General features: G+C 65.0%; 59 protein-coding genes and 2 tRNA genes (1 of these 61 only partly in view). 26 read left to right on the top strand and 35 right to left on the bottom strand.

All coding sequences use genetic code 11. The features are described from left to right. Together EJ072_RS14700 and EJ072_RS14695 are read left to right on the top strand one after the other, a co-directional pair. Positions 1-761 carry the 3' portion of a D-amino acid dehydrogenase gene (locus EJ072_RS14700; RefSeq protein WP_126080323.1) on the top strand. It extends 481 nt beyond the left edge of the window, so only the last 761 of its 1242 coding nucleotides appear in the window; its start codon lies off the left edge, out of view; the stop codon is at positions 759-761. A gap of 41 nt (positions 762-802) precedes the next feature. After that, positions 803-1609, top strand: coding sequence for an aspartate/glutamate racemase family protein (locus EJ072_RS14695; protein ID WP_126080322.1), 807 nt, complete (start codon positions 803-805; stop codon positions 1607-1609). A 220-nt stretch (positions 1610-1829) separates the two neighbouring features. Here EJ072_RS14695 and EJ072_RS14690 read toward each other — a convergent pair whose 3' ends face one another. Beyond that, positions 1830-2018, bottom strand: a complete 189-nt coding sequence (locus EJ072_RS14690) for a DUF1778 domain-containing protein (protein ID WP_126080321.1) — start codon at positions 2016-2018, stop codon at positions 1830-1832. Between the two features lie 82 nt (positions 2019-2100). On the opposite strand from EJ072_RS14690, the gene EJ072_RS14685 reads away from it, so the two are divergent. After that, positions 2101-2283, top strand: coding sequence for a hypothetical protein (locus tag EJ072_RS14685; RefSeq protein WP_126080320.1), 183 nt, complete (start codon positions 2101-2103; stop codon positions 2281-2283). Positions 2284-2306: 23 nt separating this feature from the next. Here the strand turns inward: EJ072_RS14685 and EJ072_RS14680 are convergent, their stop codons facing one another. The 11 genes from EJ072_RS14680 to EJ072_RS14630 all read right to left on the bottom strand — a co-directional run bounded on the left by EJ072_RS14680 (position 2307) and on the right by EJ072_RS14630 (position 13761). Further along, the gene (locus EJ072_RS14680) at positions 2307-2612 is read right to left on the bottom strand and encodes a UBP-type zinc finger domain-containing protein (RefSeq protein WP_126080319.1); all 306 of its coding nucleotides are present in this window, start codon (positions 2610-2612) and stop codon (positions 2307-2309) included. Positions 2613-2638: 26 nt separating this feature from the next. After that, the gene (locus tag EJ072_RS14675) at positions 2639-4312 is read right to left on the bottom strand and encodes a cyclic nucleotide-binding domain-containing thioredoxin-disulfide reductase (RefSeq protein ID WP_126080318.1); all 1674 of its coding nucleotides are present in this window, start codon (positions 4310-4312) and stop codon (positions 2639-2641) included. Between the two features lie 322 nt (positions 4313-4634). Next, positions 4635-4719, bottom strand: a tRNA-Leu gene (locus EJ072_RS14670). A gap of 306 nt (positions 4720-5025) precedes the next feature. Further along, the gene (locus tag EJ072_RS14665; protein ID WP_126080317.1) at positions 5026-5646 is read right to left on the bottom strand and encodes a 2,3-bisphosphoglycerate-dependent phosphoglycerate mutase; all 621 of its coding nucleotides are present in this window, start codon (positions 5644-5646) and stop codon (positions 5026-5028) included. Between the two features lie 34 nt (positions 5647-5680). Beyond that, positions 5681-6502 (bottom strand): 4-hydroxy-tetrahydrodipicolinate reductase, encoded by an 822-nt coding sequence (gene dapB, locus EJ072_RS14660; protein ID WP_126080316.1) that lies wholly within the window; start codon positions 6500-6502, stop codon positions 5681-5683. Continuing rightward, complete coding sequence (locus EJ072_RS14655) at positions 6499-8358, bottom strand: ABC transporter ATP-binding protein (RefSeq protein ID WP_126080315.1); 1860 nt, start codon at positions 8356-8358, stop codon at positions 6499-6501. The genes dapB and EJ072_RS14655 overlap by 4 nt, the downstream gene beginning before the upstream one ends. 405 nt (positions 8359-8763) lie before the next feature. After that, complete coding sequence (locus EJ072_RS14650) at positions 8764-9783, bottom strand: glucokinase (RefSeq protein ID WP_126080314.1); 1020 nt, start codon at positions 9781-9783, stop codon at positions 8764-8766. Positions 9784-9872: 89 nt separating this feature from the next. Next, positions 9873-10955, bottom strand: a complete 1083-nt coding sequence (gene mepA / locus EJ072_RS14645; RefSeq protein WP_126080313.1) for a penicillin-insensitive murein endopeptidase — start codon at positions 10953-10955, stop codon at positions 9873-9875. Positions 10956-11037: 82 nt separating this feature from the next. After that, entirely contained in the window at positions 11038-11940 is a 903-nt protein-coding gene (locus EJ072_RS14640; RefSeq protein WP_126080312.1) for an SDR family oxidoreductase, read from the bottom strand. Next, a complete protein-coding gene (gene queG, locus EJ072_RS14635; RefSeq protein WP_126080311.1) occupies positions 11937-13088 on the bottom strand; it encodes a tRNA epoxyqueuosine(34) reductase QueG in 1152 nt (383 codons plus the stop codon). Before queG ends, EJ072_RS14640 begins: the two co-directional genes overlap by 4 nt. Then, on the bottom strand, positions 13069-13761 hold the full coding sequence (locus EJ072_RS14630) for a glutathione S-transferase family protein (RefSeq protein WP_042645260.1): 693 nt from the start codon (positions 13759-13761) through the stop codon (positions 13069-13071). The genes queG and EJ072_RS14630 overlap by 20 nt, the downstream gene beginning before the upstream one ends. A 160-nt stretch (positions 13762-13921) precedes the next feature. Here EJ072_RS14630 and EJ072_RS14625 point away from each other — a divergent pair, with 160 nt between their 5' ends. Then, positions 13922-14728, top strand: a complete 807-nt coding sequence (locus tag EJ072_RS14625) for an undecaprenyl-diphosphate phosphatase (protein ID WP_126080310.1) — start codon at positions 13922-13924, stop codon at positions 14726-14728. 214 nt (positions 14729-14942) lie between these two features. Here EJ072_RS14625 and EJ072_RS14620 read toward each other — a convergent pair whose 3' ends face one another. Then, positions 14943-15320: a YraN family protein gene (locus tag EJ072_RS14620; protein ID WP_126080309.1), complete on the bottom strand. Its 378-nt coding sequence runs from the start codon at positions 15318-15320 to the stop codon at positions 14943-14945. Positions 15321-15380: 60 nt separating this feature from the next. After that, entirely contained in the window at positions 15381-16271 is an 891-nt protein-coding gene (gene rsmI / locus EJ072_RS14615; protein WP_189343307.1) for a 16S rRNA (cytidine(1402)-2'-O)-methyltransferase, read from the bottom strand. A 160-nt stretch (positions 16272-16431) separates the two neighbouring features. Here rsmI and EJ072_RS14610 point away from each other — a divergent pair, with 160 nt between their 5' ends. Continuing rightward, positions 16432-16620: a hypothetical protein gene (locus EJ072_RS14610; RefSeq protein ID WP_126080307.1), complete on the top strand. Its 189-nt coding sequence runs from the start codon at positions 16432-16434 to the stop codon at positions 16618-16620. A gap of 223 nt (positions 16621-16843) precedes the next feature. Here the strand turns inward: EJ072_RS14610 and EJ072_RS14605 are convergent, their stop codons facing one another. The 5 genes from EJ072_RS14605 to rph form a co-directional block, all read right to left on the bottom strand. After that, entirely contained in the window at positions 16844-17164 is a 321-nt protein-coding gene (locus EJ072_RS14605) for a low molecular weight protein tyrosine phosphatase family protein (RefSeq protein ID WP_126080306.1), read from the bottom strand. Between the two features lie 5 nt (positions 17165-17169). Further along, positions 17170-18342: a radical SAM family heme chaperone HemW gene (gene hemW / locus EJ072_RS14600; RefSeq protein WP_189343306.1), complete on the bottom strand. Its 1173-nt coding sequence runs from the start codon at positions 18340-18342 to the stop codon at positions 17170-17172. Beyond that, entirely contained in the window at positions 18339-19016 is a 678-nt protein-coding gene (gene rdgB, locus EJ072_RS14595) for an RdgB/HAM1 family non-canonical purine NTP pyrophosphatase (RefSeq protein ID WP_126080305.1), read from the bottom strand. Before rdgB ends, hemW begins: the two co-directional genes overlap by 4 nt. After that, positions 19016-19426 carry a VOC family protein gene (locus tag EJ072_RS14590; RefSeq protein ID WP_126083636.1) on the bottom strand — a complete coding sequence of 137 codons (411 nt, stop codon included), beginning with the start codon at positions 19424-19426 and terminating at the stop codon, positions 19016-19018. The genes rdgB and EJ072_RS14590 overlap by 1 nt, the downstream gene beginning before the upstream one ends. Positions 19427-19609: 183 nt before the next feature. Continuing rightward, entirely contained in the window at positions 19610-20326 is a 717-nt protein-coding gene (rph, locus tag EJ072_RS14580) for a ribonuclease PH (RefSeq protein WP_027169620.1), read from the bottom strand. 146 nt (positions 20327-20472) lie between these two features. On the opposite strand from rph, the gene hrcA reads away from it, so the two are divergent. The 5 genes from hrcA to cysK all read left to right on the top strand — a co-directional run bounded on the left by hrcA (position 20473) and on the right by cysK (position 25488). Further along, on the top strand, positions 20473-21570 hold the full coding sequence (hrcA, locus tag EJ072_RS14575; protein WP_126080304.1) for a heat-inducible transcriptional repressor HrcA: 1098 nt from the start codon (positions 20473-20475) through the stop codon (positions 21568-21570). A gap of 198 nt (positions 21571-21768) precedes the next feature. Next, the gene (locus tag EJ072_RS14570) at positions 21769-21966 is read left to right on the top strand and encodes a hypothetical protein (RefSeq protein ID WP_126080303.1); all 198 of its coding nucleotides are present in this window, start codon (positions 21769-21771) and stop codon (positions 21964-21966) included. Positions 21967-22083: 117 nt separating this feature from the next. Beyond that, positions 22084-23433 (top strand): sorbosone dehydrogenase family protein, encoded by a 1350-nt coding sequence (locus EJ072_RS14565; protein ID WP_126080302.1) that lies wholly within the window; start codon positions 22084-22086, stop codon positions 23431-23433. A 266-nt stretch (positions 23434-23699) separates the two neighbouring features. Then, entirely contained in the window at positions 23700-24317 is a 618-nt protein-coding gene (locus tag EJ072_RS14560; RefSeq protein WP_126080301.1) for a LysE family translocator, read from the top strand. A gap of 190 nt (positions 24318-24507) precedes the next feature. Continuing rightward, on the top strand, positions 24508-25488 hold the full coding sequence (gene cysK, locus EJ072_RS14555) for a cysteine synthase A (protein WP_126080300.1): 981 nt from the start codon (positions 24508-24510) through the stop codon (positions 25486-25488). A 412-nt stretch (positions 25489-25900) separates the two neighbouring features. Here cysK and EJ072_RS14550 read toward each other — a convergent pair whose 3' ends face one another. Together EJ072_RS14550 and EJ072_RS14545 are read right to left on the bottom strand one after the other, a co-directional pair. Next, complete coding sequence (locus EJ072_RS14550; protein WP_126080299.1) at positions 25901-27148, bottom strand: RNA polymerase sigma factor; 1248 nt, start codon at positions 27146-27148, stop codon at positions 25901-25903. Between the two features lie 6 nt (positions 27149-27154). Continuing rightward, positions 27155-27526 carry a YciI family protein gene (locus tag EJ072_RS14545; protein ID WP_126080298.1) on the bottom strand — a complete coding sequence of 124 codons (372 nt, stop codon included), beginning with the start codon at positions 27524-27526 and terminating at the stop codon, positions 27155-27157. A gap of 311 nt (positions 27527-27837) precedes the next feature. On the opposite strand from EJ072_RS14545, the gene EJ072_RS14540 reads away from it, so the two are divergent. The 3 genes from EJ072_RS14540 to EJ072_RS14530 all read left to right on the top strand — a co-directional run bounded on the left by EJ072_RS14540 (position 27838) and on the right by EJ072_RS14530 (position 31500). After that, positions 27838-28797, top strand: a complete 960-nt coding sequence (locus EJ072_RS14540; protein ID WP_126080297.1) for a TAXI family TRAP transporter solute-binding subunit — start codon at positions 27838-27840, stop codon at positions 28795-28797. A gap of 232 nt (positions 28798-29029) precedes the next feature. After that, positions 29030-31126, top strand: a complete 2097-nt coding sequence (locus EJ072_RS14535) for a TRAP transporter permease (RefSeq protein ID WP_126080296.1) — start codon at positions 29030-29032, stop codon at positions 31124-31126. Continuing rightward, positions 31123-31500, top strand: coding sequence for a DUF1850 domain-containing protein (locus EJ072_RS14530; protein ID WP_126080295.1), 378 nt, complete (start codon positions 31123-31125; stop codon positions 31498-31500). The genes EJ072_RS14535 and EJ072_RS14530 overlap by 4 nt, the downstream gene beginning before the upstream one ends. 135 nt (positions 31501-31635) lie before the next feature. Here EJ072_RS14530 and EJ072_RS14525 read toward each other — a convergent pair whose 3' ends face one another. From EJ072_RS14525 to EJ072_RS14520, 3 genes are read right to left on the bottom strand one after another with little or no spacing between them, the layout of a single operon-like run. Further along, on the bottom strand, positions 31636-32082 hold the full coding sequence (locus EJ072_RS14525) for a thiol-disulfide oxidoreductase DCC family protein (RefSeq protein WP_126080294.1): 447 nt from the start codon (positions 32080-32082) through the stop codon (positions 31636-31638). A gap of 52 nt (positions 32083-32134) precedes the next feature. Then, complete coding sequence (locus tag EJ072_RS37295) at positions 32135-32260, bottom strand: hypothetical protein (RefSeq protein WP_281059906.1); 126 nt, start codon at positions 32258-32260, stop codon at positions 32135-32137. 2 nt (positions 32261-32262) lie between these two features. After that, on the bottom strand, positions 32263-32409 hold the full coding sequence (locus EJ072_RS14520) for a hypothetical protein (protein WP_126080293.1): 147 nt from the start codon (positions 32407-32409) through the stop codon (positions 32263-32265). 397 nt (positions 32410-32806) lie between these two features. Between EJ072_RS14520 and EJ072_RS14515 the strand changes: the two genes are divergently transcribed. The 3 genes from EJ072_RS14515 (at position 32807) to ligD (ending at position 36792) form a co-directional block, all read left to right on the top strand. Further along, the gene (locus EJ072_RS14515; protein WP_126080292.1) at positions 32807-33319 is read left to right on the top strand and encodes a ferritin-like domain-containing protein; all 513 of its coding nucleotides are present in this window, start codon (positions 32807-32809) and stop codon (positions 33317-33319) included. A gap of 107 nt (positions 33320-33426) precedes the next feature. Next, complete coding sequence (locus EJ072_RS14510) at positions 33427-34287, top strand: Ku protein (protein WP_126080291.1); 861 nt, start codon at positions 33427-33429, stop codon at positions 34285-34287. Positions 34288-34296: 9 nt separating this feature from the next. Beyond that, positions 34297-36792, top strand: coding sequence for a DNA ligase D (gene ligD / locus EJ072_RS14505; RefSeq protein ID WP_126080290.1), 2496 nt, complete (start codon positions 34297-34299; stop codon positions 36790-36792). A 322-nt stretch (positions 36793-37114) separates the two neighbouring features. Here the strand turns inward: ligD and EJ072_RS14495 are convergent, their stop codons facing one another. Continuing rightward, positions 37115-37789, bottom strand: coding sequence for a winged helix-turn-helix domain-containing protein (locus EJ072_RS14495; protein ID WP_126080289.1), 675 nt, complete (start codon positions 37787-37789; stop codon positions 37115-37117). A gap of 271 nt (positions 37790-38060) precedes the next feature. Between EJ072_RS14495 and EJ072_RS14490 the strand changes: the two genes are divergently transcribed. From EJ072_RS14490 to msrA, 5 genes are all read left to right on the top strand, one after another. Next, positions 38061-38429, top strand: coding sequence for an NIPSNAP family protein (locus EJ072_RS14490; protein WP_126080288.1), 369 nt, complete (start codon positions 38061-38063; stop codon positions 38427-38429). After that, positions 38426-38770, top strand: a complete 345-nt coding sequence (locus EJ072_RS14485) for an antibiotic biosynthesis monooxygenase (protein WP_126080287.1) — start codon at positions 38426-38428, stop codon at positions 38768-38770. Before EJ072_RS14490 ends, EJ072_RS14485 begins: the two co-directional genes overlap by 4 nt. 119 nt (positions 38771-38889) lie before the next feature. Next, a complete protein-coding gene (locus EJ072_RS14480) occupies positions 38890-39576 on the top strand; it encodes a DUF1223 domain-containing protein (RefSeq protein ID WP_126080286.1) in 687 nt (228 codons plus the stop codon). Positions 39577-39663: 87 nt separating this feature from the next. After that, positions 39664-39969 (top strand): hypothetical protein, encoded by a 306-nt coding sequence (locus EJ072_RS14475; RefSeq protein ID WP_126080285.1) that lies wholly within the window; start codon positions 39664-39666, stop codon positions 39967-39969. A 335-nt stretch (positions 39970-40304) separates the two neighbouring features. Continuing rightward, on the top strand, positions 40305-41042 hold the full coding sequence (gene msrA, locus EJ072_RS14470) for a peptide-methionine (S)-S-oxide reductase MsrA (RefSeq protein WP_126080284.1): 738 nt from the start codon (positions 40305-40307) through the stop codon (positions 41040-41042). A 582-nt stretch (positions 41043-41624) separates the two neighbouring features. Here the strand turns inward: msrA and EJ072_RS14465 are convergent. The 3 genes from EJ072_RS14465 to EJ072_RS14455 all read right to left on the bottom strand — a co-directional run bounded on the left by EJ072_RS14465 (position 41625) and on the right by EJ072_RS14455 (position 43046). Then, a complete protein-coding gene (locus EJ072_RS14465; protein WP_126080283.1) occupies positions 41625-41996 on the bottom strand; it encodes a hypothetical protein in 372 nt (123 codons plus the stop codon). Positions 41997-42200: 204 nt separating this feature from the next. Continuing rightward, positions 42201-42572 carry an endonuclease domain-containing protein gene (locus EJ072_RS14460; protein WP_126080282.1) on the bottom strand — a complete coding sequence of 124 codons (372 nt, stop codon included), beginning with the start codon at positions 42570-42572 and terminating at the stop codon, positions 42201-42203. A gap of 126 nt (positions 42573-42698) precedes the next feature. Beyond that, a complete protein-coding gene (locus EJ072_RS14455; protein ID WP_126080281.1) occupies positions 42699-43046 on the bottom strand; it encodes a hypothetical protein in 348 nt (115 codons plus the stop codon). 180 nt (positions 43047-43226) lie between these two features. Here EJ072_RS14455 and EJ072_RS14450 point away from each other — a divergent pair, with 180 nt between their 5' ends. Continuing rightward, positions 43227-44390 (top strand): IS4 family transposase, encoded by a 1164-nt coding sequence (locus EJ072_RS14450; RefSeq protein ID WP_126078352.1) that lies wholly within the window; start codon positions 43227-43229, stop codon positions 44388-44390. Positions 44391-44552: 162 nt separating this feature from the next. On the opposite strand, the gene EJ072_RS14445 is transcribed toward EJ072_RS14450, so the two are convergent. From EJ072_RS14445 to EJ072_RS14425, 5 genes are all read right to left on the bottom strand, one after another. Further along, the gene (locus tag EJ072_RS14445; RefSeq protein WP_126080280.1) at positions 44553-45062 is read right to left on the bottom strand and encodes a hypothetical protein; all 510 of its coding nucleotides are present in this window, start codon (positions 45060-45062) and stop codon (positions 44553-44555) included. 11 nt (positions 45063-45073) lie between these two features. Then, positions 45074-45586: a hypothetical protein gene (locus EJ072_RS35965; protein WP_189343305.1), complete on the bottom strand. Its 513-nt coding sequence runs from the start codon at positions 45584-45586 to the stop codon at positions 45074-45076. 250 nt (positions 45587-45836) lie between these two features. Further along, a complete protein-coding gene (locus tag EJ072_RS14435; RefSeq protein WP_126080279.1) occupies positions 45837-46307 on the bottom strand; it encodes a hypothetical protein in 471 nt (156 codons plus the stop codon). Between the two features lie 20 nt (positions 46308-46327). After that, positions 46328-46645 carry a hypothetical protein gene (locus tag EJ072_RS14430; protein ID WP_126080278.1) on the bottom strand — a complete coding sequence of 106 codons (318 nt, stop codon included), beginning with the start codon at positions 46643-46645 and terminating at the stop codon, positions 46328-46330. 78 nt (positions 46646-46723) lie between these two features. Continuing rightward, positions 46724-47251, bottom strand: coding sequence for a hypothetical protein (locus tag EJ072_RS14425; RefSeq protein ID WP_126080277.1), 528 nt, complete (start codon positions 47249-47251; stop codon positions 46724-46726). Positions 47252-47594: 343 nt separating this feature from the next. Here EJ072_RS14425 and EJ072_RS35730 point away from each other — a divergent pair. Next, a tRNA-OTHER gene (locus EJ072_RS35730) sits at positions 47595-47663 on the top strand. 350 nt (positions 47664-48013) lie between these two features. On the opposite strand, the gene lepA is transcribed toward EJ072_RS35730, so the two are convergent. Next, entirely contained in the window at positions 48014-49819 is a 1806-nt protein-coding gene (gene lepA / locus EJ072_RS14420; RefSeq protein ID WP_126080276.1) for a translation elongation factor 4, read from the bottom strand. 417 nt (positions 49820-50236) lie between these two features. On the opposite strand from lepA, the gene EJ072_RS14415 reads away from it, so the two are divergent. Continuing rightward, entirely contained in the window at positions 50237-51256 is a 1020-nt protein-coding gene (locus EJ072_RS14415) for a TadE/TadG family type IV pilus assembly protein (RefSeq protein WP_126083634.1), read from the top strand. A gap of 109 nt (positions 51257-51365) precedes the next feature. Here EJ072_RS14415 and mbfA read toward each other — a convergent pair whose 3' ends face one another. After that, positions 51366-52349, bottom strand: coding sequence for an iron exporter MbfA (gene mbfA, locus EJ072_RS14410; RefSeq protein ID WP_126063482.1), 984 nt, complete (start codon positions 52347-52349; stop codon positions 51366-51368). 181 nt (positions 52350-52530) lie between these two features. Between mbfA and EJ072_RS14405 the strand changes: the two genes are divergently transcribed. Both EJ072_RS14405 and EJ072_RS14400 read left to right on the top strand, forming a co-directional pair. Next, positions 52531-52854, top strand: a complete 324-nt coding sequence (locus EJ072_RS14405; RefSeq protein ID WP_126080275.1) for a hypothetical protein — start codon at positions 52531-52533, stop codon at positions 52852-52854. A gap of 432 nt (positions 52855-53286) precedes the next feature. Beyond that, positions 53287-54264 carry a threonine/serine dehydratase gene (locus tag EJ072_RS14400; protein ID WP_126080274.1) on the top strand — a complete coding sequence of 326 codons (978 nt, stop codon included), beginning with the start codon at positions 53287-53289 and terminating at the stop codon, positions 54262-54264. Positions 54265-54285 lie beyond the last annotated feature (21 nt).

Here is a 54285-nt window from a genome sequence, read left to right as displayed (position 1 = left end):
GCCAGCTGATCAAGGTGCTCGACCGCGACGCCATTGTCGCGCTCGATCCGTCGCTGGCCTCGGCCAGTGAAAAGATCGCCGGCGGCATCCATTGCCCGACCGACGAGACCGGCGACCCGGCGAAATTCACCCGCGCGCTCGCCGCCAAGGTGGTCGAGCGCGGCGGCGAGATTCGCACCGGCACCACCATCACCGGCATCGAGACGTCGGGCGACGGCGTCGCGCAGGTGATGACGGACAAGGGCGCGGTCAAGGGCGACGCCTATGTGTTGGCGCTCGGCTCCTACAGCCCGCTGATCGCCAGGACGATCGGGCTCAGCCTGCCGATCTATCCGGTCAAGGGCTATTCGCTGACCATCCCGATCGGCAACCGCCCGGCGCCGCCGACCATCGCCGCGATCGACGAGCACAATCTGGTCGCCGTCTCGCGCTTCGGCGACCGGCTGCGCGTCACCGCCACCGCCGAATTCGCCGGCTACGACACCAGCCACAAGCCGGCCGATTTCACCTTCATGAAGGGCGTGACCGAGGAGCTTTATCCGGAAGGCGCCGATTACGACCGCGCCGAGATGTGGGCGGGCCTCAGGCCGATGACGCCGAACAACCTGCCCGAATTCGGCCGGCGGCGCCTACGCAACCTCTACCTCAACACCGGGCACGGCCATATCGGCTGGACCATGTCGCACGGCTCGGCCCGCATCACCGCCGACCTGATCGCCGGCCGCAAGCCGGCCATTTCGATGGATGGACTTTTGAACTGAACGCATGATCCCCGACGGGATCCGCCAGGAAAGGGAATGCCATGTCTGTCAGCGCGGCCGCTACCCGCCCGCAATCTTCTGGACCGGTGGACCTTGGCGTCCTTCCATCCGAGATCGACGGCGGCCTCGCCTCGCGCGCGGCGATCGGCCTGGCGATCCTTGCCACCGATCAGACGCTGGAGCACGAGTTCCGCGCGCTGGTCCGGATTCCGGGCGTCGCCTTCTACGAGGCGCGCCTCTTCAACGACAACGACATCACGCCTGACACATTGCGCGCCATCGGCCCGCGCATCGCCCCCACCGTCGATCTCATCCTGCCCAGCATCCCGCTCGACGTCGTCGGCTTCGGCTGCACTTCGGCCACCATGACGCTTGGCGAGGAAGCCGTCTTCGCCGAAATCCGCAAGGCGCGGCCGGGCGTCGCCTGCACCACGCCGGTCACCGGCGCGCTGGCCGCCTTCAAGGCGCTGGGCGCGAAGGGCATCGGCCTGCTCACCCCTTACGCGCCCGAGATCAACCAGGGCCTTGTCCGCTATTTCACCGGTCGCGGCCTCGACATCGCGGCCGTCGCGACCTTCGACCGCCGAGACGACCGCGGGGCCGCCCGCATCGCGCTGGCTTCCATCGAGGCTGCCGCCGAACGCATGGCTGAAGTGCCCGGCGTCGATGCGATCTTCATCTCCTGCACCAGCCTGCGCGTCGCCGAGGCGGTCGCCGATCTGGAGCGGCGCATCGGCATTCCCGTCACCTCCTCCAACCACGCCATGGCCTGGCACTGCCTGCGCCTCGCCGGCATCGACGACGTGGTGCCGGCGGGTGGAAGGTTGTTCGCGCTGCCTGCACGCTGATCAGCGCGGCGAACTTTTCAGGCGATAGGAAAGCGCATCCGGCATCCAATCGCATAGGGCGCTCCCTCTCCGTCTCGGCTTCGCCGAGCCACCTCTCCCCGCCTCTGGCGGGGCGAGGAACCCAGGCTTGCGAAGGCCGTGGCTTTGGGGGATTGGCATTTCCTCGCCCCCACAAGGTGGGGGAGAGGTGGATCGGCGCGCAGCGCCGAGACGGAGAGGGTCACTTGCTCTCCCATGGCTGTGGGGCGTTCATGAGCCTGGATAGCTTCTCATTGGATTTGGCCGGCGCATCGAGAAGCGCCAGGAACTCCGCATAGACCTTCGGCGGAACCTTGATGCGGTTCTCGAGTGTCTCACCAAACGGAGGCGCGTCTGTGCGGTCGTTCTTCATGACTTCAACATAGCACATCGTCGCCCGTTAACGGAATCGGAAGGAGATGTTTAACGCTTCGTCTCTATGTCCCGCCCTGGGTGGCGCAGACAGAGCGAGCATGATGAACGACAGCCCCGAAAAGCGAAACGAATGGCGTGCCATCTTCTACGTGCAGGCCCGCATCGCCATCCTGTTTGTGCCGGTTGTGCTTAGCCTGCTGCTCATCGGCATTTTTGCCGGCAACGAGCGCAAATCCGTGCCCGACGCCATCGACCCGACTGTGACGGGCTCGGTGCGGTAAAGCGCGGCCCGGAACGGCTGGACTCAAACAAACTTCGGAATCGGCCCGTTCTGGGGCGTCGTATCGCCCTCGAGGTCGACGAAAACCTCGTCGACGAAGCACCAGGCCCAGCCTTCCGGCGGGTCGTAGCCCTCGATGATCGGATGCTGCGTGGCACGGAAATGTTTCGTCGCGTGGCGGTTGGGCGAGTCGTCGCAGCAGCCGACATGGCCGCAGGTCCGGCAGAGCCTGAGATGCACCCACCAGGAGCCGCTCTTCAGGCATTCCTCGCAACCCAGCGCGCTCGGCGTGACCTTTTTGATGTCCCTGGTATGCCTGCATTCGTCCATCGCGGGTTCCTCGCCGGTTCGCTGGTCTATTCGTTCACGGCGCCGCCGCCGTTCCGCGCCAGATAGGCATGCAAGGCCGCGACCACCTGCGCGCCTTCGCCGACGGCGGCTGCGACGCGCTTGGTCGAGCCGCAGCGCACGTCGCCAATGGCGAAGACGCCGCTGCGGCTGGTTTCCATCAGCCCGTGCCCTGGCGTCGTGTCCGGTCCGGTCCGCACGAAACCCTTGGCATCCAGCGCCACGTTGCAGTTGGCCAGCCAGTCGGTGTTAGGGTCGGCGCCGATGAACAGGAAGAGGTGGTGGATGGCGCGCTCCGTCTCCTCGCCGGTCACCCGGTTGCGCCAGCGCAGCCGCTCGAGATTACCCTCGGTGCCCTCAAGCGCCGTCACTTCGGTCTGCGTCAGCACCTCGATGTTGGGCTGCGCCTTGATGCGCTCGACCAGATAGCGCGACATGGTGGCGTCGAGGCTGTCGCGGCGCGCCAGGAGCGTCACCTTGCGCACCTGGCTCGCCAGATAGACCGCCGCCTGTCCGGCCGAATTGCCGGCGCCGACCAGCGCCACCTCCTGGCTCTGGCAAAGCCTGGCCTCGATCGGCGAGGCCCAGTAATGCACCGAGGTGCCCTCGAACTGCGCCAGGTTGGCGATGTCGAGGCGGCGGTAACGCGCGCCGCTGGCGATCACCACCGCGCGTGAGCGAACGCTCTCGCCATCGCCGATGGCAAGCCTGTAGCGGGCGCCGTCGCCGGCGTCGTCGAGCAGCTTCGCCTCGTCTGGGATCACCATCTCCACACCGAATTTCTGCGCCTGGTTGTAGGCGCGCGCCATCAGCGCCATGCCGGTGATGCCGGTCGGGAAGCCGAGATAGTTCTCGATTCGCGCCGAGGCGCCGGCCTGCCCGCCGAAAGCGCGGCAGTCGAGCACGATGGTCGACAGCCCTTCCGAGGCCGCATAGACCGCCGCCGCCAGCCCTGCCGGCCCGGCGCCGACGATCGCCACGTCATAGACCTTGTCGGCATCGATCGGCCGCAGCAGGCCGACGCAGCGGGCAAGCTCGTTCTCGCCCGGATTGTGCATCAGCTTGCCGTTCGGGCAGAGCACGATCGGCAGATGGTGCGGATCGACATGGAACCGCTCGATCAGCGTTTTCGCGCAAGGGTCGGTGTCGGAATCGAGCGCCCGGTGCGGCAACCCGCTGCGCCGCAGGAACCCTTGCAGCCGCAGCACGTCGCCATTGCCCGGTGGGCCGATGACGACGGGCCCGCTGGCGCCGCTTTCGAGCAGCCCGACTCGGCGCAGGATCAGCGCCCGCATGACGCGCTCGCCGAGATTGGCCTCCTGCACCATCAGGTCGCGCAGCCGCTGCGAGGGGATGACGATCGCCTCGACCGGCTCGACCGCCTCGGCATTGACCAGCGACGGCCGGTTCGACAGCTGCGCCAGCTCGCCGATGAAATTGCCCGCGCCATGGGTGACGATCGGTTCAGGCTGGCCGAGCCCGCCGGCCTGGGTGATGTCCACTTTTCCCGACAGGATGAGGATCACGCCTGGCGAAACCGTGCCGGCCGTCACGATATGCTCGCCGGCGGCATAGGCGCGCGCCTCGCCGAAGCGGCGCATGCGCTCGATATCCGCCTCCGAGAGGATCGGGAACATCTGGTCGCGGCGGGCGGCGATGGTCGGGCTGACGGAAGGGGCCATGGCGCGACCGTAGCGTCATGGCCGCCGGGTTTGAAGCGGTTTGTTCGAGGACTGGCCGGAAGGGGAGGTTGGGGCGGCACCCTATGCGTCGTCATCCTCGGGCTTGACCCGAGGATCCATGCCGTGACCTTTGTCGGAGAACGCAGCAGAGCAGAATTCTGGAGGGCCGCGCCTCGACGTCACGGCATGGATCGCAGGGTCTCCGCGACGGAGCTTCGCTCCTGCTCCGCCCTGGGATGACGAAGTTCCGAGGTCAAAGGCTAATCTTGAACGTCGTGATCGCTGGCGGATAAGGCCGATCCCGTTGGTAGTCGGGATGAGATGGTGCCCAGAAGAGGACTCGAACCTCCACTCCTTGCGGAACACGGACCTGAACCGTGCGCGTCTACCAATTCCGCCATCTGGGCTGGTGGGCGCTCATGTAAGCGGGCAAACGATATGTGTCAACGCGCTTTTTTCGTCGATGTCTGCGCCGCCCTCGTCACCCTTCCCGCAACGCTGGCGATTGGCGAAACCGGCGGCGGCGCTTCCCTCTCCCCGTCACTATACGGGGAGAGGATGCCGGCAGGCAGGTGAGGGGCGGCGCCGACGCTGGTCAGGTGGGGTTCCGGCTCTCGCTTCGAGCCCGGACGAGTAGTCGCCGAAGCCGGCGCTGCCCCTCATCCGCCCTTCGGGCACCTTCTCCCCGTGAACGGGGAGAAGGAAGCTGCTCCTCACCCCTCCAGCACTTCTTTCTTCGCCACGGTGGAATCGGCGTTGAGCTTGTAGATCACCGGCACGCCGGTGCCGAGCTCGAGCTTGACGATCTCTTCGCCGCTCTTGCCGTCCAGCGCCATGATCAGCGCGCGCAGCGAATTGCCGTGCGCGGCGACCAGCACCGTCTCGCCGCGCAGCACATGCGGCTGCACCTCGTGCAGGTAATAGGGCCACACGCGCGCGCCCGTGTCCTTCAGGCTTTCGCCGCCGGGCGGCGCGATGTCGTAGGAACGGCGCCAGATATGTACCTGCTCCTCCCCCCATTTCTTGCGCGCGTCGTCCTTGTTGAGGCCGGAGAGGTCGCCATAGTCGCGCTCGTTGAGCGCCTGGTCGCGGATCGTCTTGAGCTCGCTCTGGCCGACGACGTCGAGGATCAGCTGGCAGGTCTTCTGTGCCCGCTGCAGCGCCGAAGTGTAGGCGATGTCGAATTTCAGGCCGCGCGCCTTGAGCTTCTCGCCGGCGGCCAGCGCCTCGGCGGTGCCCTGCTCGGTCAGGCCGACATCACGCCAGCCGGTGAACAGGTTCTTCAGGTTCCATTCGCTCTGGCCGTGGCGCACGAGCACGAGAGTTCCCGACATGTTTGCTCCTTTGGAATTTTACGGAAGAGACGCCTCAGCTCAGGCCGAGCACGTCCCGCATGGAATAAAGTCCGGGCTTCTTGCCGCGGGCCCAGAGCGCCGCCTTGACCGCGCCGCGGGCGAAGATCGCCCGGTCCTCGGCATGGTGGGAGAGCGTGATGCGCTCGCCGGTGCCGGCAAGGATCACGCTGTGGTCGCCGACGACCGACCCGCCGCGCAGCGTGGCGAAGCCGATCGAGCCCGCCTTGCGCACGCCGGTATGGCCGTCGCGCACCCGCACGCTGTTGCGGGCAAGGTCGATGCCGCGCCCCTTGGCCGCCGCCTCGCCGAGCAGCAGCGCCGTGCCGGACGGCGCGTCGACCTTGTGGCGGTGGTGCATTTCCAGGATCTCGATGTCGAAATCCTCCGGGTCGAGCGCCTTCGCGGCCTGCTCGACCAGCACCGCCAGAAGGTTGACGCCAAGGCTCATATTGCCGGATTTGACGATCGTCGCGTGGCGCGCGGCGGCGGCGATCCTGGCATTGTCGTCGGCCGAGCAGCCGGTGGTGCCGATGACATGGACGATGCGCGCCTGCGCGGCATAGCCGGCGAATTCGACGCTCGCCGCCGGCGCCGTGAAATCGAGCACGCCGTCGGCCTTGGCGAAGGCCGGCAGCGGATCGTCGACGATCGGCACGTTGATGATGCCGATGCCGGCAAGCTCGCCGGCATCCTTGCCGAGATGGGGGGAGTCCGGCCGCTCGATCGCGGCGGCGACGCGCGCGCCGGGCATGGTGTGGATGGCGCGGATCAGCGTCTGACCCATGCGGCCGGCGGCGCCAACCACGACCAGGCCCATATCGCCGGCTTCGCTCATGCGCTTCTCCTGACGGTCTTCTTGGCGCGGCTGCGCGGTGCGGGAGTTTGAAGCGGCTTGGCGTCGTCGACAAGCCCCAGCCCCTTCTTGCCCTGGATGCGGTGGAAGCGGGCATAGATGCCATGCGGGTCGGCCATCAGCGTCGCATGCGTGCCTTCCTCGACCAGCCTGCCCTCTTCCAGCACGATGATATGGTCGGCATTGACCACCGTCGACAGCCGGTGCGCGATGACGATCGTCGTGCGGCCTTCCATGACATGGGTCAGCGCCTCCTGGACGCGCGCCTCGGCCTCGTTGTCGAGCGCCGAGGTCGCCTCGTCGAGCAGGAGGATCGGCGCTTGGCGCACGATGGCGCGCGCGATCGAGACGCGCTGGCGCTGGCCGCCGGAAAGCGTCGAGCCGCCTTCGCCGACCGGCGTGTCGTAGCCTTGCGGCTGCTGGCGGATGAACTCGTCGGCCGCCGCCAGTTTCGCCGCCTGCTCGATCTCGGCGTCGGTGGCCGACAGCCGGCCGAAGCGGATGTTGTCGCGGATCGTGCCCTCGAACAGATAAGGCGCCTGCGCCACATAGGCGATCGATTGGCGCAGCGAATGCTTGGTCACCTTGGCGATGTCCTGGCCATCGACCTCGATCGAGCCCTTGTCGACGTCGTAGAAACGCTGCAGCAGCGCCACCAGCGTCGACTTGCCGGCGCCCGAGGCGCCGACGATGGCCGTCACCTTGCCGGCCGCGGCGGTGAAGCTCAGGTCCCGCAGCACCGGCATGTCGGCGTTGTAGCCGAACGTCACATTGTTGAAGCGCACCTCGCCGGTGGTGACCTTCGCCTCGACCGCGTCGGGCGCGTCGCCCTGCTTCGGCTCGAGGTCGAGCAGCTCGTAGATCATGCGCGCATTGACCAGGGCGCGTTCCATGCCGACCTGCGTGCGCGCCAGGCGCCGCGCCGGGTCGTAGGCCAGGATCAGCGCGGTGATGAAGGAGAACACCGCGCCCGGCGGTTGCCCAAGCACCAGCGCCCGATAGCCGGAATAGGCAAGCACGGCGGTGACGGCGAGGCCGCCCAGGATTTCGGAAATCGGCGACAGCCGCTCCGCGACGCGGGCGATCTTGTTGTTACGCTGCTCGGCCGTGTCGGCCATGATGCCGATGCGGCGCGCCAGCTCGTCCTCCAGGGTGAAGGCCTTGACGATGGCGATACCTTGCGTCGCCTCCTGGACCGAGCCGTTCAGCCGCGAGTTGATCAGCACGGATTCGCGGTTGATCTTGCGCAGGCGGCGGGTGATGTAGACGACGGCCCAGATCAGCGGCGGCCCGATCAGCAGCGAGCTGAGCGACAGCACCGGATCCTGGTAGATCATCACGCCGACGAGGGCGACGAGCGAGACCGCGTCGCGGCTGATGGAGGTCAGCGTCAGCGACAGGAGATCGCGGATGCCGCCGACATTCTCGTTCACCTGAGCGGCCAGCCGTCCGGAACGGGTCTCGTTGAAGAAGTCGACGCCGAGCTTCATCAGATGGTCGAAGCTGCGCTTCTGGTAGCGGGCGACCAGATTGTTGCCGATTCTGGCCAGCGCCACCGCCTGGCCGTAGCCGGCGAAGCCGCGCAGCACGGAGGCGCCCATGAAACCGGCGCAGATCCAGACGATCATGTCGCTGCGCCGTTCGTAGAAGATCTGGTTGATCATCGGCGCCATGATCCACGCCGTGAAGGCGGTGGCGCCGGAAACAATCAGCAGGCAGGCGACGGCAACGACATAGGTCCAGCGATATTCCTTGCCGTTTTCGGCCAGGATGCGGCGCAGCACCGCGCTGACCTCGGTGGGCTGGACTTTCAGTTTGAGGGAAGTTTGAACGGTCAAATCAAGGGCGCTTCGTGGGTTTTCGTCGGGCAGGGCTGCCTCTCGGCACCCTCTTAGCGCCCCGGCTACGGCTTGCCTATGGCGAAACTTCGTCGCGGACCCGCTCACGGCGTGAGGTCCCGACCCAAGGCGCACAGGTTGGCGATCAGCTGAAACGCCCATGGCTTCGTCATCCACGGGCGGAGCAAGGAGCGAAGCGACGCGGCGTAGACCCGAGGATCCATTCCGTGACTTCGCAGCGCTGCAGCTGTGCAGAATTCTGCTCCGCTGCGTTCCACGGCTTAGGTCATGGCATGGATTCCAGGGTCTTCGCGACGGAGCTTCGCTCCTGCTTCGCCCTGGAATGACGAGGCTCGCCGACGTCGAGACCGCAGACATTGGCCCTGCCCGGTCGACTGCGTGGCTTCAGGCCCGCCAGTGCCGCCCCGCCGTGTTGACGCCGAACAGCGACGGCGTCCTGGCATAGGCGGCAAGCCCGAGCAGCGCCGCCAGCGGATGGGTGATGACATAGACCGGCATTTCGCGCATCAGCGCGCTGTGCGGCGCCTTGTCCTCGAAGGCGGCGCGGAAATTGCCTTCCTTCAGTGCCGGCACGATTTTTTGCGCGATGCCGCCGGTCAGGAACACACCGCCCCGGCCCATGAACACCAGCGCCAGGTCGCCGGCGGTGCGGCCGAGGCAGGTGACGAACAGCGCCAGCGCCTCCTCGGCGACCGGGTCGGATTTCGCAAGCGCCGCCGCGGTGATCTCGGCCGGCGTGGTGAAGGGCGCCTGCTTGGCATCGGCCTTGGCCACGGCGCGATAGACATTGACCAGCCCGCGCCCGCACAGGATCTGCTCGCCGGAGATGCGGCCTTCGAGATTGTCGATATGCGGGAACACCTGGAAGTCGCGCGGCGTGCGCGGGCCGATATCCATATGCCCGCCCTCGCCCGGCACCGGGATCCAGTGGTCGAGCGCATAGATCAGTCCGGCGACGCCAAGGCCGGTGCCGGGGCCGAGCACGACGCGGCTCGCATTGGGTTCCGGCGTGCCTCCGCCGATCTTTTCCATATGCTCCTCGCCGAGCGCCACGACCGCCAGCGCCTGCGCCTCGAAATCGTTGAGCACCACGACCTCGCTCAGGCCCAGATTGGCGATCATTTGCCGGGGCTTCACGACCCAGGGGCAGTTGGTGAGCGGAATCTCGTCGCCGTCGACCGGCCCGGCGATCGCCAGCACCGCCGAGTTCGGCTGGATGGACGAGCGGTCGAGCACCGCCGCCTGGATCGCGTCGTCGATGGTCTTGAAATTCGCCGTCTGGACGATCTGCGGCTCGGTCGCCTCGGAATTAGCGTCGAGCACGATCGAGAAGCGCGCATTGGTGCCGCCAATGTCGCCGATCAGGACCGGAAACCGCAGTCCCTTCTCGTCTTCGCCTGCCATGCTCGTGATCGTCCTCGTTGCGGCGCCACTGCGCCGTTTCAATCGATTGACTAGCGCATGACCCCGGAAAGGGGAAGCCCGCTTCGGCGTCAGTTCCCCGGTCTAGGCCTTGGCAGCGGAATGCCGATCTTGGGCGTCGGCGCGAAAGCGCTCGCCGCCGCCGGCATCGCGGCATTGCCGCTGGAGATCGTGTCCGCCGGCTCGGTCGGCTGCGGTTCCGCCACGGCGACCGCGGTGGCGCTGCCGCCCTGGTAGGTCACGGCCGCCAGCGACGGCGCATCCGTCGCGGCGAGCACCGCCTGGCACTCTTTCGGCAGATTGGCCATCGTCATCAGGTCGCGGGCCTTGGGCGCATCGGGGTTCTTGTTGGGCCGCCACGGCTCCTCGGTGAACCACCAGGCCAGCGGCTTGCCGCAGCCGTCGTCCGCGGGCGTCGCCTCCTGCCCCTTGCAACCGGGCGAGCCCGGCTGGCAGCCGATGCGCATGTGGAAGTGATAGTCGTGACCCCAGAACGGCCGGATCTTGCGCAGCCAGGAACGGTCGCCGGTGACGGTGTCGCAAAGCGCCTTCTTGATGCCGGGATTGACCAGGATGCGCTCGACTTCCGGATAGCTCGCTGCGCGCTTGAGCAGCCTTGTGTGCGCCGGCGTCCACAGCGCGTCCTTCACCAGATGCGTCTTCTCGTCGACCATCAGCGTGGCGCTCATCGATTCGCGCTGGGCGATGGTGAGCGGCCGCTTCGGCATCGGCGTCAGCCAGATGTCGGCGTCGAGCCCGATCTGGTGCGAAGCATGGCCGGTCATCATCGGTCCGCCGCGCGGCTGGGAGACGTCGCCGACCAGAAGCCCCGGCCAGCCATCGGCTACCGCGTCGCGCGACAGCTTTTCGATCAGCGCGATCATGGCCGGATGGCCCCAGCGCCGGTTGCGCGAGGGGCGCATCACTTCCCAGGTCGGACCTTCCATCGGCAGGGCGACGCCGCCGGCGAAGCAGCCCTTGGAGTAGAAACCGAAGGATTGCGCGGGCACCACCGCAGGCAGTTTCTTGGTGCCGAACAGGTCCTTGGCGCGCGGTTCGGCCGAAATCGCCGCCGCGACCAGCGCAGCCAAGGTCACCAGCGCCAGCGCGGCGGTCAGGAACGGCTTCCTGTCGGGCAGCGATCGCAAATTCATCAGGCCGGATCCCTCTCCAGTCAATCCGTTTGCGGCACGGTCAGGAACGAATCATACCACGCCGCGCGTCCCGCATCGATCTTCAGCGCCTCATCGGGCTGCGCGGCGCTCCGTCCCGCCAGTTGCCCTCGGCCCACATCCGCTCCAGCGCCACCCGGTAGTTCGGGAACCGGAAGCGATAGCCGGCCGCCTTGATCGCCTTGTTGGCGACCCGCTTGTTCTCGCCATAGAAAGAACGCGCCATGGGCGAAAGTTGGGCGGTCTCGAAGGGAATTTCCGGCGGCGGCTCGACGCCCATCAGCCCGGCGGCGTAGGCCACGACATCCTGCGGCGGCGCCGGCTCGTCGTCGGTGACATTGAAGGTGCCGCCGAGGTTGCCGCCGGCGAGGTGCCAGAGCGCGCCGGCAATGTCGTCGCAATGTATGCGGTTGAACACCTGCCCCGGCTTGACCAGCCGCCGCGCCGTGACCTCCTCGAGATTGGCCAGCGCGTTGCGGCCTGGCCCGTAGATTCCGGAAAGCCGCAGCACCACCACCGGCTTGCCGATCTCGCGGCCAAGCGCCAGCCACTCCTGTTCGGCCGCCACCCGCATCACCGAACGCTTCGACACCGGCCGGCAGTCGCTCGCCTCATCCACCCAGGCGCCGCCATGATCGCCATAGACGCCGACGGTCGACAAATAGCCGATCCACTCCAGCGTCGGCATCTTTCCCTTGAGCGCATCGCCGGCGGCGTTGAGCACCGGGTCGCCGGCTTCGTCGGGAGCGACGGAGACGATGAGATGCGTGGTTTTGGCGAGCGCATCGCCGAGCTCGGGCGACAGCGCGCCGTCGAATTGCAGCGGCTCGATGCCGGCCGATCGCAGCGCCTCGAACTTTTCCGGCGCCCGGGTCGTGCCGGAGATCGGCGCGTGCTGGGCGTTGGCCCGCGCGAAAGCCTTGCCGGAATAGCCGGCGCCAAAGATAAAGAAGCGTCTTTCGCTCATCGATGAACCTCTACGGATGCCAAGCCCGCCAGCCATTCTTCGCGAACCGCCGCATCGGTCTCGGTCCTCGAAGCCGTGGCGGCAAGCTCGCCAAATTCGCGGTCGGGGAGCAGTCGCGACAGGGCCCAGATTGCCGCACCCCGCACCAGCGGCGAGGCGTCGCCGAGCAGGCCACGCACAATGGGCGCCAGCAACGGGTCGCCCGAATTGCCGGCGGCGATCAGCACGTTGCGCACAAAACGGTCGCGGCCGATGCGCTTGATCGGTGAGCCAGTGAAGAAGGCGCGGAACGCCTCGTCATCGAGCGCGAGCAGGTCCGAGAGCTTCGGCTCGCGCAAATCCTCGCGTGCGGCAAGCTTCGCCTCCGAGGCCGCGCTGGCGAATTTGTTCCACGGGCAGGCGGCCAGGCAGTCGTCGCAGCCATAGATGCGGTTGCCGATCTTGTCGCGGAATTCGCGCGGGATCGGCCCCTTGTTCTCGATGGTCAGGTAGGAGATGCAGCGCCGCGCATCGAGTCGGTAGGGCGCGGGAAACGCATCGGTCGGGCAGGCGTCGAGGCAGGCGCGGCAGGAGCCGCAATGGTCGATCTCGGCCTCGTCGGGCTCAAGCTCGGCTGTGCTGAAGATCGTGCCGAGGAACAGCCACGAGCCATGCGCGCGGCTGACCAGGTTGGTGTGCTTGCCCTGCCAGCCGAGCCCTGCGGCTTCCGCCAGCGGCTTTTCCATCACCGGCGCCGTGTCGACGAACACCTTTACGTCGCCGCCCGCCTTGGCCACGATCTTGCCGGCGATCTCCTTCAGCCGGCCCTTCATCACGTCATGATAGTCGCGGTTTTGCGCATAGACCGAGATCGCGCCGCGGTCGGGTCTTGCGAGGATGTCACGTGGATCCTGGTCGGGGCCGTAATTCATCGCCAGCACGATGATCGAGCGCACGTCCGGCCACAGCGTCGAAGGTTCGGCGCGGCGTTGAAGCGTCTCGGCGATCCAGCCCATCGAGCCGTGGAAACCGTCGGCGACGAATTCGGCCAGGCGTGCGGGCGCCAGCGGGATCGCGTCCGGGCGGGTCACGGCGACCGCCTCGAAGCCGGCGCGGCGCGCCTCCGCGTCGATCAGCGCGCGCAAGGTTTCAGAAGTCGAGGTCCGCATAATGCGATACCGGCGACAGGCCGCGCACCCGGTCGGAGAGCAGCGGCCGGAAGGACGGCCGCGATTTCACCCGCGTGTACCATTCGCGCGCGGCGCTGTGTTCGCGCCAGTCGATCTCGCCGAGATAGTCGAGCACCGAAAGCGTCGCCGCCGCGGCGAGGTCGGCATAGGTCACCTTGTTGCCGGCCAGCCAATGGCGCGTGCCGGCCAGCCAATTGGTGTATTTCATGTGCTGGCGGATGTTGGCGCGCGCCGCCCGGATCGCCGCCGAATCGGGCGAGCCGCCGCCGGCGGTTTCCGGCATCACCGGCTTCAGCACGCGCTCGCGCACCAGGTGGCGGGTGACCTCGCTTTCGGCCTTCGCCAGATACCAGTCGGTCAGCCGGCGGATTTCGGCGCGCTGCATCGGATCCTCGGCGAACAGCCTTTTGTCGCGCTTCAAGACGCCGCGCGTCTCGTCGAGATATTCGGCGATCACCATGGCGCCGACGATCGGCACGTCGCCTTCGGCGAGCAGGATCGGCAGCGTGCCGGCCGGGTTCAGCGCCAGGAACTCCTTGCGCCGCGTCCACGGCTTTTCCTCGATCAGCGCCAGCTCCTCGCCATACTCGCCAAAGGCAAGGCGCACGAACCGGCAGGTGGCGAACATGGGATGGTGGAAAAGCGTCAGCATGGTTCCGCGATGATAGGGCGCACTGGCGAATCGATACCTGCACCGGTAAGTCTTGGCGGCCCGTCATGCGGCCGTCACGGTGTTGCGACCTATAGGGGGACTTCCGCGCCGTGACAAGCAAGCCGTTGTTCCCAGCTGTGCCCGAAATCCTGAGGTTGCCATGGAAAGCCAGACCATCGTCGAAGCGCTGCTGCTTGGGCTGCTGGAGGGCCTGACCGAGTTCATCCCGGTGTCCTCGACCGGCCACATCCTGCTTGCCGGCCATTTCCTCGGCTTCCACTCCACCGGCAAGGCCTTCGAGATCCTGATCCAGCTCGGCGCGATCCTGGCCATTTTGAGTGTCTATTTCGGCAAGCTCTGGCAGATGCTGATCAAGCTGCCCAGCGATCCGCAGACCAGGCATTTCGTCATCGGCATCCTGATCGCCTTCCTGCCGGCCGCGGTCATCGGCGCCGTAGGTCACGACTTCATCAAAAACTATCTGTTCGAATCGCCAAAACTGATCTGCAGCATGCTGATCATTGGCGGCGTGGTGCTGCTCGTCGTCGACCGCATCAACTTCAAGCCGGTGCATCACGACGTCGAGCGCTTCCCGTTGAGCGTCTATCTCAAGATCGGCCTGTTCCAGTGCCTGTCGCTGATCCCGGGCACCTCGCGTTCCGGCTCGACCATCGTCGGCGCGCTGCTGATGGGCGTCGACAAGCGCGCGGCGGCGGAATTCTCCTTCTTCCTCGCCATGCCTACCATGGTCGGCGCCTTCGCCTTCGACCTCTTCAAGAACCGCAACGTGCTGACTTCGGCCGACCTGCCGATCATTTCCGTCGGCTTCATCGCCGCCTTCGTCGCCGCGCTGATCGTCGTGCGCTTCCTGCTCGATTACGTCTCGAAGAACGGCTACGCGCTGTTCGGCTGGTGGCGGCTTGCGGTCGGGGTAGCGGGGCTGGCGGCGCTGATGGTTTGGGGGTGAGAACCCGCCCGCAGGATATGGCAACCACACACCGCGCTCCCCCTCACCCAGCCTCCGCTTCGCTCGGCTGACCTCTCCCCGAGGGGAGAGGAGACTGTCGGCGTCGGCGCCAACCTCTTCTCCCACCGGGGAGAAGGTGGCCGCGAAGCGGCCGGATGAGGGGGCCAGCGCTGCCATATGCGATTGTCTACCCATTATAGCGGGATAAGCCCGCTCAATTCCTCCCGTAAAACGCGTTCTCGACATGCACCGGCCAACGCCAGGGCAGCACGGCCACCATGTCGAAACGCATCGAAAGCCGCCCGTAATCCGGCTGCCGCGACAGCCACAAATCCGCGGCGCCCTCGATGCGGCGCTCCGATTCATGGCCGATCGCTTCCATCGCCTCGATCAGCGTGCGGCGCGCCTTGACCTCGACGAACAGCACGAGATCGCCGCGCCGGGCGATCAGGTCGATCTCGCCGAGCCTGGTGCGGTGGCGGCGGGCAAGGATGCGGTAGCCTTTCAGCATCAGCGCCAGCGCCGCCAGCCATTCGCCGCGATGACCGCGCCGATAGGCCTTGCGGCGATGGCCGACCGTGCGCTCAGCCACCGTCGGCTCCTTTTTGCTCGACCATGATCCTATCCAAAAACCGGCTTCCACTTTTTGGGATCATGGTCCGTCCTTGAGCTCCAAGAGCCGCCGGTAGAGCGCCTGTTTCTGGCCGCCGGTCATCTTCGCCGCTTCCGATGCCGCCTTCGAAGCCGGCATTTCGGCTGCGAGAGACAGAAGCAGCCGGTCGATGTCGGCCGGCTGCTCTTCCGCTGCTTCGGGCGGGCCGACGCAGACGACGATCTCGCCCTTCGGCGTGTCGGCGGCGGCATAGTGGCCGGCCAGCTCGGCCAGCGTGCCGGTGCGCATCTCCTCGAAAGCCTTGGTCAGCTCGCGCCCGATCGCGGCCTTCCGCGCGCCCCCCAGTGCCTCGACCATGGCGGCAAGCGTCTCGGCCAGCCGTCTGGGCGACTCGAAGAAAATCAGCGTTGCCGGCACCGCCTTGAACGTTTCCAGTTTGGCCAGCCGCTGCCCGGTCTTCACAGGCAGGAAGCCGGCGAACAGGAAGGCGTCGGAGGGCAGGCCGGAAGCTGTCAGTGCCGCAAGCGCTGCCGACGGTCCAGGAATCGGCACGACGCGGATGCCCTGCTCCAGCGCCTCGCCGACTAGCCGGTAACCGGGATCGGAAACCAAGGGCGTGCCGGCGTCGGAGATCAGCGCCACGCTCTGCCCGGCCGCCAGCGCCTCGATCAGCTTCGGCCCGGCCTCTTGCGCATTGTGCTCGTGATAGGCGGTGGTGCGGCGGCGGATGCCGTAGCGTTCGAGCAGCACACGCGAGACGCGCGTGTCCTCGCAGGCGACGATGTCGGCTGCGGCCAGCGTCTCCAGCGCGCGCAGCGTGATATCAGCCAGATTGCCGATCGGCGTCGCCACCAGATAGAGCGCCGGCGAGAGCGGCCGCGCCGCGATCTCGGTCTGTCCGATCAGGTAGCTGCTTCTGTCGCCGGTCACCGGTTGCCCCTCATAACAGGCCTTGTTTGGCATGGCTGGCGCCTCGTTGCAAAACGTGAGGTCGGGTTAAGGAAATCGCCATGCCTTTGCCACAGTGCGGAACGAAACCCACAGCGGCGAATTTAACCCCTGATTCCCCGGGAGGAGGCAGGACTGAACGATGCCCAATCGCTTCGACATCTTCATCAGCCGACTTGAAAGCAAGACCGCCCGCGAGGGCATCCCTTCACACCCCATCGCCGCACAGCCCGGCGTTCGCCGCGACAAGAGCGAGCAGAAGCAGGCCCGCCCCGATGATGCGCATGGCGAGAAGCACCGCGGCAAGCACCGCCAGAAGCACGACGCTTAAGCGCGTCCCCGACCTTCGCGAGTGGCGAAGACCGCTCTCGCTTCGTCATTCCAGGGCGGAGCAAGGAGCGAAGCGATGCGCGCAGACCCTGGAATCCATGCCGTTACATCGAAGTGCCACTAACGGTGCAGAATTCTGGACCGCAACACTCCTCGCATAGGTCACGGCATGGATTCTCGGGTCAAGCCCGAGAATGACGAACGCGCGGGGAGCGTCACAGCTCTCAGAGATAGCGCGGCACCCTCGCCTCCAGCAACCGCACAAGTTCCGGGTCCATGAACTCGTAGTCGTCCGGGATATCGAGGCAAATCACCCTGGCGCCGTTCAGGCTCGAGCGGAACTTCTTCTGCAGCTTGGCGCGATGCGCCTTCTCCATGACGAAGATGATGTCGGCCCACGCCACCAGCTCATGCGTCAGCGGATTGTCGGCATCATGGTTGGTGCCGGCCGATTCGACTTCGATGTCGCGGAGCCTGGAAAACACCTGCTCGGCCGTCGGGCTGCGCAGCCGGTTCTGGCTGCAGACGAAGAGAACGTTCTTCAAAGAGGTTACCTTGCCAAATCCGCCACCACCGCATCCAGCACGATCATCCCTGCCGTCGTGGCGCGGAGCCTTGCATTGCCGACCGGCGCCACCAGCCCCTCCTCCTGCAGCACCGAGAGCCGCGCGCTGGAAAGGCCGCGCCCCGAGAGCGCCTCGTAGCGCTGCAGGTCGATGCCTTCGGCGAGCCGCAAGCCCATCAGCAGGAACTCGTCGGCCTCTTCCGCGCGGGTCAGGATCTCGCCGCCGGTGACGCCGTGACCCTTGGCCTCGACCAGATTGACCCAGGTCTCCGGCATCCTTTCCGCTATAGTCACCGTGCGGCGGCCGTTCTCGACGAAGCGGCCATGCGCGCCCGGGCCGACGCCGACATATTCGCCATAGCGCCAATAGGTGAGGTTGTGCCGGCTTTCGGCGCCCGGCCGGGCGTGGTTGGAAATCTCATAGGCCGGCAGCCCATGCCCCGCCGTCACCTCCTGCGTCAGCGCGTAGAGGTCGGCGGCATGGTCGTTGTCAGGCAGCGTGAATTTCTTTGCCGCGTAGAGCGCGTGGAAGGGCGTGCCCTCCTCGATAGTCAGCTGGTAGAGCGACAGATGGTCGACTGCATAGCCGATCGCCTGCTCCAGCTCCGCGCCCCACGCCTCCGGCGCCTGGCCGGGCCGGGCATAGATCAGGTCGAAGGAGAGACGGGGAAATATGTCCCGCGCCAGCCCGATGGCGTGCAGTGCCTCCTCGACGTTGTGCAGCCGGCCGAGAAAGCGCAGGTCCTTGTCGTTCAGCGCCTGCACGCCGAGCGAGACGCGGTTGACGCCCGCGGCGCGATAGCCGCGAAAGCGCTCGGCCTCGACCGAGGACGGGTTGGCCTCCAGCGTCACCTCGATGCCGTCAGGCACCGTCCAGTTCTTCGCCACCGCCTCCAGCACCGCGCCCACCGTTTCCGGCTTCATCAGCGACGGCGTGCCGCCGCCGAGGAAGATGCTGGTCACCTCGCGCGGCCCGGCGCGGGCGCGCATGGTCGCAAGCTCCGTCTCGAAGGCGCGCGCAAAGCGCTCCTGGTCGACCGGCTGGTGGCGGACATGGCTGTTGAAGTCGCAGTAAGGGCACTTGGCCGCGCAGAATGGCCAGTGGATGTAGACGCCGAAGCCGGGGCTGCGGTCGAGCGGTATGGTCACTGCGCTCATGCGGGTCCTGATCGCGCCAGATCCAACCTGGCCAAATCCAGTCGCGCTTCGGCGAATTTCTGGAAGGCGCGGGCGCGGTGCGAAAGCGCCGTCGCCTGGCCGGGCTTCCAGCCATGCTTTTCTTCCGCGCTCATCTCGCCAAAAGTCTTGTCGAAACCGTTGGGCAGAAACACCGGATCGTAGCCGAAGCCGAGCGTGCCGCGCGGCGGCCATACCAGCGTGCCCTCGGCCTCGCCCCGGTAATATTCAGCCTCGCCGTCCGGCAAGGCGAGGCAGATGACGGCGACGAAGCGGCCGGTGCGCTGTGAGGGCTTGGTCGCGCCGGCCTCCTGCAGCGCGGTCTCCGTCTTCTGCATGGCCATGCCGAAATCGCGGGTGCCATCCGGCTTCTCGGCCCAGTTGGCGGTATAGACGCCCGGCGCGCCGTCGAGCGCGTCGACGCAAAGCCCGGAATCGTCCGACAGCGCGGGCAGGCCGGTCGCCTTGGCGGCGGCGAAGGCCTTGATATAGGCGTTCTCCTCGAAGGTCGTGCCGGTCTCGTCCGGCTCGGGCAGGCCGTATTCCTTGGCCGATTTCGCCTCGAAGCCGAACGGCGCCATCAGGTCGGCGAATTCGCGCAGCTTGCCGGCATTGTGGCTGGCGACGACGATCTTCCTTCCGTTCAAAGAATGCATCAGAAACTCCAGATCCTTGGCTCGGCGAACTCGATCGAATTGCCCGAAGGGTCGCGGATATAGATCGAGTGCCCGCCTTGCGGCCATTCGAAGTCGCTTTCGATGGCGATGTTGTTCGCGGCGAGATGCTTGCGCCATGCGGCGATTTCGTCGGCGGTAGCCGCAAAGCAGAGATGCCCCTCGCCGGCCGTGCCATGCGGCGGCACTTTCAGCCGGGCGTCAGGCGCCGGAGGGATTTTGGTCGCCTCGGCGTTGAAGAGAAGCAATACGCCGTCACCGCAACGGAAGAAGACATGGCGCCCCTCGACCTTGCCCAGTGGCTCGAGGCCGATGATGTCGCGGTAGAAGGTTTCGGCGGCAGCCAAATTGGTGACGTAGAGAGCTGATTCCAAAATTGCAGAGGGTATCACGAGGCCCCCCTCTCTGCCCTGCCGGGCATCTCCCCCTCAAGGGGGAGATTGGCAGCTTTGTCGTAGGCACCCATTCTGCAACGCCGGTGATTGGCGAAAGCCGCGGCGAAATCCAATCTCCCCCCTTGAGGGGGAGATGGCCGGCAGGCCAGAGAGGGGGGCCTAGGCTCGGCATTGGAAACCCTACGCCACCGCCATCTGCTGCAGGCTCACCAGCCGCGAAATGCCCTTCTTGGCCAGTCCCATCAGCGCCGCGAACTGCTCCTCGGAGAAAGGCTCGCCTTCGGCCGTGCCCTGGATCTCGACGATGCCGCCCTTGCCGGTCATGACGAAATTGGCGTCGGTGCCGGCTGAGGAATCCTCGAGATAATCGAGGTCGATGACCGGCTGGCCGTCATGGATGCCGCAGGAGATCGCCGCGACATGGTCCTTGAGCACCTTGGCGACGCTGACCATCTGGCGCGCTTCCATCCAGCGCAGGCAGTCGTAGAGCGCCACCCAGCCGCCGGTGATCGAGGCGGTGCGGGTGCCGCCATCGGCCTGGATCACGTCGCAGTCGACGGTGATCTGCTGTTCGCCCAGCGCCTGCAGGTCGACCACGGCGCGCAAGCTCCGGCCGATCAGCCGCTGGATCTCCAGCGTGCGGCCGCCCTGCTTGCCGGCGGAGGCCTCGCGCCGCATGCGCTCGCCGGTCGAGCGCGGCAGCATGCCGTATTCGGCCGTCACCCAGCCCTTGCCGGAATTGCGCATCCAGGCCGGCACCTTTTCCTCAAGGCTCGCGGTGCACAGGACATGCGTGTCGCCGAACTTCACCAAGCACGAGCCTTCGGCATGCTTGGACACGCCGCGCTCGAAGGAGATGGCGCGCATTTCGTCGGCTTGGCGTTTGGAGGGGCGCATCGAGGCTCTTTCTGTTTTTCCCGGATTCGTTGGCGGCTTGTAGACGCATGCAGTCTCTCGCGCAAAGGAAAAGGGGCGAGAGCCGGGGCGGGTTGCGCGGGCCGACCGGGAGTCTATATCTTTCCGGTAGGAGGTTTCTCGCCGGAATGAACAGACCAGTCGATCCGACGTCGCAGTCGCCCGGGCTTCAGTCGCCGGTACTTCAGTCACTCGACATGCGCTCGCGCGATATTTTCCGGCGGATTGTCGATTCCTATCTGCGCGACGGCGAGCCGGTCGGCTCGCGCAGCCTGTCGCGCATCCTGCCCTCCTCGCTGTCGCCGGCCACCATCCGCAACGTGATGAGCGACCTCGAGCATCTCGGCCTGATCTATGCGCCGCATGTTTCCGCCGGGCGGCTCCCGACCCAGACGGGCCTGCGCTTCTTTGTCGACGCCTTCATGGAGCTCGGCGACCTTTCAGACGACGAGCGCCGCATCATCGAGGCGCAGGTGCGCGCCTCGGGCTCCGGCGCAACGCTGGAGCATATGCTGACCGAGGCCAGCCAGATGCTGTCCGGCATGTCGCGCGGCGCCGGCCTCGTGCTCGCCTCCAAGAACGAGGTGGCGCTGAAGCACATCGAATTCATCCAGCTCGAGCCGACCAAGGCGCTGGCCGTGCTGGTGTCGCAGAACGGCGATGTCGAGAACCGCGTCGTCGACCTGCCCGTCGGCACCACCGTGTCGCAACTGCACGAGGCGTCCAATTTCCTCAACGCCCATATCCGGGGCCGCACGCTTGCCGAGGCGCGCGCCGAGATCGCCCGCATCAAGGATGAGACCAAATCCGCTCTCGACACGCTGTCGCAGGATCTTGTCGAGAAGGGGCTGGCGGTCTGGGCCGGCGCCGAAAGCGGCCTGCCGGCGCGTCTCATCGTGCGCGGCCGTGCCAACCTGCTGGAAAATGTCACCGCCCAGGCCGATCTCGAACTGCTGCGCCATCTGTTCGAGGATCTGGAGACGCAGGACGGGCTGCTGCAGCTGCTCGACCTAGCCGAGGAAGGGCCGGGCGTGCGCATCTTCATCGGCTCGGAGAACAAGCTGTTCTCGCTGTCCGGCTCGTCGCTGGTCGTCGCGCCCTATCGCGACAAGGACGCCCGCGTCATCGGCGCGCTTGGCGTCATCGGGCCGACGCGGCTGAATTACGCCCGCATCGTGCCGATGGTTGACTATACGGCACAACTGATTTCGCGCATGCTCCGCTAGGTTTATCGATATTCAGGTGAGGCCGGCCTGCGAATGACGGCTTCCTGCCCTTCCGGTGCTCACGTACTTTAAGTACGCTCCGCTCGGGTTCTCGGAAGCCACCTTGTCTGGCCGCTTCGCGCCCGTCTTCGACTCCGGCTCGGCCTGACCTGAATCTTGCCACACCTAGGGTCGCACCAGCTGCAGAGGGAGAAAAAAATGGCGTTGGAAGCTATCAAGGCCCAGATCGACCTCCTGCTTCAGGAAATGATCAACCAGCCCGAGGACGATCACGAGATCCAGGAGCAGCTGCGCGAGAAATTGCGGGAGCTCCGCGCCATGGGCCTGCCCTTGCCGGCCGATCTCGTCGAGCTGGAAAAGCGCCTCGACGACGACCTGGATGCCGAGGAGACCTAAGCTCCGGCGCTCCGTCAAATCCGCGTGCGCAAGCTTCTCTTTTCGGTCGTTTGCCCAATATGTCCTGCTCGGAGCGCCTGACCGAGCGAGGCGCATTGGCAGACGACGGAGAACAGCATGATACGGATCGCCGGCCTTGCGGGCACTGCCTTGATTCTCGCCACCGGTGCCTTTGCGCAGCAGGCCCCCTTGCTCAGCGGCGAAAAGGCCTTCGGCGACTGGAAAGCCGATCGTCCGGGCGTGCGCCGGCTGCTGAAGCCGCAGGATCAGCCGAAACCCAATGTGGCGGAGTCCGCCGCCAATGGCGGCGGCGTCACCGATCGCCCGGAGGACGCGAAGCCACAGCTTCCGCCGGGCTTTTCCATCGAGCTGGTCGCATCGGGTATCGACAGTCCACGCGTGGTCCGCGTGGCGCCGAACGGCGACCTCTTCGTCGCCGACAGCCGGGCAAACCAGGTCCGCGTCTATCGCCTGGCGCAAGGCAGCGCGAAGGTCGCCGAGACGTCGATCTTTGCCAAGCGCCTGACGCGACCCTACGGCATCGCCTTTTATCCGCCGGGCGACAAGCCGCAATGGGTCTATGTGGCCAACAGCAACAGCGTCGTGCGCTTCCCCTATCGCGACGGCGACCTTGAAGCGTCCGCCAAGCCGGAGACCATCGTCGCGAAAATCCCCGCCAGCCACCACTGGACGCGCGACATCGCCTTTTCGCCCGACGGCAAGACGCTCTATCTGTCGGTCGGCTCCGGCTCCAACATCGCCGAGGATATGGGGGCGAAGCCGAAGGGCGGTGTCGAGGCGTGGGCGAAATCGCAGCCGCTGGGCGAGGGCTGGGGCGCGGAACAGGGCCGTGCTGACGTGCTCGCCTTCGACCCCGACGGCAGCAACCGCAGGACCGTCGCCACCGGCCTGCGCAACTGCTCCGGCATGACCGTGCAGCCGGCGACCGGCGCGCTCTGGTGCGTCGTCAACGAACGTGACGAGCTTGGCGACAACACACCCTTCGAATACGCGACCGCGGTGAAGGACGGCGCGTTCTATGGCTGGCCCTGGTATTACATCGGCGACAACGAGGACCCGCGCCACAAGGGCGCGCGCCCAGACCTCGCTGGCAAGGTCACGCTGCCCGACGTGCTGATCCAGGCGCATTCGGCGCCGCTCAACATCGCCTTCTATAGTGGCGGCAACTTCCCGGCTGACGGTTTTCCTGCTGAATATAGGGGCGACGCCTTCGTCACCCTGCACGGCTCGTGGAACCGCAATGTTCGCACCGGCTACAAGGTGGTGCGGCTACGGTTCCAGGACGGCAAGCCGACCGGCGAATATGACGACTTCGCCACCGGCTTCGTCATATCCGACGACGCGGTCTGGGGCCGGCCGGTCGGCGTCGCTGTCGCCAAGGACGGCGCGCTGATCCTCACCGAGGACGGCAACGGTACGATCTGGCGTGTGACGTATGGCGGGTAAGCGGTGGTCGGGCGTTCGACCGTGCGTCGAGGGGCCCCCTCACCCGGATTGCCAACCGAATTGCGAAGGGCAATTCGGGGCAATCCGACCTCTCCGCAAGGGGAGAGGAGCAGGCGAGCGTCGGCGCCAACCTCTTCTCTCCTCGGGGAGAAGGTGGCCGCGAAGCGGCCGGATGAGGGGGCTGGCGCAAACGAATCTGCCCCATAGCGAATTCATTCCCGATCCGTTTCGTGCGACAAGTGCGTCCCTATCTCGGGACCGCAACCATGACACTCACCGGATTCCTCGCTTACAGCGCAGCCCTCGGCGTCGCCGCCGCCATTCCGGGCCCCGGCGTCACGGCGCTGGTCGCCCGCGCGCTCGGCTCCGGCTTCCGCTCCTCGCTTGCCATGTCGTTTGGCCTGCTGCTCGGCGACCTAACCTATCTCACCGCCGTCGTGCTTGGGCTGGCCTTCGTCGCCCAGACCTTCGGCATGGTCTTCCTCGCCATCAAATGGGCCGGCGTCGCCTATCTCGCCTTCCTCGCCTGGCGCTTCTGGACCAGCGGTATCACGCCCGAGACCGTCGAGGCGCGCAAGGCCCGGGGCGGGCTGCTGTCGAGCTTCATCGCCGGGCTGACGGTGACGCTCGGCAATCCGAAGACGATGATCTTCTATCTCGCCATCACGCCGACCATCGTCGACCTGAAGACGATCACGCTCGCCGACTACGCCATTTTGGCGATGCTCACCGTGGTCGTGCTGTTCGTGGTGCTGGTGCCTTATCTGGCGCTGGCCGCCAAGGCGCGCTGGTTCCTGAAATCGCCACGCGCGTTGAAGGTGCTCAACCGCACCGCCGCCGGCTTCATGATGGGCGCGGCGGCCGCCATCGCGGCCCGCCAGTAGGCTCCGATGTCAGCCGTTCCCGGATTTCAACCAAACCATTCCTGAAACCCGCTGCAGCGGAAAATGCATTTCCGCTGCGGCGCGCTTTTCAGCAACCGCCCCACTCGGATATTTTAGGTGGCCGGCCTATCTTGCGCGGCTGAAAGCCCTATTCTGTTTTGCCTATGCCATTGCCCTGGGAGCGAACCAAATGAACAAGCCCGTCACCTCCGCGCGCGTGCCCGGCCGCGGCCGCGTCTTCAATTCGATCACGGAGACGATTGGCGACACGCCGCTGGTCAGGCTGGACAAGTTCGCCAGGGAGAAGGGCATCGTCGCCAACCTGATGGCCAAGCTCGAATTCTTCAACCCCATCGCCTCCGTCAAGGACCGCATCGGCGTCGCCATGATCGAGGCGCTGGAGGAAGCCGGCAAGATTGCGCCCGGCAAGACCACGCTGATCGAGCCGACCTCCGGCAACACCGGCATCGCGCTCGCCTTCGCCGCCGCCGCCAAGGGCTACAAGCTGATCCTCACCATGCCGGAGACGATGTCGGTCGAGCGCCGCAAGATGCTGGCGCTGCTCGGCGCCGAGCTGGTGCTGACCGAAGGGCCGAAAGGCATGAAGGGCGCCATCGCCAAGGCCGACGAACTCGCCGCCACGCTGCCCAACGCCATCATCCCGCAGCAATTCGAGAACTCGGCCAATCCCGAGATCCACCGCCGCACCACGGCCGAGGAGATCTGGAACGACACCAATGGCGAGGTCGATATCTTCGTCGCCGGCATCGGCACCGGCGGCACCATCACGGGCGTCGGCCAGGTGCTGAAGAAGCGCAAGCCCTCGCTGCATATCGTGGCGGTCGAGCCGGAGGCCTCCCCGGTTCTGTCCGGCGGCCAGCCCGGCCCGCACAAGATCCAGGGCATCGGCGCGGGCTTCGCGCCGAAGATCCTCGACACGTCCGTCTATGACGAGATCGTCAGGGTGTCGAACGAGGATTCGGTCGCCAATGCCCGCCTGGTCGCGCGCCTTGAAGGCGTGCCGGTCGGCATCTCCTCGGGTGCCGCGCTCCAGGCGGCCATCGTCGTCGGCTCGCGGCCGGAGAACAAGGGCAAGAACCTCGTCGTCGTCATCCCCTCCTTCGCCGAGCGCTATCTGTCGACCATTCTGTTCGACGGGCTGGGGGCTTAGGGCGCCCTTCGTCATCAGCGGGCTTGACCGACCCGACGATTGTCTGTACGCGCGCCGGCAGCGGCGGCTTCGTCGTCGAGGCGGCGCTTGGCATGGCCGGCTCGGCAGACCGCATGCCTTGGAGATTGCCTGAAGCCTTCCAACTTCGTCAATCCACGGGCGGAGCAAGGAGCGAAGCGACGCGCGCAGACCCAAGGATCCATTCCGTGACTTCGACGCGCCGCAACGGTGCAGAATTCTGCTCCGCTGCATCCTACGATCGAGGTCACGGCATGGATCCCAGGGTCTCCGCGACGCCGCTTCGCGGCTGCTTCGCCCAGGGATGACGAAGTTGAGAGGCTTCCGCCAATCCCCAGCGTTTGCGCGATCCCCCGGAAAGGGTGATGACGCCTGCTCACCGATCAAACCGACATTAACCCCCCACAAGCTTCGCCTTCTCGCCTTGCAGGAAACGCCGCAGCGCCGGGTCGCGCTCGAGGCCGATCGCCTGGTCGTAGGCCTGCGCCGCCTGCTTCGTGTTGCCGAGCCTGGCCAAGAGCCCGGCGCGCGCGGCCCAATAGGGCTGGTAGTCCTGCAGCCGCTTGTCGTCGCCCAGCACATAGAGCGCCGCCAGCCCGGCTGTTGCACCCTCGGTTTCGGCGATGGCCACCGCACGGTTGATCGCCACCACCGGTGAGCCGGCGACGGAAAGCAGCGCGTCGTAAAGCTGGCGGATGGCCGCCCAGTCCGTGCCGCTGCCGCGCCGGCGCGCCGTGTGGGCGGACTGCACGGCGGCCTCGAGCTGGTAGCGGCCGATGAGGCCCCTTTGCGCGGCGCCCGCCAGCAAGGCCTCCGCCTCGTCGATCAGGCTGTCGTCCCAGAGCGCGATATCCTGTTCGGCCAAAGGCACGAAGTCTCCATCCGGGCCGCGCCGTGCCGAGCGGCGCGCCTCGGCGAACAGCATCAGCGCCAGCAGTCCCAGCGCCTCCGGCTCGTCCGGCATCAGCGAGGCGACCAGCCGTCCAAGCCAGATTCCTTCGCCGGCGAGGTTGCGCCGGCGGCTGTCGGTGCCGGTCGGATCCGACCAGCCTTCGGCGAAGGTGGCGTAGATCGCTTCCAGCACGGCGCCCAGCCGCTCGCCGAGCTCCGCCTTCTCCGGCACGCGAAAAGGAATCCCGGTCTCGCGGATGCGCGCCTTGGCCCGCACCAGCCGCTGCCCCATTGTCGCCGGCGAGACCAGGAAGGCAGAGGCGATCGTCGCGGCGTCGAAGCCGAGGATCGTCTGCAGGATCAGCGGCGCGCGCACGCTGGCTTCGATCGCCGGATGGGCGCAGGCGAACATCAGCCGCAACCGGTCGTCGGGCAGCTCCTCGCCGCTCATGCGCGCCTCCATCTCCTCGGCGATCAGCTGCAGATGATCGCGCGCCGCCTCGCCGGTCAGCCGCCGCCGCACGGCGTCGACATCGCGCCGGCGCGCCACCGCGAGCAGCCAGGCTTCCGGCTGCGCCGGCACGCCAGTCCTGGGCCAGCGCTCCAGCGCGGCCGCGAAGGCGTCGGCCAGCGCGTCCTCGGCGCCGGCGACGTCGCGCGTGCGCGCCGCCAGCCAGGCGACCAGCTTGCCGTAGCTGCTCCGGGCGGCCGCTTCCGCCGCCGCCCGCGCGATCTCCGAGCGATCATCCATCGCGGCTCACTCCGCGGCGGCGACGTACTCTGCCATTTCCCAGATCGGCCGCACCTCGACCGTGCCGGTGGCGGACGCGGGACAGCGCGCGCCCCATTCGATGGCCGTGTCGATGTCGGCCGCCTCGATCATGTAGAAGCCGGCCAATTGCTCCTTGGTGTCGGCATAGGGGCCGTCGAGCACATTGGTCTTGCCGCCGGTGAGCCGCACCGAGGTGGCCGCCTGGGTCGGGCGCAGCCGCTCGCCGGCGATATACGCCCCGGATTTCTTCAGCGCTTCGGTGTAGGCGCCATAGGCCGCGAGCACCTGGTGGGTCTGCTCCTTTGGAGCATTCGCCATCGCGGCTTCGTCATTGTAGATCAAAAGCATGTATCGCATGGTCTTCTCCCGTTTCTTGAAGGCCGCGTCGTTGCGTGCCGACCTATGTCGTGCGGCATCGACCGATTTCGACAGGCGCCGGAAAAATCTTTCGTCCCCAAAGCAGCCAAGCGCAAGTCGGCGCTTTTTCGCCGCCACTCAACCGTTCGTCCAGATCATGATCCCAAAAAGTGGCCCCGGTTTTTTTGGAAAGGATCATGGTCAAACAGAATGCGTTGAATTGCGGGTTGGCATTTGGCTCCTCCCGTCTAAACTCACGAGTCTCGCGCCGGGGAGGCGGCAGCGCGACTGTTTTCAGGAGAGGAAACCCTATGCTCGATTTCAGGACGAAATTTGTTGCCGCCGGCGCCTTGGCGCTGTCGCTCGGTCTCGGCGCCGTATCGGCCGGGGCGCAGGAGTTCATCAATGTGCTCACCGGCGGCACGTCGGGCGTCTATTATCCGCTCGGCGTCGCGCTGTCCGAAATCTACGGCAAGGGCATAGAGGGCTCACGCACGCAGGTTCAGGCGACCAAGGCTTCGGTCGAGAACCTGAACCTCCTGCAGCAGGGCAAGGGCGAGATCGCCTTCGCGCTCGGCGATTCCGTCAAGATGGCCGCCGAGGGCAACACCGAAGCCGGCTTCCCGGGCAAGCTCGACAAGTTGCGCGGCATTGCCGCGATCTATCCCAATTATATCCAGATCGTCGCCAGCCAGGACTCCGGCATCAAGACGCTCGCCGACCTCAAGGGCAAGAGCCTGTCGGTGGGCGCGCCCGCCTCCGGCACCGAGCTCAACGCGCGCGCCATCTTCGCCGCCGCCGGTCTCAAATACGAGGATCTCGGACGCGTCGAATATCTGCCTTTCGCCGAGTCCGTCGAGCTGATCAAGAACCGCCAGCTCGACGCCACCTTGCAGTCGGCCGGCCTCGGCGTCGCCTCCATCCGCGATCTCGCAACTTCCGTGCCGATCAACGTCGTCGCCGTGCCGGCCGAGGACGTCGCCAAGATCGGGGCGCCCTATCTTTCCGTGGTCATCCCGAAAGGCACCTATGAAGGCCAGGCGGAAGATGTCCCGACCGCCGCGGTGGGCAACTTCCTGATCACCCGCGCCGACGTCTCCGACGAGACCGCCTATCAGATGACCAAGCTCTTGTTCGAGCATCTCGACCAGCTCACCGCCGCTCATGCCGCCGCCAAGGCGATCGATCCGGCCAAGGCGCTGGACGGCATGCCCGTGGCGCTGCATCCCGGCGCTGAGCGCTACTACAAGGAAAAGGGCCTGCTGAAATAGGCCCTCACCATCGAGGAAGGGCTATCGCATAGCGCAGCGCCAGCCCCCTCATCCGGCCGCTTCGCGGCCACATTCTCCCCGGTGGGGAGAAGAGGTTGGCAGCGACGCCGACAATCTCCTCTCCCCTCGGGGAGAGGTCAGCCGAGCGAAGCGGAGGCTGGGCGAGGGGGAGCGCCATACGTGGTTTCCCTCCCCTCAACGGAGAACGGTATTGCCCGTCAGGAACCCGCCAATGACCGAGACCCCGACCGTTCTTTCCCCCGCCGCCGAAGAACAGGTCGAAGGGCTGCCGCCGGGCTTCGGCGACGGCCTCGCTGGCAAGGCCGCCTTTGCCATCGCCGTCGCCTTCTCCGTCTTCCAGATCTACATCGCCGCTTATGGCAGCCTGCCTAGCCAGGTGGTGCGGGCCATGCATGTCGGCTTCCTGCTGCTGCTCGGTTTCGGCCTGATCGCCAATTTGCGCGCCACCGGCCTGGCGGCGAAGGCGGCGTTCTGGACGCTCGGCGTGCTGGGCTTCGCAACCGGTCTTTACAACTGGGTCTTCTATGCCGACCTCATCCGCCGTTCCGGCTTCCTCACCACGCCGGACCTGGTCGTCGGCACGCTGCTGGTGGTGCTGGTCTTCGAGGCCGCGCGACGGCTGATGGGTCTGCCGCTGGCGGTGATCGCCTTCATCTTCCTCGCCTATTGCTTCGTCGGCAATCATTTGCCGCCGCCCTTCATCCATCGCGGCTATGATTTCGCGCAGCTGGTCGACACCTTCGCCTTCGGCACCGAGGGCATATACGGCACGCCGGTCTATGTCTCGGCCGCTTATATCTTCATCTTCGTCGTCTTTGCCGCCTTCCTCGAACGTGCAGGCATGATCGCGCTGTTCAACGATTTCGCGCTCGGCCTCGTCGGCTCATGGCGCGGCGGCCCGGCGCAGGTCTGCGTGCTCTCCTCCGCGCTGATGGGCACCATCTCCGGTTCGGGCGTCGCCAATGTCGTCGCCAGCGGCCAGTTCACCATTCCGCTGATGAAGCGCTTCGGTTTCCGCTCGGCCTTTGCCGGCGCGGTCGAGGCGACCTCCTCGATGGGAGGCCAGATCATGCCGCCGGTCATGGGGGCCGTCGCCTTCATCATGGCCGAGACGCTGAACATCCCTTATGCCGAGGTCGTCAAGGCGGCGATCATCCCGGCGCTGCTCTATTTCGGCGCCTGTTTCTGGCAGGTGCATCTGGAGGCCGGCAAGGCCGGGCTGCATGGCATGGCCAAGGCCGAGTTGCCCAATCCCTGGGAGGCGGTGCGAAAGCACTGGCCGCTCGTGCTGCCGCTCGCCGTGCTGGTCTATCTGCTCTTTGCCGGCTACACGCCGATCTTCGCCGGCACGATGGGCCTGGCGCTGACCATCGTGCTCATCCTCGGCACACCGCTGGCGGCACTGATCGGACCGCTCGCCTTCCGCGTCGTCTTCTGGCTGGCCCTCGGGCTTGCCGCCGCGTCCTTCATGCGCTTCGGTGTCAATGTGCTGAGCCTCGTCATCGCGGCGCTCGTCATTGCCTGCCTCGCCTTCAAGGGTGGGCGCGAGACGCTGCGCATCTGCGTCGATTCGCTTGCCGAAGGGGCCAAGAACGCGCTGCCCGTCGGTATCGCCTGCGCTATCGTCGGCATCGTCATCGGCACGCTGACGCTCACCGGCATCGCCTCCACCTTCATCGGCTGGATCATCTCCATAGGCGAGAACAATCTGTTCCTGTCGCTGGTGTTGACCATGCTCACCTGCCTGGTGCTCGGCATGGGCATTCCGACGATCCCCAACTACATCATCACCTCCTCGCTTGCCGGTCCGGCGCTGCTGTCGCTCGGCGTGCCGCTGGTGGTCAGCCACATGTTCGTCTTCTATTTCGGCATCATGGCGGACCTGACGCCGCCGGTGGCGCTCGCCGCCTTCGCCGCCGCGCCCATGGCCAAGGAAAGCGGGTTGAAGATCGGCATCCAGGCGACCAAGCTCGCCATTGCCGGCTTCGTCGTGCCGTTCATGGCCGTCTACACGCCGGCCCTCATGCTACAGGACGCCGGCCCGATCGCGACCTCGTTCGGCTATCCCGTCGAGGTCGCCTATATCGTCGCCAAGGCCTGCATGGGCATTGTGCTGTGGGGCGCCGCCGCCGTCGGCTTCCTCGCCCGGCGCATGGCCTTGTGGGAGCGTCTGGTCGCTTTCGCAGCCGGCCTGCTCCTGGTGGTCGCGTTGCCGCTCACCGATGAGACCGGCTGGGCGCTGGCCCTGGCGTGGATCGGCTGGCATTGCTGGCGCGCGCGCCGGCTGTCCACGGCCGGCGCCGCATGAGCCTATGCATCCTCGCCGCCGGCAAGACGGTGACGCTCGCCGCCGCCGCCTTCACCCTGTCCTGGACACATTCGGTGGAACGCACGCGCTGGCAGGAGGATTGGAAAGTGTCGCCCGCCGGGCTGCAGGTCGTCGAGGCGCGGGTGAAAGGCTCCGGCGCCGGCATGGAGCCGCCCGAGGGCTCGGTGCTGCGGGAAGGCTGGTGGGTCTATCAGCCGCGTCTCGGACCCCAGCCGCGTCTGGTGCTCGCGGCGTCGGGCGCCACCGGGGAAGGCTGGACGCTGTGCACGGTCATGGGTTGCCGAGAGCTGGGCGGGACGGCCGGCGAACCCACCGTGCTCGAACCGTGCGCCGGCTCGAGCCAGCCGCGATAGCGCACGATCAGCCCGGCCACCCCGCCGATCTTAAAGCATGTCTCCCGAAAGTGGGAACCGGTATCGGGATAAAGACATGCGTAAAATCAAAAAACCTAAAGCGCATGGAGCGAATCTGAAAGATCGCGACGCGCTTTAGCCGATCAACCGCTCCCGCAACTCGGCAGATGGTATCTCGCAGCTGTCCTTGCGGCCGAACAGCGCGTAGCGATTCCTGGCGACGCGGTCGTAGAGCCAGTCGCGCAACGGTCGCGGCAGGATGAGCAGCGTCTTGGCCGCGCGCCATGGCCAGCCGAGCGCGGCCATGACCGCGACGAAACTGTCGAGTTTGGTGAAGGGGGCGCCGTCGATGATGGCGAGGTTGCTGTCGTAATCGTCGGTCGGCAGGCCGTGCCGGTGAAACAGCGACTCGCCGAGCGGCGATTGCGCCGTGGCGAAGCGGAAGCGTTTTTCCCGGTCGAGTTTCAGGACGAGTTGGACGAAGCCCGAGCAGAACACACAGACGCCGTCAAAGACGATCAGCGGCTGCCGGGCGTCATAGGTTTGGCGCGGTAAGGTGGGACTTTTGGGCAGGTCGGTCATGGCGGCCCCGGCTGCTTAATGTCATTAGACATTAAGCCGGCCGGCGGCGGCGTCAAAGTCGCGGCGTTGTCGCACGCCAGTTGGCGGCGAGCACAAGGCGCTCGACGCGATAGGTGGTGGCGCGCTGGTCGGCGGCCGGCCGGCAGATGCGGCTGTGGTGGGCGCGTAGCCGGGTCATGATCAGTTCGCGCCGACGCCCAGCGAATTGCCGCGGCGCGCGCAGGCCGGCCCCGGGCCGCGCATGTAATAGCGCTCCGGCCGGTAGGTCGGCGCAACGAATTCGCGAATGGCGGCGGCGTAGCCTGTAATGTGGTTCCAGAAGTTCATTTTAACTGTCCCTGTCCCGCTTTCGGATGTCCCGTCCGAATTGTTCGAGAGCATAGCGTCGAGGCGTGAATAGTCGGTGAACGTGATGTTAATTTCTGGTCCGAAACTCGTTGCATCGTGGCCGGATTGCGGCTGATTCGCGGTGTTTCGGTGCCTTTCGTCGCCTTTCCGCGTCGTGTGACTTTTGCATCACATATGTTTCGTTCCGATGTCGCTTGGCCGCGCTTCCGTTTCACCTTCGTCCGACGGCAGGAAATTTCCTTTCGCGGGTCCGGGCGGACAGGAACCTGTCCCGGAAGACGACGTTGATCCGCAAGGGCCGGGATGAACCCGGCCATGTTGACGGCTGTCCGCCGCGCAACTTCCCGACAATGCGAAACATGGAAAGGCAACCGCCATGGGCTTCTTTTCGAAAGACATCAAGACGCTGGACGATCTCTTCATCCACACGCTGCGCGACATCTATTATGCCGAGAAGGAGATCGAAAAATCGCTGCCGAAGATGATCGACAAGGCGACCGATCCGCAATTGAAAGCCGGCTTTGAGAAGCATCTCACGCAGACCAAGGGTCACATCGAGCGGGTCGAGCAGGTGTTCGAGCTGCATGGCGTCAAGGCCAAGACCGTCAACTGCCCGGCCATCGACGGCATCCTCGCGGAGGCCGACGAGGTGAGCGGCGATGTCGACGACAAGGAGGTCCTCGATGCCGCGTTGATCGCCTCGGCGCAGGCCGTCGAGCACTATGAGATAACGCGCTACGGCACGCTGATCGCGTGGGCCAAGCAGCTCGGCCGCAGCGATTGTGCCAATGTGCTGGCCAAGAACCTCAAGGAAGAAGAGGCGACCGACCGCAAGCTCACCGAGATCGCCGAAAGCAAGGTCAACTGCAGGCGGCCGAGTAGCTGCTGATAAGGCCGGCGCATGGCGTCGGCCTTCCCGTCCCCGGGAACCGAAGCGGCGTTCCGGCCGTTTCGGTTTGTCCGATGTTGCCCCCGATGCTGCAAGGAGTGTTCGTCATGGCGCCGCGCCCCGCCTGGAGCGGTTATCTCAAGCTTTCACTGGTCACCTGCGCCATCCAACTGAGCAACGTCGTCACCCACGCCGAAAAGGTGTCCTTCCACATCCTCAACCGCAAGACCGGCAACAGGGTCCGGCGTGTCTATGTCGACCAGAAAAGCCAAAAACCGCTGGAAGAGGATGAGGAGGTCAGGGGTTTCGAGGTCGGCAAGGACGACTTCATCCGCATCGAGGACGAGGATATCGAGGCGGTGCAGATCGAATCCTCGCACACGCTTGATCTCGACGGCTTTGTCGACAAGGCTTCGATCGATCAGGTCTATCTCGACACGCCCTATTATGTCTCGCCGGCAGACAAGGTTTCGCAGGAGGCCTTCGCCGTCATTCGCGATGCGTTGGCCGAGAAGAAGATGGCCGGCCTCGCGAGCATCGTGCTTTATCAGCGCGAACGCCCGGCGATGATCGAGCCGTTCGGCAAAGGCATGCTGCTGACGACGCTGCGCTACGGAGACACGGTGCGCGAAGCATCCCAGATCTTCGCCGATATCCAGTCCGCGAAGCTGGACGGCGAGATGGTCGGGCTGGCCGAGACTATCATAGACAAGAGGAAAGCGAAGTTCGACCCTGCAAAGTTCAGGGATCGCTACGAGGAATCGCTGCTCGAGCTGGTCCGCTCCAGGAAGGCCGGGAGAAAAGCGCCGAAGGCCAAGGCATCGCCGAAACCGTCCAATGTCGTTAACCTGTTCGACGCGCTGAAGAAGAGCCTCAACGCCGACGACGGCAAAGCCGGCAAGGCATCGTCCAAAGCGCCGGCGAAACGAACGAAGGCCAAGGCCGCGCCGAAGCGCAAGTCCGCATAGGAGCACGCAATGGCGAGCCTCGAACAATATCACGCCAAGCGCGACTTCAAGAAAACCGCCGAGCCGGCCGGTAAGGTAAAGCGCGGCAAGCAGGGCGGCGGCATCTTCGTCGTCCAGAAGCATGCCGCGACGCGGCTTCATTACGATTTCCGCCTGGAGCATGACGGCGTGCTGTGGAGCTGGGCGGTGACGCGCGGCCCGAGCCTCGACCCGCATGAGAAGCGGCTGGCCGTGCATGTCGAGGATCACCCGATCGACTACGCCTCCTTCGAAGGCACCATTCCGAAGGGCCAGTATGGCGGCGGCTCGGTCCTGGTCTGGGACGAAGGCAGATGGGTGCCGGATGGCGATCCCGCTCAGGGCATGAAGAAGGGCCATATCGACTTCGATCTCGAGGGCCACAAGCTCAACGGCCGCTGGCATCTGGTCAGGCTGAGGCCGCGCCCCGGCGAGAAGCGCGACAACTGGCTGCTGATCAAATCCGACGATGCTGCCGCCCGTCCTGGCGAGGACATCCTCGAAGAAGAGCCGAAATCGGTGAAATCGGGCCTCACCATCGAAGAGGTTGGCGAAGGCAAGGCGGCCAAGGGGCAGACACCGAAAGTCTGGCAATCGGACAGGCCTGCCAAAGCCAAGGCCGGCCAGGCCCGGCGGCTCGAATTCATCGAACCGCAGCTGGCGACGCTGGAGAAGGAAGCGCCCACCGGCGACGACTGGCTGCATGAAGTGAAATTCGACGGCTATCGCATGCAGGCGCAGATCGAAGGCAGCGAGGTCAGGCTGCTCACCCGCGCCGGCCTCGACTGGACCGGGAAGTTCGAGGGGCCGGTCACCGCCGCGCTGGCCAAATTGAAATGCCGCGATGCCATCATCGACGGCGAGGTCGTAGTGCTGGCCGACAGCGGCGTGTCGTCCTTCCCGCTGCTGCAGGCGGATCTCTCGGCCCGCCGCGCCGACCGCTTCATCTATTATGTGTTCGACCTGATGCGGCTCGACGGCGAGGATCTGCGCCGCGAGCCGCTGGTCGAACGCAAGCAGGCGCTGGCCGAACTGCTGGGCCGGCAGCCCGAAAATTCGGCGCTGCGCTTCAGCGACCATTTCCACGAGCCCGGCAAGGTCATGCTGCAGCATGTCTGCCGCATGGGTCTGGAAGGGGTGGTGTCGAAGCGCGCCGATGCGCCCTATCGCAGCGGGCGCGGCCTCACCTGGATCAAGTCGAAATGCACGCTCAGGCAGGAATTCGTCATCGGCGGCTATCTGCCTTCGGACAAGACGGGCCGCGGCCTGCGCTCGCTGCTGGTCGGCTTCAATGAGGGCGGCAAGCTGCACTATGCCGGCCGTGTCGGCACCGGCTTTTCCGGCAAGGTGATGACGGATCTGAAAAAGAAGCTCGATCGCCTCGAGGCGAAGACATCGCCCTTCTCGGCCGCGGTGCCGAAGGGCAAGGGGCTCACTTTCGTCAAGCCCGAGCTTGTCGGCGAGGTGGAGTTCCGCAGCTGGACATCCGACCGTATAATCCGCCACGCCTCGTTCCAGGGGCTGCGCGAGGACAAGCCGGCGGAGGAAGTCGTGCAGGAAAAGCCGAAAAAGGCCGAGAGCCAGCCAAAGCCGGGCGCAAAGACGCCCTCAAAGCCTTCGGCCGGAACGGCGAAGACATCGATAAAACTCTCTCATCCCGATAAGCTGCTGTGGCCCGACGAGAAGGTTTCGAAACAGGACCTGCTCGACCACTACGCGCTGGTGTGGCCGCGCATGGAGCCGTTCGTCGTCAACCGGCCGCTGAGCCTCGTGCGGGCGCCGGACGGCGTCCACGGCCAGCGCTTCTTCCAGAAACACGCCTCACCCGGCATGAGCGACAAGATCGCCAGGATGAAAGATCCGACCGATGGCGAGCAGATCCTCTACATCAAGGATTTCGACGGGCTGGCGGCGCTGGTCCAGTATGGCGTGGTCGAGGTCCACATCTGGGGCTCGACGATCGATGCGCTGGAAAAGCCGGACCAGATCATCTTCGACCTCGATCCGGATGAAGGCGTCGATATCTCCAAAGTGCGCGAGGCGGCGCTCGACATCCGCAAGCAGCTCGACGAGCTGTCGCTGCCGAACCTGGTCAAGACCTCCGGCGGCAAGGGCTATCATGTGCTGGTGCCGCTGAAGCCCTCGGCGGAATGGGACGAGGTCAAGGACTTCGCCCACGACTTCGCCCGTGCGCTGGAGCAGGCGGCGCCCGACCGCTACACGGCGACGCTGTCCAAGAAGGCCCGCACCGGAAGAATCTTCGTCGACTATCTGCGCAACGGCCGCGGCTCGACCACCGTCGCGCCCTATTCCTCGCGCGCCAAGAAGGGCGCGACTATATCGATGCCGGTGACCTGGCCCGAGATCGAGAAGGGCCTTGCGCCGAATGCCTTCCCGCTTGGGGACGAGACGACGCTGGCACAGCTGAAGAAGGCCGATCCGTGGAGGGAGTTCTTCAAGCTGGGGAAGGCGTTGAAAAGGGGGTGATCGCGGGCAAGACCCAAGGTCGCTTATGCCGAGATCCTTCGCCCCCCTCTCTGTCCTGCCGGACTGCGCGGCCCTTCGCTGTCGCTCAGGGCTTTCGTCGCTCGGAAAGCCAAGCAATTGGCTTTCCGTCCATTGCGCGGACCGCTCCTCAACCTCCTCAAGGGGGAGATTGGCAGCTTTGGCGCGGCGCCTCTTCTGCAACGTTGACGATTAGCGAAAGAGAGCGTGACATCCGATCTCCCCCCTTGAGGGGGAGATGCCCGGTAGGGCAGAGAGGGGGGCCTCGCGCCAGCATTGCGAGGCTGTCGTTAGTGCGCGCCCCCTAGGACAGAAACACCCTTTCGAACTCCCGCTTTCCTCCGGGCGAAAACACCACGGCGCGGCTGTCCTTCTCGCGGCGGGCCCATTTCTCGGCGATGATCCTGTCTAGGATAGCGGCCCCGAGCGTGCCGGCGAGATGGGATCGCCGCACGCTCCAGTCGAGGCAGGCGCGGCACACCGGCCGCCGCGCCTTGGCCTGGATCTCGATGCCGAGCGCGGAAAAATGCGAGGCGCCGGCTGACGAGAGGCGGATCTCGTTGTCCTCGCGCAGCAAAAGCTTCCTGTCGAAGAGCCGGTCGAGCATCGCCACCGCCTGCTCGCCGGCGAGGTGGTCGTAGCAGACCCGCGCCACGCGCATGGCCGCGTCGCGCGGTCCCGGCCGCACCCGCTTCGGGCCGACCGCCTCGGCGACGCCGATGATCGCCTCGATCATGCCGGCCACCTGCGCGCTGGCCAGCCCGTAATAGCGGTGACGGCCCTGGCTGGCCAAGGTCAGCAAGCCGCCTTCCATAAGCTTGGACAGATGCGAGGAAGCCGTGGGCAGCGACACGCCGGCTTCCAGCGCCAGTTCCGACGCCGTCAGCGCCGTGCCGCCCATCAGCGCGTTCAGCATGTTGGCGCGGGCCGGGTCGCCGACCAGGCTGGCGATGCGGGCGATATCGGGTCCTTCACGCATGGTTCGATCCTCATCGAAGCATTCCCGTCAGGGAAGCATTATTCTGGGGTCATCTCAAGCAGCCCGGGCAAACACTCCTGACAGGAGGATGCCTAGAGCATGATCCCGAAAAGTGGGAACCGGTTTTCGGAAAAGATCATGCTCCAACAAAGAGTTAGAGCAGGATGACGATTCGACGAAACGTCATCCTGCTCTAGCACAGAGCCGCCAGCGATGTTTCGATCACGGTCGAAGCATCGATGTGCGCAAGCCAACCGACGAGGAGACCGACATGACCATCACCTGCTTCATCCGCTACGAGATCGACCCGTTCGGCCGGGCGGCCTTCGAGCAATATGCGCGCGCCTGGGGCCAGGCCATTCCGCGCTGCGGCGCCGAGCTAATCGGCTACTACGCGCCACATGAAGGCTCGTCCACCACGGCTTACGCCGCCTACAACATCGAAAGCCTCGCCGCCTATGAGGCCTATCGCGCCCGGCTTGCCGCCGACCCCGCGGGCAAGGCAAATTACGAGTTCGCCAGGCGCGAGAAGTTCATCTTGAAGGAAGATCGCGTCTTCCTGAAGCTGGTGTCGGGGCCGCATGGTCCAAGGCAGCTCTTTCGCACCCACGTGACCGTCAAGGAAGGAATAGAGGCATGATCGCTGTCATCTTCGAGGTCGAGCCGGCGGAAGGAAAGCGCGATGCCTATCTCGGCATCGCCGCCGAGCTCAGGCCATTGCTCGAGAGCATCGACGGCTTCATCTCGGTCGAGCGCTTCCAGAGTCTGACCGATCCGAAGCGCATGCTGTCGCTGTCCTTCTGGCGCGACGAGGAAGCGGTGAAAGACTGGCGCAACACCGAGGAGCACCGCCAGGCGCAGCAGGCCGGACGCGGCGGCATCTTTGCCGGCTATCGTCTGCGCATCGCCCAGGTCGTGCGCGATTACGGGCTGACGGAAAGGGCCGAAGCGCCGGAAGACAGCCGCGCGGCGAACGGGTGAGCCTTCGTCCGCGATCGGAGGAGAAGCGGAGGGCTGCTATCACAAACCGGTGAAGGCTGTAACGAAGCGATCCGCCCCGGCGAAATGGGAGCATGACCCCGCTACGGAGATTGCTTCCCATGACCGGATTGAAGACGAGCCTGCGCGCCGGCGCGATGCTCGCGGCCACCATCGGCGCCGCGGCCGCCCAGCCGCTGACCGTGGTCGAGCTGTTCACCAGCCAGGGCTGCTCGTCCTGCCCGCCGGCCAACGCCAACCTGATCAAGGTCAAGGACCAGCCGGGTGTGCTGGCGCTGTCGTTCAACGTCACCTATTGGGACTATCTCGGCTGGAAGGACACCTTCGGCCGCAAGGAATTCACCGATCGCCAGGTGACCTATGAGCCGCCGCTCGGCCGCGACGGGCCGTTCACGCCGCAGGTGGTGGTGAATGGCAGCCATGACGCCGTGGGCGCGGCGCCGGGCGAGATCCAGGGCCTCATCGCCAACAGCGGCCACCCGCAGGGTCCGGAGCTTTTGCTTGGGCCGGGCAAGGTCAGCATCGGCGCCGGCAAGGCGCCCGGCGGCGGCGCCGACATCTGGCTGGTGCGTTACAACAGAGGCGTCGTCGAGGTGCCGGTGGCGCGCGGCGAGAACACCGGCCGCACGCTGCCGCACGCCAATGTCGTGCATGCGCTGACAAGGCTCGGCAGCTGGAACGGCGACGCAACGACGCTGCCGCTGCCGGCGGCCAGCGGCGGCTTGGCCACCGCCGTGCTGGTGCAGGCGCCGCGCGGCGGGCCGATCCTGGCTGCCGCCGCCAACTGATTTTTCATTCCCTTTCGCGCGGGGCCGCATGGGCGGCAACGCTTCACCAAGGCCCGCATGCGCGCGCCAAACCAAGGAGACTATCTGATGACCAAGTTCCTCACGCTGCCGGCTCTGGCCCTCGCGCTTTCCGCCGCGGTCTTCGTTGCCGGCGCCCGCGCCGACGACACGACCAACGCCATGAAGCCCGCCAATGCCATGGCGACGGATGCGATGAAGCCAGCGACGGACGCGATGAAACCGGCCGACGCCATGAAGCCCGACGCGATGAGCACTGAGGCGATGAAGCCGACCACGGATGCCATGAAACCGGTGGATGCGATGAAGCCTGCAACCGACGCCATGAAGCCGGCGACGGACGCCATGAAGCCGGCGGATAGCACTGCTCAGTGAGGCTGAGCTCGCGGGGCAGCCGGCTTCGCAGCCAATCGCGAATGTCAGCGCTGGCCCCCGCTCCGTCTCGGCGCTGCGCGCCGATCCACCTCTCCCCCGCTTTGCGGGGGCGAGGAAACGCTAACCGCGAAGGGCGAGCAACGCCAATGAGCCACGGAGAGGCCTTCGCAAGCCTGGGTTCCTCGCCCCCGCCAAAGGTGGGGGAGAGGTGGCTCGGCGAAGCCGAGACGGAGAGGGGGAGCGCCGCTGGCGATTACACGCCGCCGCACGGCAAAGTGAGAACCTCCCGATGGCTTCCTTCCTATATACTTAAGACAATTACAGGAGATCAGGACATGAACGGCATAAAGACAAAAGCCGCGCGGCCATTCTTCACCCGCGGCGCGCTTGCGGCGCTTGGCCTTGCGGCAGTCGCCGCGGCCGTCTTCTGGCAGAGCCCGGCCCGCTCGGCCGAGGACGCGGTGGTGATCCCGCCGCCGGCAATGGACGAGAAGGCGGCGAGCGGCACCAAGAAGGCGATCTTCGCCGGCGGCTGCTTCTGGGGCGTGCAGGGCGTCTTCCAGCACGTCAAGGGCGTCAGCAAGGCGGTCTCCGGCTATACAGGCGGCAGCGCCGAGAACGCCGTCTATGAGGTGGTCGGCACCGGCCGCACGGGCCATGCCGAATCCGTCGAGATCACCTACGACCCGTCGAAGGTCACCTACGGCCAGCTGCTGCAGGTCTATTTCTCGGTCGCGCACAACCCGACGCAGCTCAACTACCAGGGGCCGGATTCCGGCACGCAGTACCGCTCGACGATCTTCGCCGAGAATGACGAGCAGAAGAAGGTCGCCGAGAGCTACATCGCCCAGCTCGACAAGGCCAAGGTGTTTTCGAAGCCGATCGTCACCACGCTGGAAACCGGCAAGACCTTCTATCCGGCCGAGGATTATCATCAGGACTTCCTGACGCTGAACCCGACCTATCCCTATATCGTCTACAACGACCTGCCCAAGATCGAGAATCTCAAGGCGCTGTTCCCGCAGCTTTACAGCGAGAAGCCGGTGCTTGTGCTGGCCTCCAGCAAGAGCTGAGAGACCGTTTGGAAATTCTACTCCGGCGGCCATCTGCCGGCGGTTTCTGCGCTTCCGGTGCTCACGGACCTGATGTCCGCTCCGCTCCGGTTCTCGAAACCACCACCATATGACTCGCCGGAGCGAATTTCGAAACGGTCTCCGGGCCGGCCGGTTCCCGGCTTAGGGATATATGCGTGGCGGATGCCTAGGCGATTGGCCAAAGCCTACGCGAAGTCGCCATCCACGGGCGGAGCAAGGAGCGAAGCGACGCGCACAGACCCGAGGATCCATGCCGTGATTTCCGAGCGCCGCAAGGGTGCAGAATTCTGCTCTGATGCATCCTGCGCTCAAAGTCATGGCATGGATTCCAGGGTCTCCGCGACGCCGCTTCGCGGCTGCTCCGCCCAGGAATGACGAGGTTCGGGCGGCTTTGGCCAATCCCGGGCGGGCGGATGAGGGGCAGCGCCGGCGTCTGCAGTTTGAGCGCCGGCTGCCTGCCTTTGCCCAGGGTCGCGCCGTCAGCGCCACCCCTCATCCACCTGTGCCGGCACCTTCTCCCCGTGACCGGCCCACAGGGGGGAGAATCAGCAGCTTCGGCGTCTACTCCTCCAGGTCGATCTCCTCGGTCTGGCCGCCGCTGCAGGTGTAGCAGCAGTCCTCGCAGGATTCCTGATTGTTGGGGCCGACGCCCCAATAGGTGCTTTCGTCGCCGTCCACCCAGGCGCCGTAGCAGATCTTCTCGCCCTCGTTGCAGGAGATCGGCAGTTGCTTGGTCTCGCCGTCGTCGAGATAGAAATCCTTGCCGTCGCCCGGCCAGACATAGTCGCGGTCCTGGCTGTAGAGCTCGACGCGCATGGCGTTGGGATGGTTGTTCCTGATCTGGAAGGTGACGTCGCCGGCATGGGCGGCGGGCGCGATGAGGACGGCAAACGAAAGCGCGGCGGCGGCGCGGCGCGCGAAAGAGATGGACATGAGAACCCCCGAGACAGAATCGGCCCCCACGGCCGATGGCAGATGATGGCACGAGGCGTGGCGATGCCAAGGGGTGGGGAGGAAAATAGTGGGGTGAAATCTGGCGCGACCTCCTCCTTCTCCCCTTGTGGGAGAAGGTGGCTCGGCGCGCAGCGCCGAGACGGATGAGGGGTGCTCCAGCTTGGCGAAACCGCCTGAACCTCGCTAGCGCCAAGGCTCCAGACTTTGATCCCTAACATAAGCGATGATGGTATCGCACACCGCATCGAGTTCCTTCAGCACATCGTCGTTCCAGAACCGCAGCACGCGAAAGCCCCTGGCCTTCAATACGGCGTCGCGTTCCTGGTCATGCCGCGATTCCGCATGCTGGCTGCCGTCGATTTCGACGATGAGCCTGGCCTCGGCACAGACAAAGTCCGCCACGTATCGGCCCATCGGCACCTGCCGCTTGAACTTGATATTGTCGAGTCGCCGGCCGCGCAATTCTTGCCACAGGCGGTCTTCTGCCTCCGTAGGCTCGCGGCGCATAGAGCGGGCGAAATTGCGTTTGGTCGAGGTTACGGGTTGGTGCGGCATGGTGCGAGATTAGCCGGCCTTCGTGATTGCTCAAATATCCAGCGTTGCACTCCGCTGGAGCACCCCTCATCCGTCTCGGCGCTGCGCGCCGAGCCACCTTCTCCCACAAGGGGAGAAGGGGAAGAGCTACTCCGCCAGGTCCACCGTCTCTGTCGAATGCTCCACGCAGATGAAGCAGCAGGTGTCGCAGGGCTGGTCGTTGTCGGGGCCGACGCCGGCGCTGACGGAATCGTCGCCGTCCACCCAGGCGCCCCAGCAGATATGCTCGCCGGGCTCGCAGGAGATCGGCACGGATTTCTTCGCCTTCGGCCGGATCAGGAACACCTTGTCGCCGCCCGGCCAGACTTTCTGGCTGTCGCGGCTGAACAGCTCGAGCGCCACGCCGTCCGAGCGCTGGTTGCGCACGAAGACCGACATGTCGGCGGCGGCGGCCGGCGTGGTGAGGAGAAGGAGAGCGAGCAGAGCGCGAATCATGGCGAGGTCCCTGGGGGAGTAGAGCACGGGTGGAGGCGGGGCGCGACCTCCCCTTCCCCCCTTGTGCAGGGCTGTCCGGGGAAAGGTTCGGGTGAATCGAAATGCCGCATGTGCATGCCCCGTAAGACGGGGATTTTCCGTCTACCTTCTGGTTGTCGAGACTCAGAAAGGGAACGGGGCATGCGCTTTACGCCTAGCATTCTTGGCAAGCTGGTTGAACCGATCAATCGTCGCCGCTTCCAGACGATTGTGGATAGCCATGACGGGGATGCGTATGACAAGTCGTTCAAGAGCTGGGACCATCTCGTGGTGTTGATCTATGCTCAGCTCAGCGGCGCGACGAGCCTTCGCAGCCTGCAAGCCGGCTGGAACGCCAACTGCCAGCACCATTACCACCTCGGCAGCGACCTGTTGCGGCGCTCGACCTTGTCGGACGCCAACCGGCGCCGCCCTGTAGCCGTCTTCGCCGAGACGTTCGCCCTGCTTGCAGGCCAACTCGACCGGCAGATGCGTCGCGAAGGCAGTGCCATGCTGCGGCTGATCGATTCCACGCCCATCCCGCTCGGCAAGCTTTGCGACTGGGCCAAGTCGAACGGCCGCATCCGCGGCATGAAGCTGCATATCGTCTATGATCCAGACAGCGACTGTCCGCGCGTCCTCGACATCACCGATGCCAACGTCAACGACGCCCAGATCGGCCGCACCATCTCTATCGAAGACGGTGCGACCTACGTGTTCGACAAGGGTTACTGCCACTACGGCTGGTGGACGGCGATCGCGGCGGCGCAAGCCTTCTTCGTCACCCGGCCCAAAACCAACATGGGGCTCAAGCTGGTGTGCGATCGTCCCCTCGCAGCCATGCACGGCGATGGCTTCACCGTGCTTGAGGATGCCGAGGTGAGCTTTGCCAGCAAAGGCGATTCCAAACTGCCGATCCGCTTGCGTCGCATCATCGTGAAGCGAGACGAAGGCGACACCATCACGCTGCTGACCAACGATCTCGAGCGCTCGGCCGCCGACATAGCAGCCCTCTACAAGGGGCGCTGGCAGATTGAGCTCCTGTTCCGCTGGATCAAGCAGCACCTCAAGATCCGTAAGTTCCTCGGCAACAATGACAACGCCATCCGCCTGCAGCTCTTCGCCGCCATGATCGCCTATGCGCTGTTGCGCATTGCAGCGCGCGCATATCGCGTTGCACTGCCGATCCTGCGCTTCACCGACCTGGTGACACGATGCCTGTTCGAGCGGCGCCACATCGCCGCCATCGACAAACCGCCGCCCGTCAATCCAAGTCGAAGGTACCCCCGCTGCTCTCCCGATCAGATGAGCCTCGACTATGTCTAACTTTCCCCGGACAGCCCTGCCCCTTGTGGGGGAAGGTGGCCGCGCAGCGGCCGGATGAGGGGTGCTCCAGGGAAAGCCAGCGTCTCACTCCGCTGGAGCACCCCTCATCCGTCTCGGCGCTGCGCGCCGATCCACCTTCCCCCACAAGGGGGGAAGGAAGAATCACCGCCTCACCACCACATGCGGTGCAAACGTCTTCACCGCGTCCAACAAGTCCTGTCCCCGCACGTCGAGCGAGGAGATTTCCATATGCACAATGTTCCGGCCGAAAGGCATCAGGCCGAAGGCGTTGGCGGAGGAATAGCGGATTTCGTCGGGCGGCTCGCCGGTGAGCTCGAAATTGAGCATCGCCGCGCCCTTGCCGCCGGCGGCAAGCCGCACGCTCCGCACCTTGCTCCACGGCACCAGCACGTCGCCGGCGCGAGCATCGCGGAAACCACGCTGATCCAAGACGACCTTGACCGAAGTGTCGAAAGCGCCGCGCGCGATAAAGGCGCCGAGCCCGAGACAAGCGGCGGCGAGCAGCGCGATCCACAGCACATGCCCTCCATCCGCGCCCGAGGCCACGCCCTGCAGCGCGCCGAAGCCGAAGACGCCGCCGATCAGGAACGGCCCGAGCGCCGGAAAGATCTTTCCCGACGGGCTGTTGCGGAGTTCGAGCGGCGCGGCCATGGCCCTGGCACTCAGCGCTCCGCTTTCAGCAAAGTCCAGATCCAGCCGACGAAGGTCAGCACCAGGAACGGATAGCCGAGCGCCGGCAGCGGCGACGAGGTGGGCAAAAGCGGCGCGCCCCACAGGATCATCAGCACCGAAACAGTGAAGAGCGCGGCGGCAATGAGCCCCGTGAGCCGCATCCAGAGCGCGAAGGTGGCCTGCGCGCTAACCATGACCAGCCCCGCCGCCCACAGCGCAATGCCGCCGGCATAGGAAGGCACTGAGGCCTGCAGGCCCGCCGCATTGCCGGCCAGAAGCAGGCTTTCGCCGGCGAGGAAAGTCAGGAAGCCGGCCGCGACGAGATCATTGCCGAGCCGCTGGTATTTTATCGTCAGCAGCGCCGCGGCGACGACGATGCCCGCGCCGTCGATGGTCCACAGCGTCTCGCGCAGCGCGTCGCTGCCAACGAAAGTGCCCGCCATGCCCAAAGCGCCGCCAATGGCGAGGCCGATCGCGGCGACGGTGTCCGAGGTGGAGCGCATGTGATGTCTCCCCAAGCCCGGGGAGAGGATACAACGAGGTGGGGAGATGGTGAAGTGTGAAGCCAGCAAGAGGTTACTAGTCCGAAGAGCCAACGATCAAGCGACGGTTGCGTCGCAGCGCGCTGATTCCGATTTCCGTTACGATCGCCGCGCGGCACTCCAGATCGCTAGCGCCTTACCCTACGGCCGGATTGGTGAAGGCGGCCTCGCCTAAGCACAAGGCGCACGCGATGTTGCGTAAAAGACGGCCCTAGCCGCCAAACTTGTCCCTAAGCAGGACATGAATTCGCTTCAAAACCATCAGAAGAGAGAGGAAGAAGTTGATAGCAATTGCGGTTGCCAGCGTTTCCAATATCCGCTGCGTAATGCCGCATGTGAATAGCAGGCTTGTAAGCAAAAAAACGATTACCAATGACGAAACTATAGTGAATGAAATATTGGAAAAAGACTGCCTTAAAAGCCTATCTCTCAATTCCTTGTTGGCGCCGCGTGAAGAATCAGCAAATGAGTATATCAATACAAGCACGTTAAAGAGAAGTCCCGCAAATATAGCAAAAACAGATACTAGCGTTCCTACGTATGCATCTGGTATCGAAAACCCGAGAGCCCATGCCAGTAACGCCAAAGCTATTGGCGCGCCTAGCATAACCAGGTAATCTGCAACGCTAACTTTATCTGTGCCTTCGTCCTTTAGAGTAGCAAAATGATCGCGTACGATCATTCTAATATCGATTTTGCTAGTCATAGCATTATACCGCCGCGCTTTGCTATTTCGGCGACTATCTCCTTGAATTCTTTGGCAAGGCTGTCCCTAGTTGGATAACCATCGGGTCCAAACTTTACGTCATCAGTGATGTCGAACGAACTATTGATGCTATTTGGCTTTGTGAGATTTATCTTCCGTATTTCGCCACCAACTCGGATCTTGGTGGTAACAACGTCAAACCCATGCTCGCCGAACTCGAAGACATCGTCCAATTCTTTCTGTCCATTGGCAAACGCAATTAGACCGTCCTTCTTGAAGAGACCGTTCGAAGGACGAACGGAATAAGAGAACACGCCCGGGTACGCCTTTTTTATCCCCCCAAAAGCATCAGCAATATCCGCCGGTATCTCATGCTTCTCAACAGTTATTTCTTATACACTCCCTGTTTTCAAATATTCCTTAAGAGCATCCGCGAGTGTCATACTTCTTACGTGAAGGCGATAGTCTGGGTAATATTTCTGTAGCTGGCCAGCGATTGCGCCCTCAAACAGACTCTTTACGCCATTCAAACCAGATTGCTGCAAACACAGGATTCCTCGGGTTTCATTTGGAGGCAGCTCGAGGTGAAAATAAAATGGCGAGGGCAGCGATTCGGTCTTCTTTTTCTTGTAGGTGGTTTTGCCGCTGTCGGCGTCGATGATGTCTGACGCCTGGCCATAGTCGCCAGCAAAGACCATGCCCGTCAAGGCGCCGGTGTTGGCTGGCTTGTCCAAGACCACTTTGAAGGTCTTCTGAAAGTGAGCGACCTTGCTATATGTGACCATCTTCTGGAGATACTTCAGAATCGTATCTCGAAGGTCGGCCGTCCCGTCGAATGAACCAAATTTCAGGTTCTGCTTTGACGAGGCATTGAGTTTGCGCACCTCTACTAGATACGCCACAACCTTGCATCGCGGCATTATTCCCTCCCCCGTTCGAGAGGGAAAATAACTGAGTCATTCTACGCTGTCGTCAGGGAATTTGGTCTTTTATACCGGTATGCGCGCGACACGACCCTTTATCTCTGTCGGGTTTTCACCGGCCATTGCCAGTTATCCCCAGAAAGCCCGTCGTACCCGCGAATCGCGGGTCGGGACTCTTGTGTTAATTGATCGAGTCACCTTTCAATTCCGGCTCCAGCGCGATGGAGGGGAGTGATTCGACCCTTGCAAAGCGATCACACTCCCGCCCCACCGGGCGTCGCTGGATGGCGCATCCCGCTGCGGGTGCCTTCTTCCCCGAGCCATCCGGGGAAGTCGTGGTGGGGGCGGCTTGGTAGCTGGTCCGGGCTTCCGACCTTGGGTCCAGTGGGTTCGAATCCCACCGCCTCCACCGACTCAAGATGTAACCAGTTTGGTTACATCCCGTAAATACGTTTGCGCATAGTCGGGACAAATTGTCCCCCGGCCAGAATTGCCGGCCTTTCGGCAGATTTCATGACTATTCGGCCATATCTCAACCGGCACCGATGTAGCCTTGCACATCTACTATTGCAGCCGTGTGATAGGGATTGGTGTGTCAGGGAAGCGTAGCAAGACAGTTACGTGCCCGCTCCACCGAGCAAGCTCAGAGCCGCGCAGCCGGTCCTCACTGCCTGCGGGCAACTCTCCTGCTAGAAGCCCGCGGTCGATTCGCGGGGCCGACATTTTAAATGCTGCACGACAAAACGATCGCCGGGGCCCTCAATCCCCCATCTTCAGCGCCTGGATAAACGCTTCCTGGGGAATATCCACCTTCCCAAACTGCCGCATCCGTTTCTTGCCCTCTTTCTGCTTGTCCAGCAGCTTGCGCTTGCGGGTCACGTCGCCGCCGTAGCATTTGGCGGTGACGTCCTTGCGCAGCGCCGAGACGGTCTCGCGGGCGATGATGCGGCCGCCGATGGCCGCCTGGATCGGGATCTTGAACAGATGCTGCGGGATCAGCTCCTTCAGCTTCTCGCACATCTGGCGCCCGCGCTTTTCCGCCGCCGAGCGGTGCACCAGCATGGATAAAGCGTCGACCGGCTCGTCATTGACCAGGATCGACATCTTCACAAGGTCGCCCTCGCGATAGTCGGTCAAATGATAGTCGAAGGAGGCGTAGCCCTTTGAGATCGACTTCAGCCGGTCGTAGAAATCGAACACCACCTCGTTGAGCGGCAGGTCGTAGGTCAGCATGGCGCGTTTTCCCACATAGGAGAGATCGGCCTGGATGCCGCGCCTGTCCTGGCAGAGTTTCAGGATGCCGCCGAGATAGTCGTCGGGGGTCAGGATCGTGGCGCGGATCCACGGCTCCTCGATCGAGGCGATCTTGACCACGTCGGGCATGTCGGCCGGGTTGTGCAACTCCTTCACCGTGCCGTCGATGAGGTTCATGCGGTAGACGACGGAGGGCGCGGTGGCGATGAGGTCGAGGTTGAACTCGCGCTCCAGCCGCTCCTGGATGATCTCCAGATGCAACAGCCCGAGGAAGCCGCAGCGGAAGCCGAAGCCGAGCGCGGCCGAGGTCTCCATTTCATAGGAGAAGCTGGCGTCGTTGAGGCGCAGCTTGCCGACGGCGGCGCGCAGGTCCTCGAAATCGGCGGCGTCGACCGGGAACAGGCCGCAGAACACCACCGGCTGCGCCGGCTTGAAGCCTGGCAGCGCCTTCTGCGTCGGGCGGCGGTCCTCGGTGATGGTGTCACCGACGCGGGTGTCGGCCACTTCCTTGATAGAGCCGGTGAAGAAGCCGAACTCGCCGGGGCCGAGCTCGTCGACATTGACGCGGGCCGGCTTGAACACGCCGGTGCGTTCGACGAGATATTTCGCGCCGGTGCCCATCATGCGGATGGTCTGGCCCTTCTTCATCACGCCGTCGATGATGCGCACCAGAACGATGACGCCGAGATAGGCGTCGTACCAGGAGTCGACCAGCATGGCTTTCAGGGGTGCTGCGATGTCACCCTCGCGCGGCGGCGGCAATTGGTGGACGATCGCCTCCAGCACGTCCGGCACGCCAAGGCCGGTCTTGGCCGAGATCAGCACGGCGTTGGAGGCGTCGAGGCCGATCACCTCCTCCACCTGCTCGCGGATGCGCTCGGGCTCGGCCGCCGGCAGGTCGACCTTGTTCAGCACCACGACGATCTCGTGGTTGTTGTCGATGGCCTGGTAGACATTGGCGAGCGTCTGCGCCTCGACGCCCTGGCTTGCGTCCACCACCAGCAGCGACCCCTCGCAGGCGGCGAGCGAACGCGACACCTCATAGGCGAAGTCGACATGCCCGGGCGTGTCGATGAGGTTCAGCACATAGTCCTCGCCATTCTTGGCGCGGTAGTTGAGCCTCACGGTCTGGGCCTTGATGGTGATGCCGCGCTCGCGCTCGATATCCATCGAGTCCAGCACCTGCTCCTTCATGTCGCGCTCCTCCAGCGCGCCGGTGAGCTGGATCAGCCGGTCGGCAAGCGTGGATTTGCCATGGTCGATATGGGCGACGATGGAGAAATTGCGGATGTGGTCGAGCGGCGTCGTCATGCGGCGCGCTTTAGCAGGGGCGGGGTTGAGGGGCAAGCGGCGGGGGGTCTTCCCCTTCTCCCCTTGTGGGAGAAGGTGTCGCCGAAGGCGACGGATGAGGGGTGCTCCAGCTTGGCGGCGCCACTTATCCGGTCGGAGTTCGCCAGCGTCTCACTCCGCTGGAACACCCCTCATCCGTCTCGGCGCTGCGCGCCGATCCACCTTCCCCCACAAGGGGGGAAGGGAAGATCACGTCCCGCTCACGAAACATTCAAAACCGCTTAAATATTCATGCACCGCTTTGGCGCATGCTTCGCGCCCGACCAACTTGCTGCCCAAGACGACGAAGGCCCTGAAATGTCCCGTTCCGCCCGAAAGTTCAGCCTGGCCGCGGTGGCCAGCGCGTTGAGGCGATTTTTCGCGCACTGCCACGGCTCGATGATGCCGATGATGGTGCTGCTGACGATCCCGCTGGTGACGGCAGTCGGCTTTTCGGTCGACTACACCTCGGCGGTGACGACCCGCAGCGACATGCAGAACGCGCTCGACGCGGCGATCATCTCGATCACCACGCTGCCGACCACGACATCGCTGGCCGACCGCCAGACGGCGCTTCAGCAGGCCTATGCGGCCAATAGCGGCCAGGGCACGGCGACGCTCACCAGCGTCAATGTCGACAGTTTCGGCGCGGCGACCTTCACCGCCACGGCCAGCTATCCGATGCCGACCAATTTCATGCAGATCGCGCGGATCAACACGGTGCAGGTCGGCGTCGGCTCCGCGGTGCGCAAGACGCCGGCGCTGGTGCAGTCCACCTTCAAGGTGACGAAGGTGTCGGGTTACTGGGCAAAGACCATGACGCTCTACGGCACCAAGTTCGGCGACACGGTGGCCAAGCCGCTGATGACGATCAGCTATAGCTATAACGGCTATGGCGATCCGAAGGGCTACGGCACGACCACGGTGAGCACTGTCAACGGCTCCACCAGCACAGTGGTGCAAAGCCAGGTGTGCACGACCGGCACACTAAAGTCCCTCCAGAAGAGCCTGCCCGCCGGATCGGTGATCCAGACCGACCAATACGGCACCAGATATTCTTGCGCCGACACCTTTTATCCTGCCAATGGCGCCGGCGCGGTGATCGACGTCAGCCAGATGGACCAGCTCTATCTGGAGATGGACGTGCCGTCGGGCAACCCGAAGGTGCTGAAATCGAACGACCCCGCCACCTCGAACCGGCTCTATATCGGCACCAGCGCCACCAACACGCCGGAGGTGGCGACCGGCAAGACCGTCAACATCTTCACCGCGGTGCCCTGCGGCCAGCCCGGCTACCAGGCTTGGGAAGACGGCGGCAACCCGGTGCCCGCCGATGTCAGCAACGCCGACTTCTTCTACACCACCACCGGCAAGTGCGACTACAACCAGCGCCCCTCGGAAACGGTGCTGACGCAGTAGGGCGCGGCTTAGCGCGTTTCACCGTTTCACGGAAACGGCGAACCGCTCTACCTCCTTGTTTTTACGCAATTCCGGACGGAAAACCGCTCACACTTTTCCTGGAATTGCTCTAGGCGTTCCCGATCAGCACGCCAGCCCCGAACACCAGCGCGCCGCCCAGCACCACCTGGAAGGCGGCGCGCCAGAATGGCGTCTGCATGTAGCGGTTCTGGATGAAGGCGATCGCCCACAGCTCGAAGAACACCACCACCGCCGCGACGATCGTGGCCGTCCAGAAATAGGGGATGAGGTAAGGCAGCGCGTGGCCGAGCCCGCCCAGCGTCGTCATGATGCCGACGGTCAGGCCGCGCTTGAGCGGCGAACCGCGCCCCGACAGCTTGCCGTCGTCGGAGGCGACCTCGGTGAAACCCATGGAGATGCCGGCGCCGATCGAGGCGGCGAGGCCGACGAGGAACGTCTGGAAAGTCGCATGGGTGGCGAAGGCGGCGGCGAAGATCGGCGCCAGCGTCGACACCGAGCCGTCCATCAGCCCGGCCAGCCCCGGCTGCACATAGGTGAGGATGAACTGGCGCTGCTCGGCGCTCGCTTCCTCCTCCTTGACCGCACCCGGCACGTGCTGCTGCTCCAGTTCGTGCGCCGAGCTCTCATGGCCTTGCTCGGCCAGAGCGAGATCGTCGAGCAGTTTGCGCGTCGAGGCGTCGGTGGTGCGCTTGGCGGCCTCGACATAGAAGCGGTAGGCCTGCCGCTCCATGTCCTCGGCCTGCCGGCGCACATGCTCGATGCCGAGCGGCCGCACCAGCCAGTCCGGCTTGCGCTCGTAATAGCCCCTGACATGCTCGCGCCGGATCAGCGGAATGCGGTCGCCGAATCGCTTGCGGTGCAGCTCGATCAGCGAGTCGCGGTGGCCGTCCTCCTCCTCGGCCATCGCCTCGAACACCTTGGCCGATTGCGGAAAGTCCTGCGCCAGGCCATCGGCATAGGCGCGGTAGATGCGCCCGTCATCCTCCTCGGAGGAGATCGCCAGCGCCAGGATCTCCTGCTCCGACAGCGAATCGAAGGAACGGCGGCCGAAGCCGAAAACACGGGAAAGCATGATGGGATCACTCTAGTTTAGAATGATTCTAAACTATGGTTTCAAGCACCCAACGTCAATTGCGAAGGCCACGGGCCGCGCGCAAAAATGGATGACCAGGCGTGCTCGGAGCGGCCCCTTCATTATTGCCGAATGTTAACCTATATTGACGCGACAGCCGAAATCGAAGGAGACCAACGCAATGACGGAGAAGAAGCCGCCGCACGCATTCGACGCCAAGCCGGTGCTCGATCTCATCGCCAGCATCGAGGCCGACCTGCGGCGCCTGAAGGGCCTGGTCGAGGAACAGCTCGAGAAATTCGATCCCGCCAACCCGCACAACAAGACGCCGGACGGCAAGCTGACCGAGGAGGGCGCGGAGTGCTGCTACCGCATGTTCGACGAAGGCAAGTCGCGCTACACGGTTTCCCAGCAGATGAAGATATCCTTCGCCGCCGCCACCCACCGCTTCAACACCTGGCGCAAGCTCGGCGGCAAGAAGCGGACGCCAACGCTGCTGGGGTGAGCGGGGCGTTCGCAAGGACCGCGATTGGCCGTGGCCACATTCCCGATCCATGCCGTGACGCTAAGGCGTTGCAGCGGTTACAGAATTCTGCACCGTCGCGCGTACCGCAAAGGTCAAGGCATGGATACTCGGGTCAAGCCCGAGTGTGACGAAGGAATAGGCGACTCGGCTAATCGCATAGGTCGCGCCAACAGCGCCCGCTCCGCCCGGCGCCACTTTCAGCCACAGCGCTTTCTCGTCCAGTATCAAGACAAGCCCAGCGACCCGGGACAGCATCAGCCTTTTGCGATTGGCGGTAGCCAAAACTCCCGACGAAGGTGAAGGCGCGCCAGCGCACCACCGCCAAACCTTGTCCCCGTCACATTTTTTCGTTGGCGCGCGCCGGCCTTTTGCGTGCACCATGGGCGATCGCGTTCTTTCGCAAGGCCCGCCATGACCACCCTGCCCGGCATATCCGACATCCGCGCCGCCGCCGAGCGGCTTTCCGGCCTGATCGTCGAAACGCCGCTGATCGAATCGCCGGAGATCAACAGGCGCCATGGCGGCCGCATCCTGTTCAAGCCGGAGACGCTGCAGCGCACCGGCTCCTTCAAGATCCGCGGCGCCTATAACAAATTGTCGACGCTAAGCGAGGAAGAGCGCAGCCGCGGCGTCGTCGCCTTCTCGTCCGGCAACCATGCGCAGGGCGTGGCGGCGTCGGCCGCCCTGTTCGGCGTCAAGGCGGTGATCGCCATGCCGGCCGACGCGCCGGCGATGAAAATCGGCAATGTCCGCAGGATGGGCGCCGAGGTGGTGACGTTCGACCGTTTCAAGGAGGATCGCATGACGGTCGTGCGCCCCTATATCGAACAAGGCATGGCGCTGGTGCCGCCCTTCGACGATCCGGCCATCATCGCCGGCCAGGGCACGATCGGGCTGGAATTGATGCGGCAGGCCAAGGCGCTGGGCGTGGCGCTCGACGCCGTCGTCATCCCTTGCGGCGGCGGCGGCCTTTCGAGTGGCATCTCCGTCGCGGTCAAGGACGCCTCGCCCAATACGCAGGTCTGGGCGGTCGAGCCGGAGCATTTCGACGACACGCGCCGCTCGCTCGCCAAGGGCGAGCGGGTCGCGAACGATCCCGGCCACAGCTCGATCTGCGACGCGCTGCTCACCGCCGAGCCCGGCGCCATCACCTTCGAGATCAACCGCAAAAATCTCGCCGGCGCCATCGCGGTGTCCGACGAAGCCGCTGCCCAGGCGATGCGGGACGCCATGGCCCATCTCAAGCTTGTGGTCGAGCCCGGCGGCTGCGTCGCGTTTGCCGCGCTCTCCTCCGGCGAGATCGACCTCGCCGGCAAATGCGTCGCCGTGATCCTGTCCGGCGGCAATGTCGATTTCGGTACCTATGCCGAGATCATGACGGCCGCGTAGGACTGTTGCGCCTACCACAAG

Source organism: Mesorhizobium sp. M2A.F.Ca.ET.046.03.2.1 (genome assembly GCF_003952425.1).
Taxonomy (GTDB): Bacteria; Pseudomonadota; Alphaproteobacteria; order Rhizobiales; family Rhizobiaceae; genus Mesorhizobium.
The sequence above is the reverse complement of the archived record's forward strand: the minus strand, read 5'-3'. Positions and strand labels throughout refer to the sequence as shown.

Excerpts from the sequence above, each read along its gene's own strand:
- EJ072_RS14695 (WP_126080322.1), top strand. The coding sequence starts at position 803 with ATGTCTGTCAGCGCGGCCGCTACCCGCCCGCAATCTTCTGGACCGGTG.
- EJ072_RS14690 (WP_126080321.1), bottom strand. The coding sequence starts at position 2,018 with ATGTGCTATGTTGAAGTCATGAAGAACGACCGCACAGACGCGCCTCCG.
- EJ072_RS14685 (WP_126080320.1), top strand. The coding sequence starts at position 2,101 with ATGATGAACGACAGCCCCGAAAAGCGAAACGAATGGCGTGCCATCTTC.
- EJ072_RS14680 (WP_126080319.1), bottom strand. The coding sequence starts at position 2,612 with ATGGACGAATGCAGGCATACCAGGGACATCAAAAAGGTCACGCCGAGC.
- EJ072_RS14675 (WP_126080318.1), bottom strand. The coding sequence starts at position 4,312 with ATGGCCCCTTCCGTCAGCCCGACCATCGCCGCCCGCCGCGACCAGATG.
- EJ072_RS14665 (WP_126080317.1), bottom strand. The coding sequence starts at position 5,646 with ATGTCGGGAACTCTCGTGCTCGTGCGCCACGGCCAGAGCGAATGGAAC.
- dapB (WP_126080316.1), bottom strand. The coding sequence starts at position 6,502 with ATGAGCGAAGCCGGCGATATGGGCCTGGTCGTGGTTGGCGCCGCCGGC.
- EJ072_RS14650 (WP_126080314.1), bottom strand. The coding sequence starts at position 9,783 with ATGGCAGGCGAAGACGAGAAGGGACTGCGGTTTCCGGTCCTGATCGGC.
- mepA (WP_126080313.1), bottom strand. The coding sequence starts at position 10,955 with ATGAATTTGCGATCGCTGCCCGACAGGAAGCCGTTCCTGACCGCCGCG.
- EJ072_RS14640 (WP_126080312.1), bottom strand. The coding sequence starts at position 11,940 with ATGAGCGAAAGACGCTTCTTTATCTTTGGCGCCGGCTATTCCGGCAAG.
- queG (WP_126080311.1), bottom strand. The coding sequence starts at position 13,088 with ATGCGGACCTCGACTTCTGAAACCTTGCGCGCGCTGATCGACGCGGAG.
- EJ072_RS14630 (WP_042645260.1), bottom strand. The coding sequence starts at position 13,761 with ATGCTGACGCTTTTCCACCATCCCATGTTCGCCACCTGCCGGTTCGTG.
- EJ072_RS14625 (WP_126080310.1), top strand. The coding sequence starts at position 13,922 with ATGGAAAGCCAGACCATCGTCGAAGCGCTGCTGCTTGGGCTGCTGGAG.
- EJ072_RS14610 (WP_126080307.1), top strand. The coding sequence starts at position 16,432 with ATGCCCAATCGCTTCGACATCTTCATCAGCCGACTTGAAAGCAAGACC.
- hemW (WP_189343306.1), bottom strand. The coding sequence starts at position 18,342 with ATGAGCGCAGTGACCATACCGCTCGACCGCAGCCCCGGCTTCGGCGTC.
- rdgB (WP_126080305.1), bottom strand. The coding sequence starts at position 19,016 with ATGCATTCTTTGAACGGAAGGAAGATCGTCGTCGCCAGCCACAATGCC.
- rph (WP_027169620.1), bottom strand. The coding sequence starts at position 20,326 with ATGCGCCCCTCCAAACGCCAAGCCGACGAAATGCGCGCCATCTCCTTC.
- hrcA (WP_126080304.1), top strand. The coding sequence starts at position 20,473 with ATGAACAGACCAGTCGATCCGACGTCGCAGTCGCCCGGGCTTCAGTCG.
- EJ072_RS14570 (WP_126080303.1), top strand. The coding sequence starts at position 21,769 with ATGGCGTTGGAAGCTATCAAGGCCCAGATCGACCTCCTGCTTCAGGAA.
- EJ072_RS14565 (WP_126080302.1), top strand. The coding sequence starts at position 22,084 with ATGATACGGATCGCCGGCCTTGCGGGCACTGCCTTGATTCTCGCCACC.
- EJ072_RS14560 (WP_126080301.1), top strand. The coding sequence starts at position 23,700 with ATGACACTCACCGGATTCCTCGCTTACAGCGCAGCCCTCGGCGTCGCC.
- cysK (WP_126080300.1), top strand. The coding sequence starts at position 24,508 with ATGAACAAGCCCGTCACCTCCGCGCGCGTGCCCGGCCGCGGCCGCGTC.
- EJ072_RS14550 (WP_126080299.1), bottom strand. The coding sequence starts at position 27,148 with ATGGATGATCGCTCGGAGATCGCGCGGGCGGCGGCGGAAGCGGCCGCC.
- EJ072_RS14545 (WP_126080298.1), bottom strand. The coding sequence starts at position 27,526 with ATGCGATACATGCTTTTGATCTACAATGACGAAGCCGCGATGGCGAAT.
- EJ072_RS14540 (WP_126080297.1), top strand. The coding sequence starts at position 27,838 with ATGCTCGATTTCAGGACGAAATTTGTTGCCGCCGGCGCCTTGGCGCTG.
- EJ072_RS14535 (WP_126080296.1), top strand. The coding sequence starts at position 29,030 with ATGACCGAGACCCCGACCGTTCTTTCCCCCGCCGCCGAAGAACAGGTC.
- EJ072_RS14530 (WP_126080295.1), top strand. The coding sequence starts at position 31,123 with ATGAGCCTATGCATCCTCGCCGCCGGCAAGACGGTGACGCTCGCCGCC.
- EJ072_RS14525 (WP_126080294.1), bottom strand. The coding sequence starts at position 32,082 with ATGACCGACCTGCCCAAAAGTCCCACCTTACCGCGCCAAACCTATGAC.
- EJ072_RS37295 (WP_281059906.1), bottom strand. The coding sequence starts at position 32,260 with ATGACCCGGCTACGCGCCCACCACAGCCGCATCTGCCGGCCGGCCGCC.
- EJ072_RS14520 (WP_126080293.1), bottom strand. The coding sequence starts at position 32,409 with ATGAACTTCTGGAACCACATTACAGGCTACGCCGCCGCCATTCGCGAA.
- EJ072_RS14515 (WP_126080292.1), top strand. The coding sequence starts at position 32,807 with ATGGGCTTCTTTTCGAAAGACATCAAGACGCTGGACGATCTCTTCATC.
- EJ072_RS14510 (WP_126080291.1), top strand. The coding sequence starts at position 33,427 with ATGGCGCCGCGCCCCGCCTGGAGCGGTTATCTCAAGCTTTCACTGGTC.
- ligD (WP_126080290.1), top strand. The coding sequence starts at position 34,297 with ATGGCGAGCCTCGAACAATATCACGCCAAGCGCGACTTCAAGAAAACC.
- EJ072_RS14495 (WP_126080289.1), bottom strand. The coding sequence starts at position 37,789 with ATGCGTGAAGGACCCGATATCGCCCGCATCGCCAGCCTGGTCGGCGAC.
- EJ072_RS14490 (WP_126080288.1), top strand. The coding sequence starts at position 38,061 with ATGACCATCACCTGCTTCATCCGCTACGAGATCGACCCGTTCGGCCGG.
- EJ072_RS14485 (WP_126080287.1), top strand. The coding sequence starts at position 38,426 with ATGATCGCTGTCATCTTCGAGGTCGAGCCGGCGGAAGGAAAGCGCGAT.
- EJ072_RS14480 (WP_126080286.1), top strand. The coding sequence starts at position 38,890 with ATGACCGGATTGAAGACGAGCCTGCGCGCCGGCGCGATGCTCGCGGCC.
- EJ072_RS14475 (WP_126080285.1), top strand. The coding sequence starts at position 39,664 with ATGACCAAGTTCCTCACGCTGCCGGCTCTGGCCCTCGCGCTTTCCGCC.
- msrA (WP_126080284.1), top strand. The coding sequence starts at position 40,305 with ATGAACGGCATAAAGACAAAAGCCGCGCGGCCATTCTTCACCCGCGGC.
- EJ072_RS14465 (WP_126080283.1), bottom strand. The coding sequence starts at position 41,996 with ATGTCCATCTCTTTCGCGCGCCGCGCCGCCGCCGCGCTTTCGTTTGCC.
- EJ072_RS14460 (WP_126080282.1), bottom strand. The coding sequence starts at position 42,572 with ATGCCGCACCAACCCGTAACCTCGACCAAACGCAATTTCGCCCGCTCT.
- EJ072_RS14455 (WP_126080281.1), bottom strand. The coding sequence starts at position 43,046 with ATGATTCGCGCTCTGCTCGCTCTCCTTCTCCTCACCACGCCGGCCGCC.
- EJ072_RS14450 (WP_126078352.1), top strand. The coding sequence starts at position 43,227 with ATGCGCTTTACGCCTAGCATTCTTGGCAAGCTGGTTGAACCGATCAAT.
- EJ072_RS14445 (WP_126080280.1), bottom strand. The coding sequence starts at position 45,062 with ATGGCCGCGCCGCTCGAACTCCGCAACAGCCCGTCGGGAAAGATCTTT.
- EJ072_RS35965 (WP_189343305.1), bottom strand. The coding sequence starts at position 45,586 with ATGCGCTCCACCTCGGACACCGTCGCCGCGATCGGCCTCGCCATTGGC.
- EJ072_RS14435 (WP_126080279.1), bottom strand. The coding sequence starts at position 46,307 with ATGATCGTACGCGATCATTTTGCTACTCTAAAGGACGAAGGCACAGAT.
- EJ072_RS14425 (WP_126080277.1), bottom strand. The coding sequence starts at position 47,251 with ATGCCGCGATGCAAGGTTGTGGCGTATCTAGTAGAGGTGCGCAAACTC.
- lepA (WP_126080276.1), bottom strand. The coding sequence starts at position 49,819 with ATGACGACGCCGCTCGACCACATCCGCAATTTCTCCATCGTCGCCCAT.
- EJ072_RS14415 (WP_126083634.1), top strand. The coding sequence starts at position 50,237 with ATGATGCCGATGATGGTGCTGCTGACGATCCCGCTGGTGACGGCAGTC.
- mbfA (WP_126063482.1), bottom strand. The coding sequence starts at position 52,349 with ATGCTTTCCCGTGTTTTCGGCTTCGGCCGCCGTTCCTTCGATTCGCTG.
- EJ072_RS14405 (WP_126080275.1), top strand. The coding sequence starts at position 52,531 with ATGACGGAGAAGAAGCCGCCGCACGCATTCGACGCCAAGCCGGTGCTC.
- EJ072_RS14400 (WP_126080274.1), top strand. The coding sequence starts at position 53,287 with ATGACCACCCTGCCCGGCATATCCGACATCCGCGCCGCCGCCGAGCGG.